36 protein-coding genes and 1 other RNA gene (2 of these 37 cut by a window edge) are annotated in these 57,671 nt (G+C 33.7%); 18 read left to right on the plus strand and 19 right to left on the minus strand.

Going from position 1 to position 57,671, the window contains the following annotated elements; translation table 11 throughout:
• A protein-coding gene (locus AB3G33_RS12595; RefSeq protein WP_367770046.1) for a ketopantoate reductase family protein crosses the window boundary here: on the minus strand, positions 1-516 show its 5' portion. 423 nt of this gene lie to the left of the window's left edge; 516 of the gene's 939 nt are visible here — the first part of the coding sequence; it begins with the start codon at positions 514-516; the stop codon falls past the left edge of the window.
• Positions 517-641: 125 nt separating this feature from the next.
• Positions 642-961: RNase P RNA component class A (gene rnpB, locus AB3G33_RS12600), an RNA gene on the minus strand.
• A gap of 116 nt (positions 962-1,077) precedes the next feature.
• Between rnpB and AB3G33_RS12605 the strand changes: the two genes are divergently transcribed.
• From AB3G33_RS12605 to dnaX, 4 genes are all read left to right on the plus strand, one after another.
• A complete protein-coding gene (locus AB3G33_RS12605; RefSeq protein ID WP_367770049.1) occupies positions 1,078-1,389 on the plus strand; it encodes a hypothetical protein in 312 nt (103 codons plus the stop codon).
• A gap of 39 nt (positions 1,390-1,428) precedes the next feature.
• Positions 1,429-1,728 (plus strand): hypothetical protein, encoded by a 300-nt coding sequence (locus AB3G33_RS12610; protein ID WP_367770052.1) that lies wholly within the window; start codon positions 1,429-1,431, stop codon positions 1,726-1,728.
• A gap of 100 nt (positions 1,729-1,828) precedes the next feature.
• A complete protein-coding gene (locus AB3G33_RS12615; RefSeq protein WP_367770055.1) occupies positions 1,829-2,944 on the plus strand; it encodes a class I SAM-dependent methyltransferase in 1,116 nt (371 codons plus the stop codon).
• A 98-nt stretch (positions 2,945-3,042) separates the two neighbouring features.
• Entirely contained in the window at positions 3,043-4,128 is a 1,086-nt protein-coding gene (gene dnaX, locus AB3G33_RS12620; RefSeq protein ID WP_367770057.1) for a DNA polymerase III subunit gamma/tau, read from the plus strand.
• Between the two features lie 28 nt (positions 4,129-4,156).
• On the opposite strand, the gene AB3G33_RS12625 is transcribed toward dnaX, so the two are convergent.
• The gene (locus tag AB3G33_RS12625; RefSeq protein WP_367770060.1) at positions 4,157-4,420 is read right to left on the minus strand and encodes a hypothetical protein; all 264 of its coding nucleotides are present in this window, start codon (positions 4,418-4,420) and stop codon (positions 4,157-4,159) included.
• 67 nt (positions 4,421-4,487) lie between these two features.
• On the opposite strand from AB3G33_RS12625, the gene AB3G33_RS12630 reads away from it, so the two are divergent.
• On the plus strand, positions 4,488-4,778 hold the full coding sequence (locus AB3G33_RS12630) for a DNA polymerase III (RefSeq protein ID WP_367753216.1): 291 nt from the start codon (positions 4,488-4,490) through the stop codon (positions 4,776-4,778).
• A gap of 1 nt (position 4,779) precedes the next feature.
• Here AB3G33_RS12630 and AB3G33_RS12635 read toward each other — a convergent pair whose 3' ends face one another.
• Genes AB3G33_RS12635 through AB3G33_RS12650 form a run of 4 tightly spaced genes read right to left on the minus strand, consistent with a single transcriptional unit; the run spans position 4,780 to position 8,869 of the window.
• Complete coding sequence (locus AB3G33_RS12635; RefSeq protein WP_367770063.1) at positions 4,780-5,355, minus strand: TMEM175 family protein; 576 nt, start codon at positions 5,353-5,355, stop codon at positions 4,780-4,782.
• A 7-nt stretch (positions 5,356-5,362) separates the two neighbouring features.
• Positions 5,363-6,253, minus strand: a complete 891-nt coding sequence (locus AB3G33_RS12640) for a Ppx/GppA phosphatase family protein (RefSeq protein ID WP_367753220.1) — start codon at positions 6,251-6,253, stop codon at positions 5,363-5,365.
• A gap of 50 nt (positions 6,254-6,303) precedes the next feature.
• Positions 6,304-8,373 (minus strand): polyphosphate kinase 1, encoded by a 2,070-nt coding sequence (gene ppk1, locus AB3G33_RS12645; RefSeq protein ID WP_367753222.1) that lies wholly within the window; start codon positions 8,371-8,373, stop codon positions 6,304-6,306.
• Positions 8,374-8,383: 10 nt separating this feature from the next.
• A complete protein-coding gene (locus AB3G33_RS12650; RefSeq protein WP_367770066.1) occupies positions 8,384-8,869 on the minus strand; it encodes a histidine phosphatase family protein in 486 nt (161 codons plus the stop codon).
• 372 nt (positions 8,870-9,241) lie between these two features.
• Between AB3G33_RS12650 and AB3G33_RS12655 the strand changes: the two genes are divergently transcribed.
• The 8 genes from AB3G33_RS12655 to AB3G33_RS12690 all read left to right on the plus strand — a co-directional run bounded on the left by AB3G33_RS12655 (position 9,242) and on the right by AB3G33_RS12690 (position 36,020).
• A complete protein-coding gene (locus tag AB3G33_RS12655) occupies positions 9,242-20,482 on the plus strand; it encodes a gliding motility-associated C-terminal domain-containing protein (protein WP_367770069.1) in 11,241 nt (3,746 codons plus the stop codon).
• 59 nt (positions 20,483-20,541) lie between these two features.
• On the plus strand, positions 20,542-21,450 hold the full coding sequence (locus AB3G33_RS12660; RefSeq protein ID WP_367753228.1) for a type IX secretion system membrane protein PorP/SprF: 909 nt from the start codon (positions 20,542-20,544) through the stop codon (positions 21,448-21,450).
• A 12-nt stretch (positions 21,451-21,462) separates the two neighbouring features.
• Positions 21,463-23,400 carry an OmpA family protein gene (locus tag AB3G33_RS12665; protein ID WP_367770072.1) on the plus strand — a complete coding sequence of 646 codons (1,938 nt, stop codon included), beginning with the start codon at positions 21,463-21,465 and terminating at the stop codon, positions 23,398-23,400.
• A 960-nt stretch (positions 23,401-24,360) separates the two neighbouring features.
• Positions 24,361-31,914 carry a gliding motility-associated C-terminal domain-containing protein gene (locus AB3G33_RS12670; RefSeq protein ID WP_367770074.1) on the plus strand — a complete coding sequence of 2,518 codons (7,554 nt, stop codon included), beginning with the start codon at positions 24,361-24,363 and terminating at the stop codon, positions 31,912-31,914.
• Between the two features lie 62 nt (positions 31,915-31,976).
• Positions 31,977-32,885, plus strand: a complete 909-nt coding sequence (locus tag AB3G33_RS12675; RefSeq protein ID WP_367753234.1) for a type IX secretion system membrane protein PorP/SprF — start codon at positions 31,977-31,979, stop codon at positions 32,883-32,885.
• A gap of 12 nt (positions 32,886-32,897) precedes the next feature.
• Entirely contained in the window at positions 32,898-33,305 is a 408-nt protein-coding gene (locus AB3G33_RS12680; RefSeq protein ID WP_367753236.1) for a flagellar motor protein MotB, read from the plus strand.
• A gap of 19 nt (positions 33,306-33,324) precedes the next feature.
• A complete protein-coding gene (locus tag AB3G33_RS12685; protein ID WP_367753238.1) occupies positions 33,325-34,023 on the plus strand; it encodes a tol-pal system YbgF family protein in 699 nt (232 codons plus the stop codon).
• Positions 34,024-34,082: 59 nt separating this feature from the next.
• On the plus strand, positions 34,083-36,020 hold the full coding sequence (locus tag AB3G33_RS12690; protein ID WP_367770077.1) for an OmpA family protein: 1,938 nt from the start codon (positions 34,083-34,085) through the stop codon (positions 36,018-36,020).
• Positions 36,021-36,089: 69 nt separating this feature from the next.
• Here the strand turns inward: AB3G33_RS12690 and AB3G33_RS12695 are convergent, their stop codons facing one another.
• From AB3G33_RS12695 to pyrR, 7 genes are all read right to left on the minus strand, one after another.
• The gene (locus tag AB3G33_RS12695) at positions 36,090-36,593 is read right to left on the minus strand and encodes a CAP domain-containing protein (protein ID WP_367770080.1); all 504 of its coding nucleotides are present in this window, start codon (positions 36,591-36,593) and stop codon (positions 36,090-36,092) included.
• A gap of 471 nt (positions 36,594-37,064) precedes the next feature.
• On the minus strand, positions 37,065-37,568 hold the full coding sequence (locus AB3G33_RS12700; protein WP_367770082.1) for a CAP domain-containing protein: 504 nt from the start codon (positions 37,566-37,568) through the stop codon (positions 37,065-37,067).
• A gap of 161 nt (positions 37,569-37,729) precedes the next feature.
• Positions 37,730-38,374, minus strand: a complete 645-nt coding sequence (pdxH, locus tag AB3G33_RS12705; RefSeq protein ID WP_367770085.1) for a pyridoxamine 5'-phosphate oxidase — start codon at positions 38,372-38,374, stop codon at positions 37,730-37,732.
• Positions 38,375-38,451: 77 nt separating this feature from the next.
• The gene (locus AB3G33_RS12710) at positions 38,452-39,357 is read right to left on the minus strand and encodes a ribonuclease Z (RefSeq protein WP_367770088.1); all 906 of its coding nucleotides are present in this window, start codon (positions 39,355-39,357) and stop codon (positions 38,452-38,454) included.
• Between the two features lie 55 nt (positions 39,358-39,412).
• The gene (locus tag AB3G33_RS12715) at positions 39,413-39,745 is read right to left on the minus strand and encodes a ribonuclease Z (protein ID WP_367753250.1); all 333 of its coding nucleotides are present in this window, start codon (positions 39,743-39,745) and stop codon (positions 39,413-39,415) included.
• A 53-nt stretch (positions 39,746-39,798) separates the two neighbouring features.
• The gene (locus AB3G33_RS12720; protein ID WP_367753252.1) at positions 39,799-40,725 is read right to left on the minus strand and encodes an aspartate carbamoyltransferase catalytic subunit; all 927 of its coding nucleotides are present in this window, start codon (positions 40,723-40,725) and stop codon (positions 39,799-39,801) included.
• Positions 40,726-40,783: 58 nt separating this feature from the next.
• The gene (pyrR, locus tag AB3G33_RS12725; RefSeq protein ID WP_367770091.1) at positions 40,784-41,323 is read right to left on the minus strand and encodes a bifunctional pyr operon transcriptional regulator/uracil phosphoribosyltransferase PyrR; all 540 of its coding nucleotides are present in this window, start codon (positions 41,321-41,323) and stop codon (positions 40,784-40,786) included.
• 317 nt (positions 41,324-41,640) lie between these two features.
• Here pyrR and AB3G33_RS12730 point away from each other — a divergent pair, with 317 nt between their 5' ends.
• Together AB3G33_RS12730 and AB3G33_RS12735 are read left to right on the plus strand one after the other, a co-directional pair.
• A complete protein-coding gene (locus tag AB3G33_RS12730; protein WP_367770094.1) occupies positions 41,641-41,814 on the plus strand; it encodes a hypothetical protein in 174 nt (57 codons plus the stop codon).
• Between the two features lie 106 nt (positions 41,815-41,920).
• A complete protein-coding gene (locus tag AB3G33_RS12735) occupies positions 41,921-43,726 on the plus strand; it encodes a T9SS type B sorting domain-containing protein (protein WP_367770097.1) in 1,806 nt (601 codons plus the stop codon).
• Positions 43,727-43,778: 52 nt separating this feature from the next.
• Here AB3G33_RS12735 and AB3G33_RS12740 read toward each other — a convergent pair whose 3' ends face one another.
• The 5 genes from AB3G33_RS12740 to AB3G33_RS12760 form a co-directional block, all read right to left on the minus strand.
• On the minus strand, positions 43,779-45,395 hold the full coding sequence (locus tag AB3G33_RS12740) for an ABC-F family ATP-binding cassette domain-containing protein (RefSeq protein ID WP_367770099.1): 1,617 nt from the start codon (positions 45,393-45,395) through the stop codon (positions 43,779-43,781).
• 198 nt (positions 45,396-45,593) lie between these two features.
• Positions 45,594-47,621: a beta-N-acetylhexosaminidase gene (locus AB3G33_RS12745; RefSeq protein WP_367770101.1), complete on the minus strand. Its 2,028-nt coding sequence runs from the start codon at positions 47,619-47,621 to the stop codon at positions 45,594-45,596.
• Positions 47,622-47,650: 29 nt separating this feature from the next.
• Positions 47,651-49,588 (minus strand): glucosamine-6-phosphate deaminase, encoded by a 1,938-nt coding sequence (gene nagB, locus AB3G33_RS12750; protein ID WP_367770104.1) that lies wholly within the window; start codon positions 49,586-49,588, stop codon positions 47,651-47,653.
• A gap of 103 nt (positions 49,589-49,691) precedes the next feature.
• Entirely contained in the window at positions 49,692-51,272 is a 1,581-nt protein-coding gene (locus tag AB3G33_RS12755) for a RagB/SusD family nutrient uptake outer membrane protein (protein ID WP_367770107.1), read from the minus strand.
• A gap of 10 nt (positions 51,273-51,282) precedes the next feature.
• Complete coding sequence (locus tag AB3G33_RS12760) at positions 51,283-54,312, minus strand: SusC/RagA family TonB-linked outer membrane protein (RefSeq protein WP_367770109.1); 3,030 nt, start codon at positions 54,310-54,312, stop codon at positions 51,283-51,285.
• Between the two features lie 492 nt (positions 54,313-54,804).
• On the opposite strand from AB3G33_RS12760, the gene AB3G33_RS12765 reads away from it, so the two are divergent.
• The 3 genes from AB3G33_RS12765 to AB3G33_RS12775 form a co-directional block, all read left to right on the plus strand.
• Positions 54,805-55,638 (plus strand): sensor histidine kinase, encoded by an 834-nt coding sequence (locus AB3G33_RS12765; RefSeq protein ID WP_367770112.1) that lies wholly within the window; start codon positions 54,805-54,807, stop codon positions 55,636-55,638.
• Entirely contained in the window at positions 55,628-56,335 is a 708-nt protein-coding gene (locus AB3G33_RS12770) for a LytR/AlgR family response regulator transcription factor (RefSeq protein ID WP_367770115.1), read from the plus strand. The genes AB3G33_RS12765 and AB3G33_RS12770 overlap by 11 nt, the downstream gene beginning before the upstream one ends.
• A 194-nt stretch (positions 56,336-56,529) precedes the next feature.
• Positions 56,530-57,671: the 5' portion of an MFS transporter gene (locus tag AB3G33_RS12775; protein WP_367770118.1), read on the plus strand. The gene runs 520 nt beyond the window's last position; 1,142 of the gene's 1,662 nt are visible here — the first part of the coding sequence; the start codon lies at positions 56,530-56,532; the stop codon falls past the right edge of the window.

The raw sequence follows: 57,671 nt of genomic DNA on the forward strand, positions 1-57,671 counted from the left end.
AAAAATGGATTGTAAGGCTTTCAGTTTAGAAATAGAGGCTGTTCTAGATCCAAAAAATAATTTTTCGTACGCCCCTATTTTTGTAATTTCACCAGGAGCATTAATCATCGAAACGATATAAACACAACCTTCTAAAACAACATTATCAGGATAAAGGATACTAATTCTTTCTGGCGCATCAACACCATTGTACAAAGGTAGAAAAACGGTGTTTTTTGTAATGCACTTTTGAAGCGCAAGAAGACTCTCTTCAATATCATACGTTTTTGTAGCACAAATGAGGTAATCTAATTTTCCTATTATTGCAGGATCATTAGATACTATGCTTGGAAAAACAATCATTTCATTGTCATCCGAAACAATTTTTAAGCCAGATCGCGCTATAGCTTTTTGAGTTTCCCCGCGTGCGATAAATACAATCTCAATTTGATCTGATTCAGCATAGGCTTTCGCCAAAAGTCCACCAAAATAGCCACCTACTCCACCCAAACCTAATATACCTATTCTTGTTTTCATAACCACTATTTAAAAAATTAAACCATTAAGAAATTTAGAAATCAAGTCTTTAGACTTAATATAACTGAATTTCTTAATGGTTCTCTTTTAGATTTCACAATCTTTGATTTATTAAATCTTTTAATAAAAATAACAGACCTATAAGCCGGATTCTGTATCCCGATAAATCGGGACCCTTATCATTTATCTAGATCTCGCATTACTACGAGACTCAAGCTATCTACCCTTCAACAACGGACGAGAAGCCCTTAAATGCTGATATACTTGATATTTCACCGCATAGAGTTTACCTGGTTTCACTACAGCATTACCTGTACATACTTTCTGTTGCACTTGTCCTAATCCGATTACTCGAACCGACGGGTATTACCCGCTATGCTTCTCTAAGGTGTCCGGACTTTCCTCCCTTCCGAAAAATCGGAACGACGATAAGGCGGTCTGCTGGGCAAATTTACATTTTTTTATTCATGCTTTGCTATTTTAGAATCGTTACTTTAACAACACTTTTGCAATTTCTTAATTATAAAACAGTTACCTTTAAGTTGAAAAAATTCTAATATCATGAAACCAACCTATCATTATTCGACCGTTTCTGAAGCTTTAGATAATTTGAATGAAATGGGGTTTACTTATGACTTTAATATTCATGAGGATGCTATTGCAAAAAAACCTCATAATTACGAAATCAAACACATCTACCGCTATGAAGGAGATTCGGATCCTGGAGACGAAGCTGTGGTTTACGGCATTAAATCCACTTCAGGAAAAAAAGGGGTATTTGTTGCTGGATTTTCCGCAAATTCTGATAGCAAAGTGGCACAAATATTATCAAAATTATGTGTTGATGAAAATGATCAACAATGCAGGATTTAACTATGAAAAATATTCTAAAAAATAAATTAAGATAAAAATATGAAAAATATGTACCATTATGCTTCTGTTTCAAAAGCTTTAAATGAATTAAATGAAAAAGGATTTACCTATGATTTTAATATCCATGAGGAGGAAATTGTAAAAAATCCAAATCAACATGAAATTATTCACATTTACCGCTATGAAGGAGATTCAAATCCTGATGATGAAGCTATAGTATATGGTATTAAATCTCAATCAGGTACAAAAGGAGTATATGTATCTGGATTTTCAGCCAATTCTGTTAGCGAGGCCGCCCAAATATTAATAAAACTAACAATCGTGAATAAAAATAAATAAGTTTCTTAAATCATTTCCTACTTATAATTTTTCAACTATTCGTCCCCAAATAATTATTTTTTTCAAAGCTATATTTCAAACTAGATTTAATCGAATTTTGATGATACTTACAGAGATAATAATTAATCGAATTAAAAATGAGGGTCCATTATCCTTTCGGGATTTTATGGAGATGGCTTTGTATTTTCCAGAATTAGGTTATTACAATTCAAAGAAAAATAAAATTGGACAAGACGGAGATTTTTATACCAGTGCAAATCTTTCTGAATCTTTTGGTGCAATGATAGGCCGGCAAATAGAAGAAATGTGGGAAATACTGGATAGAAAGCCCTTTAAAATTATTGAATACGGAGCAGGAACGGGGCTTTTATGTCGGGATATTTTACATTATTTAAAAAACAACACCAAATTATACAAACACTTAAGCTATTGCATAATAGAAAAAAGTGAGAGCATGCGTGCTGTTGAAAAGAAATATTTAATTGAAAAAGTAACTTGGCACAATTCTATAAAAACAATTCCAGATATAAATGGCTGTATCTTATCCAATGAAGTTATTGATAATTTTTCAGTTCATCAAGTAATAATGGACGAAGAACTTAAAGAAGTATTTGTAGATTATGACAATGGATTTATCGAAGTGCTACAGCCAGCTAAAAAGGAGCTTAAAGAGTACCTAAAAACTTTAAAAGTAGTACTTCCAAAAGGATATCGAACAGAAATTAATCTGGAGGCAATAGCATGGATAAAGGAAGTTTCACAATTTCTAAATAAAGGATATATTATTACAATTGATTATGGCTCTTTCTCTTCTGATCTATATCGAAATGCGAGAAGCAGTGGCACATTATTATGCTATAACAAACATCAAAAAAATGAAAATCCATACCAACTTATAGGTTATCAAGATATTACGTCACATACTAATTTTTCGGCACTTGGCCGTTGGGGTTTAAAATATGGAATTAATTATTGTGGAATGATTGATCAAACCAATTTTTTAAGAGCACTTGGCATTAAAGAATACCAAAACAGAGCCTTAAACAATCCCTTATGTAAAAGTCAAGTAAAAATTCATGAATCCTATATTAATTACGGATTATTGATGGCGATGGGAATGAAATTTAAAGTATTAATTCAACAAAAAGGAATAAACCAAAACTCTTTATCAGGATTAAAATTTGCAAAAACTTCAGTAATTAAAACTATTGAATAAGTCCCTTTTTCATAATCTATATTTAATTTTGAATTAAGTAAATTATCCTTTTCATAATATAATCGCATTACCTATATTTGCTATCGAATAAAATTTATATGGAACAATTTGTAGTATCGGCTCGTAAATATCGTCCACAAACATTTAATGATGTTGTTGGACAAAAAGCCATTACCAATACACTATTGAATGCCATAGAAAGCAATCATCTAGCCTCTGCTCTTTTATTTACTGGACCTCGTGGTGTTGGTAAAACTACTTGTGCTAGAATCCTCGCTCGAAAAATAAATCAACCTGGTTATGATGACCCAAATGAAGATTTTGCTTTTAATGTCTTCGAATTGGATGCTGCTTCAAATAACTCTGTTGATGATATTAGAAATTTAATTGACCAAGTTCGCATTCCCCCACAAACTGGGAAATATAAAGTTTATATTATTGATGAGGTGCACATGTTATCATCAGCTGCATTTAATGCTTTCTTAAAAACATTAGAAGAGCCACCAAAGCACGCTATTTTTATTTTGGCAACTACTGAAAAACATAAAATTATTCCAACGATTTTATCGCGTTGTCAAATATTTGATTTCAAAAGAATAACAGTAAAAGATGCTAAAGAACATCTTGCAGAAGTAGCTACGAATCAAGGTGTCGTTTACGAAGACGATGCATTACATATCATCGCTCAAAAAGCAGATGGCGCCATGCGTGATGCTTTGTCTATTTTTGACAGAGTAGTTTCTTATTGTGGTGCAAACTTAACTCGTCAAGCAGTTACTGAAAATTTAAATGTTCTTGACTACGAAACTTATATTACAGTTACTGATTTAATACTTGAAAATAAAATTCCTGATTTACTAATGGCGTTCAATGAAATTCTTTCAAAAGGATTTGATAGCCATCATTTTGTATCTGGATTAGCTTCTCATTTTAGAGATTTATTAGTAAGCAAAAACCCATCAACTCTATCGTTATTAGAAGTAGGTGAACAAGCTCAAAAAATGTACGGTTTACAGGCTAAAAAATGCAGTCAAGACTTTTTATTAAAAGGAATTGCTATTGCAAATGACTGTGATTTAAAATACAAGCTAAGTCAAAATCAACGCTTACTTGTAGAACTTTGTTTGATGCAACTAGCCTCTATCACTTTTGATGGAGAAAAAAAAAAGTTGAGTCCTTTATAATTCCGCCAACTTATTTTAGAAAAAATGATTATTCGATAGCTGATAATACTAAAGCTACTGAACCAGTTAAAACAGCTGAAATTCCTGTTACGAATACAATTGAAGTTGCAGTAAGCACAGAACCAGAAAATATTATTTCTCCAAGTTCTTCTACAAGAATTATTGAATCAAATTCAGATGAACCAAAAATTTCAGCCTTTTCACTATCTAGTATTCGAGCCAAAAAAGCTTTAGAAGAAAGCAGTAAGTCCTTTTTAAAAGAGTCAGTGCATTTACCTACAGAAACTTTCACTGAAACAGAAATGTTAATTCAATGGACAAAATACGCCAAACGACTGGGTGACAAAGGATTTAAAATAATGGAATCAATATTACTTATCAATGACCCCGTTTTGAATGGATCCACTACAATACATTTTGAATTACCAAATGAAGGTTCGAAATTAGATTTTGAAAGTGAGAAAAATGGACTCTTAGGGTATTTAAGAAGTCATTTACACAATCATGACCTATCTATAGAAGTGATAGTTAATGAAAGTATTACTAGTAATAAAAGCTTTAACGATCAAGATCGTTACAATAGGTTACATGAAATAAATCCTAATATAGAACTACTAAGAACTACTTTTGGTTTGGATTTAAATGCCTAATTTATTTTATTAAACTCTTTTCAATACGAGTATCAGGTACTAACCAAATAAATGCCACAATTAAATAAATCACTCCCGAAATCCATTGGTTAAAAAAGGAAATAATAATTCCCAAAATATATAAAACGATTGACAACTTTCCTTTTAGGTCATTTTTAGTAGCTTTCCCTACTAAAGAATCTACTCCTTCCGTCTTTACAATACACGTTTGCAATAGATTAAAAGCTATTGCTGAAAACATTAGAATAATCCCGTATAAGGTCATTGTTGACTTAGAAAAATAATTTTCTCCCATCCAAGCTGTTGAAAATGGAATTAAGGACAACCAAAAAAGTAAATGTAAATTTGCCCATAACATTTTACCGTTAACTTTTGTAAGCCCTTGAAGTAAATGATGGTGATTGTTCCAATAAATACCTATATATAAAAAACTTAAAACATAACTTAAAAATTTTGGATAAACAGAGATTAAATCCTGAAATTCTTTTCCTTCAGGTGCTTTGATTTCTAAAATCATAATAGTAATGATAATTGCTAAAACACCGTCACTAAAAGCTTCTAATCTATTTTTATTCATATTTTAGTTATATTTTTTCATAATACATTGCTTTTACAATTCCATCTGAAAGTCCAATTTTAGGCACATAAATCTGTCTTGCCCCACTCCACTTCATTGCATTAAGATAAATTCTAACTGCAGGAATAATTACATCAGCACGATCAGGGTTTAAACCTAATTCAGAAATTCTTTGCTCATAAGTTAATGAATTCAAAAAAGCATATTGAGAATTTATATAAATGTATGATAAAGGTTTCTCTTGCGTTTTACCCGACATTTTAAATAATTTATTGATATTCCCACCAGATCCAATAAGAGTTACTTCCTCATAATCAGCCGTATTTGTTCTAATCCATTTTTCAATTTCTTCCCAAACAACATCACAAACCATATTATTTAATAACCGAACAGTACCAGCCTTAAATGATCTGGAATTTACCATCTTACCATTAGAAAATAACGTGAATTCAGTACTTCCACCACCAACATCAACAAAAAGATACGTTTGATCCGTTTTTAATAAGTGATGTAAATCTGTCGATGCTATAATTGCGGCTTCTTTTTTACCATCAATAATTTCAATATTAATATCTGCTTTTTCTTTAATAACTTCTACCACTTCTTTTCCATTATAAGCTTCTCTCATTGCTGATGTGGCAAACGCTTTATAAGACTGCACCTTATGCACTTTCATTAAAAGATTAAATGCCTTCATTGCATCACACATCCTTTCGATATTCTCTTCGGAAATTTCACCAACTGTAAAAGCATCTTGTCCTAAACGAATTGGCACACGAACTAATGAGCTCTTATTAAATTGAGCTTCTTTACCCTCTTGTTCAACAATATTAACAATCAATAATCGCATGGCATTTGATCCAATATCGATTGCAGCATATTTTTTTATCTTAATCATTCTCTCTTATGAATTTTTATTTTTCAAAACGGTACTAAAAAAGTAATTTATTAAAATGTCTCTTCTAATAAATCTACTTTTCTTTGGTAGTATTTATACGTTTCAATTTGTGCTCTAAATATTGGGGCACCATTTCTTTCTCTATATTTATTATCTAATTTATCAGAATGGTAGCGCGCTTTTACATTTCCTTTCCAACCTAAATCAAAATTATCAATCAATTCATTTTTAATTTCTTGATCATAAATTGGGCAAGTTACTTCGACCCTACCGTCTAAATTTCGTGTCATAAAATCAGCTGAAGATATATAAACCTCCGTTTGCCCTCCATTACCAAAAATATAAATTCTAGAATGTTCTAAATAATTATCAACAATACTAATCGCTTCAATATTAGCACTCATTCCTTTAACACCAGGTATTAAAGAACAAATTCCTCTGACTTCTAGTTGAATTTTCACTCCTGCATTACTTGCTTCATATAGTTTATCAATCATTCCAAAATCAGACAAACTATTCATTTTTAGCTTTATATATGTTTTTCTCCCAGCGAGAGCATGGGAAATTTCTCTATCTATTAATTTATAAAATCGAGTACGTGTGTAATGCGGTGAAACAATAAGATGCTTATAACGATGAATTCTATAATTGATGTCAAAAAATTCAAATACTTTCGAAATATCTTTCAAAATTTGTTGATGACTCGTGAATAAAGTTACATCAGTATAAACTTTAGCAGTTGACTCGTTAAAATTTCCAGTTGAAATAAACCCATATCGTTTTGTTTTTCCTTTTTCGTTTCTTTCGATCACGCAGATTTTGCTGTGTACTTTCAGTCCTTTAATTCCAAAAATAAGATTGATTCCTTCCTGTTGCATTTGCTCTGCGTAGGAAATATTAGAAGCCTCGTCAAAGCGAGCTTGCAACTCAATTTGTACTGTTACTTTCTTTCCATTTTTTGCAGCATTAATAAGAGAGCTAATAATTTGAGAATTTTTAGCCAGTCGGTAAAGTGTAATTTTAATAGAGGTAACTTTAGGATCTAGCGCCGCTTCTCTCAAAAATTTTGTGAGATATGAAAAAGATTGATAAGGTGCATTTAGCAAATAATCTTTTTTACTTATTTTTTCTAATATACTTCCTTCTATGCTTAATCCCGGAATAGGTAAAGGAACATTTGTTTTGTATAATAAATCAAATCTTCCAAGGTTTGGAAAATTCATATAATCCCTTCTATTATGGTATCTTCCTCCTGGTATAATACTATCAGTGGAAACAATTTTCATTTTATCTAAAAAAAACTGTAAGGTATCTTTTTCTATTAATTGATCATAAATAAAACGAACTGGTTCACCAATTCTTCTGTCTTTTACACTAGTTGAAATTTTCTCTAACATACTTTTACTCAAGTCACTATCAATATCCAATTGTGCATCTCGACTGATTTTTATCATATGAGCTGATACACTCTCATAATCAAAAATGTTAAAAATACTTTTTAAATTATGTCGAATGACATCATCAATTAAAATAACATATTGTTTTTCATCGTTTGAAGGTAAAACAACGAAGCGATTCATTGTTTTTGGAATTTCGATAATTGCATAACGAACTTCCGCATCTGTATTCATTACTAATTTTATAGCCAAATAACCTAAATTATCTTTCAACAATGGAAATTCAGCTAAATCATTTAAAATAATAGTTACTAACTCAGGACTCAACTTTTGAATAAAAAAATCTTTTAGAAATATCTCCTGTTCAACTGAAATTTCATTTTCATTTATAATAAAAATGTTTTCATTTTCAAGTTCATTTTCGATTCCTTTAAGTATAAGTAGACTTTCTGTTTGATGTTCAATTACTATTTCAGTAATATCTTTTACTAATTGTTGAGCTGAGATACCTCCAAGAATTTTTTCTCCAGATTTGCCAGAAAGACTCAATCTTCGTATTGCTGCAAATCGAACTCTAAAAAATTCGTCTAAATTATTGGAAAAAATTCCTAAAAATCGCAATCTATCTAAAAGTGGTACTGAATCGTCTGCTGCTTCTTGTAGTACTCTGGCATTAAAAGCTAACCAACTTTTTTCTCTATCTATATATTTTTGATCTAACACTATATTAATTTTATTTTAAATCTTTTGGAGCTATTATTTTTTTCGTTTTACCTTTTTTTATTTTTTCCCAATAATCTGTATCAAATTGCAAAGATACAAAACCTGCTGTAGGAACATTATCTATAAAAACATCCCCAAATTTATTAACAAAATTTGTAATTGCGGCATTATGTCCAAAAAGAATCAAACTATCATAAGAATTACTGCAAGATTTAACTATTTTTTCTAATTGTCTTTCATCAAAAGTGTATAGTGTATCTTTATATACAATACTTTCCATAGGATATAATACGTTTTGAGCAAAAATTACAGCGGTATCTGATGCCCGTTTTGCTATACTACTCCAAATGATAAATGTTTTGGGCAAGTCGTTAATTATATTTAAAGATACCAAATGGGCATCTTTGTAACCCCTTTGATCTAATGGTCTATCGATATCTTTTAGAGGTGCATCCCAATTTGATTTAGCATGTCTTATTAATATTAGATTTTTCATATTCTCAATCTTTCTGATTAATTTCTTAAATATTTTAACCGAAATAGAAAGATACAATATATATAGTTATTAAACATTATTCCTTTTAAAATATTCTTAAAATCACTTTTGTATTAAAAAAAAACAAGTAATCACAATTAACTCACATAAAAATTAACATAAAATTTAGATTAATTACAGATAAACCTTTGAAAACAGTTGTTTTTTAACTTTTTATTTGCTAAAAAAGCGTCATTTAACGAGTTTTTAAGCTATTCGAAGAGAAAATTAAAAAAAATAATTTAATGTAATTAGTTTAGCTCTATCTAATTACGAATGCGAATATTATTTTGTCCTAATTGAAGCTTTATAAACCTATATAAAATTGATCCTATGAAAACAATTTTACCCAATTCAAAATTAAAACAGTTTATCATTTTTGTTTTACTTATTCTATCTCTATTTATTTCAAATTGTTACGCTCAAAATTCCTATGATGGAAATTATTGTCCAGGTCCTGGAGCTGTTGGTGATGAATACGGTACAGGAACGGTGTTTAGCGCACTATTATCGACTTCTCCGTCTTCAACCTGTCAGGTTGGAACAATTAGAGCTAAAGTTGACACTCAAACTGAAGTATTAAGATTGGGAATGAATATCGGTAATAGTGGTGCAGCTCTTTTTAGATTGTATTTAGACACAGATAATAACAGCGCAACTGGATTAACTTCTGATACTTTTGGAGGAAGCATATCCGTAGCAGGAGCCGAATATGTTATAGAAATTAATTCTAATGCTAGCTCTTTTACATTATATAAATGGGACATTTTAACTCAACAATTAATCTTAGCAGATATTACTACTGGACTTGCTGCTAAAAGCGGTACTATTTGTACTAGTGGTGCTTCATTTCTAGAATTTAATATCCCTTTTGGAAGTCTTGGTATTAATATTTGCAATGCTACTCCTGGAATAATAAATATTACAAAATTAGCATCAGTTAGTGGTAACTCTGCTTCTTCAAAAAGATGTGTTGATACTCCTCTAACATTTGGTATTCCTCTAAAAGGTTCGGTGGGTCCTAATTCAACTGTATGCTATGGTGCAAATAGTACAACTCTAACAATTAGTGGTCTTCCTAGTAATGCAACTATTATTAATTGGGAATCATCAGTAAGTCCATTTACATCGTGGACTAATATAGGTAACATGTCAACTACTTATACTGCAACTAACTTATATGTAACTACGAAATACAGAGCCTTGTTTTCAAGTTCTGGCTTATGTAGTGGGTCTAGTATTTCAACCGTAGAAGCAACTGTAACAGTTCGCCCTGCCATAGTTGCAACTCTCAGTTCTCAAGTAAATGTCTCTTGTTTTGGTGGTAACGATGGTTCTGTTGTCATTACTCCTGCTGGAGGAACGGCTGGATACACCATCACGCCCGCTCAAACAGGATTGACTGCTGGTTTACATACCTTCACTGTGACGGATGCTAAAGGATGTCAAACTACAATTGATGTAACGATTACTGAGCCTGCTGTAGCTTTAAGTGCAACAGCCGGAACGCAAGTAAATGTGTCTTGTTTTGGTGGTAACGATGGGTCTGTTGTCATTACTCCTGCTGGAGGAACGGCTGGATACACCATCACACCTGCTCAAACAGGATTGACTGCTGGTTTAAAAACTTTTACCGTAACCGATGCTAAAGGATGTCAAACTACAGTTGATGTAACCATTACTGAGCCTGCTGTAGCTTTAAGCGCAACAGCCGGAACACAAGTAAATGTGTCTTGTTTTGGTGGTAACGATGGGTCTGTTGTCATTACTCCTGCTGGAGGAACGGCTGGATACACCATCACACCTGCTCAAACAGGATTGACTGCTGGTTTAAAAACTTTTACCGTAACGGATGCTAAAGGATGTCAAACTACTGTTCAGGTTACTATTACTGAACCTGCTGTAGCTTTAAGTGCAACGGCCGGAACACAAATAAATGTCTCTTGTTTTGGTGGTAACGATGGGTCTGTTGTCATTACTCCTGCTGGGGGAACGGCTGGATATACCATCACACCTGCTCAAACAGGATTGACTGCTGGTTTAAAAACTTTTACCGTAACCGATGCTAAAGGATGTCAAACTACAATTGATGTAACGATTACTGAGCCTGCTGTAGCTTTAAGCGCAACAGCCGGAACACAAATAAATGTCTCTTGTTTTGGTGGTAACGATGGGTCTGTTGTCATTACTCCTGCTGGAGGAACGGCTGGATATACCATCACACCTGCTCAAACAGGATTGACTGCTGGTTTGAAAACTTTTACCGTAACGGATGCTAAAGGATGTCAAACTACAATTGATGTAACCATTACTGAGCCTGCTGTAGCTTTAAGTGCAACAGCCGGAACACAAGTAAATGTGTCTTGTTTTGGTGGTAACGATGGGTCTGTTGTCATTACTCCTGCTGGGGGAACGGCTGGATACACTATCACGCCTGCTCAAACAGGATTGACTGCTGGTTTAAAAACTTTTACCGTAACCGATGCTAAAGGATGTCAAACTACAATTGATGTAACGATTACTGAGCCTGCTCTAGCTTTAAGCGCAACAGCCGGAACACAAGTAAATGTGTCTTGTTTTGGTGGTAACGATGGGTCTGTTGTCATTACTCCTGCTGGAGGAACGGCTGGATACACCATCACGCCCGCTCAAACAGGATTGACTGCTGGTTTAAAAACTTTTACCGTAACCGATGCTAAAGGATGTCAAACTACAATTGATGTAACGATTACTGAGCCTGCTGTAGCTTTAAGTGCAACAGCCGGAACACAAGTAAATGTGTCTTGTTTTGGTGGTAACGATGGGTCTGTTGTCATTACTCCTGCTGGAGGAACGGCTGGATATACCATCACACCTGCTCAAACAGGATTGACTGCTGGTTTGAAAACTTTTACCGTAACCGATGCTAAAGGATGTCAAACTACAATTGATGTAACGATTACTGAGCCTGCTCTAGCTTTAAGTGCAACAGCCGGAACACAAGTAAATGTGTCTTGTTTTGGTGGTAACGATGGGTCTGTTGTCATTACTCCTGCTGGAGGAACGGCTGGATACACCATCACACCTGCTCAAACAGGATTGACTGCTGGTTTAAAAACTTTTACCGTAACGGATGCTAAAGGATGTCAAACTACAATTGATGTAACGATTACTGAGCCTGCTCTAGCTTTAAGTGCAACAGCCGGAACACAAGTAAATGTGTCTTGTTTTGGTGGTAACGATGGGTCTGTTGTCATTACTCCTGCTGGAGGAACGGCTGGATACACCATCACACCTGCTCAAACAGGATTGACTGCTGGTTTACATACGTTCACCGTAACCGATGCTAAAGGATGTCAAACTACAGTTGATGTAACCATTACTGAGCCTGCTCTAGCTTTAAGTGCAACAGCCGGAACACAAGTAAATGTGTCTTGTTTTGGTGGTAACGATGGGTCTGTTGTCATTACTCCTGCTGGAGGAACGGCTGGATACACTATCACGCCTGCTCAAACAGGATTGACTGCTGGTTTAAAAACTTTTACCGTAACCGATGCTAAAGGATGTCAAACTACAATTGATGTAACGATTACTGAGCCTGCTCTAGCTTTAAGTGCAACAGCCGGAACACAAGTAAATGTGTCTTGTTTTGGTGGTAACGATGGGTCTGTTGTCATTACTCCTGCTGGAGGAACGGCTGGATACACCATCACACCTGCTCAAACAGGATTGACTGCTGGTTTAAAAACTTTTACCGTAACGGATGCTAAAGGATGTCAAACTACAATTGATGTAACGATTACTGAGCCTGCTCTAGCTTTAAGTGCAACAGCCGGAACACAAGTAAATGTGTCTTGTTTTGGTGGTAACGATGGGTCTGTTGTCATTACTCCTGCTGGAGGAACGGCTGGATATACCATCACACCTGCTCAAACAGGATTGACTGCTGGTTTGAAAACTTTTACCGTAACCGATGCTAAAGGATGTCAAACTACAATTGATGTAACGATTACTGAGCCTGCTGTAGCTTTAAGTGCAACAGCCGGAACGCAAATAAATGTGTCTTGTTTTGGTGGTAACGATGGGTCTGTTGTCATTACTCCTGCTGGAGGAACGGCTGGATACACCATCACACCCGCTCAAACAGGATTGACTGCTGGTTTAAAAACTTTTACCGTAACCGATGCTAAAGGATGTCAAACTACAATTGATGTAACGATTACTGAGCCTGCTCTAGCTTTAAGTGCAACAGCCGGAACACAAGTAAATGTGTCTTGTTTTGGTGGTAACGATGGGTCTGTTGTCATTACTCCTGCTGGAGGAACGGCTGGATACACCATCACACCTGCTCAAACAGGATTGACTGCTGGTTTAAAAACTTTTACCGTAACGGATGCTAAAGGATGTCAAACTACAGTTGATGTAACCATTACTGAGCCTGCTCTAGCTTTAAGTGCAACAGCCGGAACACAAGTAAATGTGTCTTGTTTTGGTGGTAACGATGGGTCTGTTGTCATTACTCCTGCTGGAGGAACGGCTGGATACACCATCACACCTGCTCAAACAGGATTGACTGCTGGTTTACATACGTTCACCGTAACCGATGCTAAAGGATGTCAAACTACAGTTGATGTAACCATTACTGAGCCTGCTCTAGCTTTAAGTGCAACAGCCGGAACACAAGTAAATGTGTCTTGTTTTGGTGGTAACGATGGGTCTGTTGTCATTACTCCTGCTGGAGGAACGGCTGGATACACCATCACGCCCGCTCAAACAGGATTGACTGCTGGTTTAAAAACTTTTACCGTAACCGATGCTAAAGGATGTCAAACTACAGTTGATGTAACCATTACTGAGCCTGCTGTAGCTTTAAGCGCAACAGCCGGAACACAAGTAAATGTGTCTTGTTTTGGTGGTAACGATGGGTCTGTTGTCATTACTCCTGCTGGAGGAACGGCTGGATACACCATCACACCTGCTCAAACAGGATTGACTGCTGGTTTAAAAACTTTTACCGTAACCGATGCTAAAGGATGTCAAACTACTGTTCAGGTTACTATTACTGAACCTGCTGTAGCTTTAAGTGCAACGGCCGGAACACAAATAAATGTCTCTTGTTTTGGTGGTAACGATGGGTCTGTTGTCATTACTCCTGCTGGAGGAACGGCTGGATATACCATCACACCTGCTCAAACAGGATTGACTGCTGGTTTGAAAACTTTTACCGTAACGGATGCTAAAGGATGTCAAACTACAATTGATGTAACCATTACTGAGCCTGCTGTAGCTTTAAGTGCAACAGCCGGAACACAAGTAAATGTGTCTTGTTTTGGTGGTAACGATGGGTCTGTTGTCATTACTCCTGCTGGGGGAACGGCTGGATACACTATCACGCCTGCTCAAACAGGATTGACTGCTGGTTTAAAAACTTTTACCGTAACCGATGCTAAAGGATGTCAAACTACAATTGATGTAACGATTACTGAGCCTGCTCTAGCTTTAAGCGCAACAGCCGGAACACAAGTAAATGTGTCTTGTTTTGGTGGTAACGATGGGTCTGTTGTCATTACTCCTGCTGGAGGAACGGCTGGATACACCATCACGCCCGCTCAAACAGGATTGACTGCTGGTTTAAAAACTTTTACCGTAACCGATGCTAAAGGATGTCAAACTACAATTGATGTAACGATTACTGAGCCTGCTGTAGCTTTAAGTGCAACAGCCGGAACACAAGTAAATGTGTCTTGTTTTGGTGGTAACGATGGGTCTGTTGTCATTACTCCTGCTGGAGGAACGGCTGGATATACCATCACACCTGCTCAAACAGGATTGACTGCTGGTTTGAAAACTTTTACCGTAACCGATGCTAAAGGATGTCAAACTACAATTGATGTAACGATTACTGAGCCTGCTGTAGCTTTAAGTGCAACAGCCGGAACGCAAATAAATGTGTCTTGTTTTGGTGGTAACGATGGGTCTGTTGTCATTACTCCTGCTGGAGGAACGGCTGGATACACCATCACACCTGCTCAAACAGGATTGACTGCTGGTTTAAAAACTTTTACCGTAACCGATGCTAAAGGATGTCAAACTACAATTGATGTAACGATTACTGAGCCTGCTCTAGCTTTAAGTGCAACAGCCGGAACACAAGTAAATGTGTCTTGTTTTGGTGGTAACGATGGGTCTGTTGTCATTACTCCTGCTGGAGGAACGGCTGGATACACCATCACACCTGCTCAAACAGGATTGACTGCTGGTTTAAAAACTTTTACCGTAACCGATGCTAAAGGATGTCAAACTACAATTGATGTAACCATTACTGAGCCTGCTCTAGCTTTAAGTGCAACAGCCGGAACACAAGTAAATGTGTCTTGTTTTGGTGGTAACGATGGGTCTGTTGTCATTACTCCTGCTGGGGGAACGGCTGGATACACTATCACGCCTGCTCAAACAGGATTGACTGCTGGTTTACATACGTTCACCGTAACCGATGCTAAAGGATGTCAAACTACAGTTGATGTAACCATTACTGAGCCTGCTCTAGCTTTAAGTGCAACAGCCGGAACACAAGTAAATGTGTCTTGTTTTGGTGGTAACGATGGGTCTGTTGTCATTACTCCTGCTGGGGGAACGGCTGGATACACTATCACGCCTGCTCAAACAGGATTGACTGCTGGTTTAAAAACTTTTACCGTAACGGATGCTAAAGGATGTCAAACTACAATTGATGTAACGATTACTGAGCCTGCTCTAGCTTTAAGCGCAACGGCCGGAACACAAGTAAATGTGTCTTGTTTTGGTGGTAACGATGGGTCTGTTGTCATTACTCCTGCTGGAGGAACGGCTGGATACACCATCACGCCCGCTCAAACAGGATTGACTGCTGGTTTAAAAACTTTTACCGTAACGGATGCTAAAGGATGTCAAACTACTGTTCAGGTTACTATTACTGAACCTGCTGTAGCTTTAAGTGCAACGGCCGGAACACAAATAAATGTCTCTTGTTTTGGTGGTAACGATGGGTCTGTTGTCATTACTCCTGCTGGGGGAACGGCTGGATATACCATCACACCTGCTCAAACAGGATTGACTGCTGGTTTAAAAACTTTTACCGTAACCGATGCTAAAGGATGTCAAACTACTGTTCAGGTTACTATTACTGAACCTGCTGTAGCTTTAAGCGCAACAGCCGGAACACAAGTAAATGTCTCTTGTTTTGGTGGTAACGATGGTTCTGTTGTCATTACTCCTGCTGGAGGAACGGCTGGATATACCATCACACCTGCTCAAACAGGATTGACTGCTGGTTTAAAAACTTTTACCGTAACCGATGCTAAAGGATGTCAAACTACAATTGATGTAACCATTACTGAGCCTGCTGTAGCTTTAAGTGCAACAGCCGGAACACAAGTAAATGTGTCTTGTTTTGGTGGTAACGATGGGTCTGTTGTCATTACTCCTGCTGGGGGAACGGCTGGATACACTATCACGCCTGCTCAAACAGGATTGACTGCTGGTTTAAAAACTTTTACCGTAACGGATGCTAAAGGATGTCAAACTACTGTTCAGGTTACTATTACTGAGCCTGCTCTAGCTTTAAGCGCAACAGCCGGAACACAAGTAAATGTGTCTTGTTTTGGTGGTAACGATGGGTCTGTTGTCATTACTCCTGCTGGAGGAACGGCTGGATACACCATCACGCCCGCTCAAACAGGATTGACTGCTGGTTTAAAAACTTTTACCGTAACCGATGCTAAAGGATGTCAAACTACAATTGATGTAACGATTACTGAGCCTGCTCTAGCTTTAAGTGCAACAGCCGGAACACAAGTAAATGTGTCTTGTTTTGGTGGTAACGATGGGTCTGTTGTCATTACTCCTGCTGGAGGAACGGCTGGATACACCATCACACCTGCTCAAACAGGATTGACTGCTGGTTTAAAAACTTTTACCGTAACGGATGCTAAAGGATGTCAAACTACTGTTCAGGTTACTATTACTGAACCTGCTGTAGCTTTAAGTGCAACGGCCGGAACACAAATAAATGTCTCTTGTTTTGGTGGTAACGATGGGTCTGTTGTCATTACTCCTGCTGGAGGAACGGCTGGATATACCATCACACCTGCTCAAACAGGATTGACTGCTGGTTTAAAAACTTTTACCGTAACCGATGCTAAAGGATGTCAAACTACAATTGATGTAACCATTACTGAGCCTGCTGTAGCTTTAAGTGCAACAGCCGGAACACAAATAAATGTCTCTTGTTTTGGTGGTAACGATGGGTCTGTTGTCATTACTCCTGCTGGGGGAACGGCTGGATACACTATCACGCCTGCTCAAACAGGATTGACTGCTGGTTTAAAAACTTTTACCGTAACGGATGCTAAAGGATGTCAAACTACTGTTCAGGTTACTATTACTGAGCCTGCTCTAGCTTTAAGCGCAACAGCCGGAACACAAGTAAATGTGTCTTGTTTTGGTGGTAACGATGGGTCTGTTGTCATTACTCCTGCTGGAGGAACGGCTGGATACACCATCACGCCCGCTCAAACAGGATTGACTGCTGGTTTAAAAACTTTTACCGTAACCGATGCTAAAGGATGTCAAACTACAATTGATGTAACGATTACTGAGCCTGCTCTAGCTTTAAGTGCAACAGCCGGAACACAAGTAAATGTGTCTTGTTTTGGTGGTAACGATGGGTCTGTTGTCATTACTCCTGCTGGAGGAACGGCTGGATACACCATCACACCTGCTCAAACAGGATTGACTGCTGGTTTAAAAACTTTTACCGTAACGGATGCTAAAGGATGTCAAACTACTGTTCAGGTTACTATTACTGAACCTGCTGTAGCTTTAAGTGCAACGGCCGGAACACAAATAAATGTCTCTTGTTTTGGTGGTAACGATGGGTCTGTTGTCATTACTCCTGCTGGAGGAACGGCTGGATACACCATCACACCTGCTCAAACAGGATTGACTGCTGGTTTGAAAACTTTTACCGTAACCGATGCTAAAGGATGTCAAACTACAATTGATGTAACGATTACTGAGCCTGCTGTAGCTTTAAGTGCAACAGCCGGAACACAAGTAAATGTGTCTTGTTTTGGTGGTAACGATGGGTCTGTTGTCATTACTCCTGCTGGGGGAACGGCTGGATACACTATCACGCCTGCTCAAACAGGATTGACTGCTGGTTTAAAAACTTTTACCGTAACGGATGCTAAAGGATGTCAAACTACTGTTCAGGTTACTATTACTGAGCCTGCTCTAGCTTTAAGCGCAACAGCCGGAACACAAGTAAATGTGTCTTGTTTTGGTGGTAACGATGGGTCTGTTGTCATTACTCCTGCTGGAGGAACGGCTGGATACACCATCACGCCCGCTCAAACAGGATTGACTGCTGGTTTAAAAACTTTTACCGTAACCGATGCTAAAGGATGTCAAACTACAATTGATGTAACGATTACTGAGCCTGCTCTAGCTTTAAGTGCAACAGCCGGAACACAAGTAAATGTGTCTTGTTTTGGTGGTAACGATGGGTCTGTTGTCATTACTCCTGCTGGAGGAACGGCTGGATACACCATCACACCTGCTCAAACAGGATTGACTGCTGGTTTAAAAACTTTTACCGTAACGGATGCTAAAGGATGTCAAACTACTGTTCAGGTTACTATTACTGAACCTGCTGTAGCTTTAAGTGCAACGGCCGGAACACAAATAAATGTGTCTTGTTTTGGTGGTAACGATGGGTCTGTTGTCATTACTCCTGCTGGAGGAACGGCTGGATATACCATCACACCTGCTCAAACAGGATTGACTGCTGGTTTGAAAACTTTTACCGTAACCGATGCTAAAGGATGTCAAACTACAATTGATGTAACGATTACTGAGCCTGCTGTAGCTTTAAGTGCAACGGCCGGAACACAAGTAAATGTGTCTTGTTTTGGTGGTAACGATGGGTCTGTTGTCATTACTCCTGCTGGAGGAACGGCTGGATACACCATCACACCTGCTCAAACAGGATTGACTGCTGGTTTAAAAACTTTTACCGTAACGGATGCTAAAGGATGTCAAACTACTGTTCAGGTTACTATTACTGAACCTGCTGTAGCTTTAAGTGCAACAGCCGGAACACAAATAAATGTCTCTTGTTTTGGTGGTAACGATGGGTCTGTTGTCATTACTCCTGCTGGAGGAACGGCTGGATACACCATCACACCTGCTCAAACAGGATTGACAGCTGGTTTACATACCTTCACCGTAACCGATGCTAAAGGATGTCAAACTACAGTTGATGTAACCATTACTGAGCCTGCTGTAGCTTTAAGTGCAACAGCCGGAACACAAGTAAATGTGTCTTGTTTTGGTGGTAACGATGGGTCTGTTGTCATTACTCCTGCTGGAGGAACGGCTGGATATACCATCACACCTGCTCAAACAGGATTGACTGCTGGTTTAAAAACTTTTACCGTAACGGATGCTAAAGGATGTCAAACTACAGTTAATGTAACCATTACTCAACCAGAAATCGCAGTATCTGTTAGCGGAATTGCTACTAATGTTTCTTGTTTTGGTCAAGCTAATGGTTCGATTACTGTAACTAATAGTACTGGTTCTACTGTGGTAATAACGAATGCTACTAATCAAGTGGTATCTAATATAAACTTACCTGCTGGAACTTATACTCTTACCGCTACAGCAAATGGTGGTAATGAAGGAAATTCTTGTTCAGCTACTGCTCAAGTAATCATCACACAACCTGAAATTGCAGTAACCGTTAGCGGAATTGCTACCAATGTTACTTGTTTTGGTCTAGCCAATGGCTCAATCGCAGTAACTAGTAGTACAGGTTCTATTGTTGTAATAACCAATGCAGCTAACGAGGTTTTATCTAATACCAACTTGCCTGCTGGAACTTATACTCTTACAGCTAATGATGAAAGAGCATTCTGTAATGCTACAACTTCCGTTACTATTACTCAACCAGAAAAAATTGAACCTATAATAATTGAAAGTACTGCATGTAATACTGATAATACATTAACTATTGATTTAGTAACTCTCTTACCTCAAGGTACTCCATTAAATGGTATTTGGATTGATGATAATACCGGAGTTCTAATAGGAAATATATTCACTCCTTTTGGCGTATCTCAAGGTATTTATAATATTCAATATGAAATTGAAACTGATGGTTGTCCAATAACATATATCATAAAAATGAATGTTTCTGATGCGGATTGTGGTATTGTTTTAGGTTGTGGTGTCGTTGAAGTACACAATGCTTTTTCTCCTAATGGTGATGGAATTAATGAGCAATTTATAATTGATAATATAGAAGACACAATATGTTATCCCGAAAATACTGTTGAAATCTATAACCGTTGGGGAATATTAGTTTATGAAACTCAAGGATATAATAATACTAGTAAAGTTTTTACGGGTATATCACAAGGTAGAACGACAATTAGCCAGTCTTCTGGATTACCTTCTGGAACGTATTTTTATATATTAAATTATACATCAGTTGATGGAAATGGAAATATTCAAACCAATAAAAAGAATGGTTATTTATACCTTACAAGATAAAACAAACTCAAATCTGATTCTAAGAATTAAAAACTCTTAGATTAAAAAAATAGAACAAAATGAAGAGAAAAATCATATTATCAGTTTTACTATTTGCGGGAATTGTAAGTTATGCGCAACAAGATTCCCAGTTCACACAGTACATGTATAACACAGTCAATGTCAATCCTGCTTATGCTGGGTCAAGAGGAGTTATGAGTATATTTGCTTTACATCGTACACAATGGGTAGGATTAGATGGCGCACCTACTACAAATGCTGTCTCAATAAACACTCCTTTAAATTCCAGCAAATTAGGTTTAGGGGTGTCAGTAATAAATGATAAAATTGGTCCAATTCATGAAAACACTATTTCTGCAGATTTATCATATACAGTTCCAACATCTGAAACTTTTAAGTTGTCCTTTGGAGTTAAAGCAACTGCTAATTTATTTGATTTAGATGTGTCAAAATTAAATCCTGTTGATGATGACCCAAGTTTACATGATTATAATAATAAATTTTCACCAAATATAGGTGTAGGTCTATACCTTCATTCCAGTAAAGCTTATGTAGGTTTTTCGGTTCCAAATTTTATAGAATCTAATCGTTACGATAGTAATGAAGTTGCCATTTTTAAAGAAAAAATAAACTATTATTTAATTGCTGGTTATGTATTTGATCTTAATAGCAACATTAAATTTAAACCTGCCTTACTTACTAAAATGGTAAAGGGTGCCCCTCTTCAAGTTGATGTTTCTGGAAACTTTATGTTTAATGATAAGTTTATGGTTGGATTAGCATATAGATGGAGTGCTGCTATAAGTGCAATGGTTGGAATGCAAATATCTGATGGATTATATATTGGCTATGGTTATGACCTTGACAACACTAAATTGGATAATTATAATTCCGGCTCTCATGAAATATTCTTGCGATATGAATTATTTAAAAATAATGACAAAATTACGACTCCAAGATTCTTTTAATATATTTATATTATGAAAAACTATATAATCCTTTACCTATCATTAATAAGTATTTTTTCTTTCAACGGTTATTCACAAAAAGTGGAATTAAAAGCCGCAGATAAAAAATATGAAAACTTTGCCTACATAGATGCTATAAAAACATATGAAAGAGTAGCTGAAAAAGGATACAAATCTATTGATATGTTTCAAAAGTTAGGAAATGCTTATTACTTTAATGGAGAACTAAGTAATGCTGCTAAATGGTATACCGAACTATTTGCGATGACATCTGATTTAGAACCAAAATATTATTACCGCTATTCTCAATCATTAAGATCAATTGGTGAGAATGATAAAGCAAATGAAATTTTAGAAAAATTTAATCAGATTTCAGGGAATGATTCAAGAGGTAAGTTATTTGTAAAAAACGAAAATTATCTTGACGCTATTAAGGCAAATTCAGGAAGATATAAAGTGGAAGATGCTGGAATAAATTCTCAATATTCAGATTACGGTACAACAAAATATCTAGACAAAATTATTTTCACTTCGGCTAGAGATACTGGAAGTATAAGTAAACGTAAACATACTTGGACTAATCAATATTTTACAAATCTGTATGCTACAGATGTTGATAAAGACATGAACCCTGGAATTCCAAGTAAATTTGATGAAAATGTAAATTCAAAATTTAATGAATCCACTCCTGCATTTACTAAAGATGGAAAAACGATGTATTTCACTAGAAATAATTTTCTAGATGGAAAAAAAGGAAAAGATGGTAAACAAATTACACTCATAAAAATATATAAAGCGGTATTAGATAATAACAAATGGTCCAATATAATCGAATTACCATTTAATAGTGATAGTTACAGTACTGCACACCCTGCATTAAGCCCAGATGAAAAAACGTTATATTTTGCTTCTGATATGCCAGGAACGATTGGTCAGTCTGATTTATTTAAAGTAGAAATTAATGAAGATGGAACTTATTCTACTCCAGAAAACTTAGGAAAAACAATAAACACTGAGGGCCGTGAAACCTTTCCTTTTATAAATGATGAAAATGAAATTTATTTTGCATCAGACGGTCATCCAGGATTAGGAGGATTAGATATTTTTGTTTCAAAAATAAATTTAGATGGCTCATTTACTGAAGTACAAAATGTAGGGTCAGATGTAAACTCTTCAAAGGATGATTTTGCTTATTGGATTGATACTAATTCAAGAAAAGGTTACTTTTCTTCAAATAGAGATGGAGGTCCAGGATATGACGATATTTATAAGTTCTTAGAATTAAGAAAATTAGCATGTACCCAAGAATTATATGGAAAAATTACTGATTTAGTAACTTCTGAAGCCCTTCCTAATTCAAAAGTCAGTTTATTTGACAATCAATTTAATCTAATTAGCGAAGTTATTTCTGATGAAAAAGGGGACTATTTATTTTCTGTTGATTGTGATAAAACCTATAATGTAAGAGCACAAAAAGAAGAATATGCAACTAATGAGTTGAAAATTAAAATTTCTAATGAAAACGGTAGAACAAACTTACCAATCCCTTTAGAAAAAGCAGAATGTAAAGTAACTATAGGTGATGATTTAGGAAAATGTTTTGGCATAAAAATGATTTATTTTGACTTAGATAAATCCAATATTAGAGTTGAGGCAGCTTTAGATTTAGAAAAAATTCTAGATGTACTTAGACAAAACCCTACAATGAAATTAGACATTCGTTCCCATACTGATAGTAGACAAACTTTTAAATATAACGAAGCCTTATCAGATAGGAGATCAAAATCTACTATAAATTGGTTAATAAAAAATGGAATTGATTCTAGTAGACTTACTGGTAAAGGATATGGAGAAACTCAATTGGTAAACAAATGTTCCGATGGAGTAAAATGTACCGAAGAAGAACACCAAATGAATAGACGTAGTGAATTCATTATTACTGCATTATAATACACAAAAAAAAATAAAACCGAACCTCGAAAGTTATAGCTTCGAGGTTTTTTCGTTTTTATACCAAGCAATAATTTAATTCTTACCATTATTTAAATTTTAACCCAAAATGCATTGAATTGAAAGAATTATAATGTAAAAAAAATGTTAATTACTTGAAATATAAATACTTATATTACTAAAACTAACCTAAAAAATTAAATATTATCAATTAATTTTTTGATAGATTTACATCAAAAAACACATTTCAACGACTAATTAGGTTTTTTACGGAAAAAATTAAACAATACCACAAATTATTTATAACTTTAATTATAAATAAAAAGGTTTTCATTTTTAATAAGTAAAAATGAGAAAGGTAAACTGTCATGAAGGATTTTTTAACCCCAAAAAAGAAATTCCTTTAGATTTAAATTAATGCAAAATGCATTTGAACTTGAAGTTTTGAATTATTGTTGATTCAAAAAGTGAACTTTAAAATATTAAACATTATTCTATTAAAACTTTTAATTAAATAATAATCCTTTTAAAAAATTCTTAATCCCCAATAAGAAATTTTTTATTTTAAAAATTTGAATTTATCTCAATTTTTAAAAATTTATTTTACTTAGGTTTTAAAATTTAAAAAAAATTGAAATATCTTAAAAATACCACCTTATACAATTTACTCTTTTTTAAAAATAGTAAATTAATTTAATGATTAAAATACTTGAAAAAGTAGAAATCAATTAATTAGTAATACTTAAAACTGAGCATCAATTGATAATTTATCATAAATAAAACTCAATTTTTATAATTCCTATCGTTTTTATACAAAAAGCATAATACCCACTTTCGTTAATTTATTCAAAATAGTCATTTTTAATAAATATAAACTTTGAATACGCAATAATTCATAAAAAAATATGAGTTTCAATATTTAAAATACTCACACTTTCTAACGATTTAAAACAAATCAATATGAAAACTAACTTTACACTTTCGACAAAATTATTTATCATTATTTTATTAAGTTTATTTGCATCAATTACAAATATTTATGCTCAAGACACATTTGATGGTGACTATTGCCCAGCTCCTAACACTCCTGGAGATGAGTATGCAACTGGAATCTTTTTTAGCCAACAATTATCGGTTAATGCATCCTCAACTTGTCAAATTGGAACTATTCACGCAAAAGTTAATACTATAACTCAAGTATTAAGATTAGGAATGAATATTGGTAATGGTGGAGCTGCACTTTTTCGAATGTATTTAGATACAGATAACAATCCTATTACAGGGTTAACATCAGACACTTTTGGTGGAGCATTATCTGTAGCTGGTGCCGAGTATATTATTGAAATAAATTCCAATGCTTCTACATTTAATTTATATTCTGGCAATGGAAGTACATTAACTCCCCTTTTAGTTAATAATGGCCTTGCTGCTAAAAATGGGAGTGCAGTGGGTTGTAGTGCTGGTGGTGGTGAATTTTTAGAATTTAATATTCCATTTGGAAGTATTGGTATTAATATCTGTGATCCATTAAATCCCGGTTTTATTAAAATTACTAAATTAGCTTCTGTTAGCGGGAACTCTCCTTCTTCAAGTAGATGTATTAACACTGCTCTTACATTTGGTATACCATTGAAAGGTTCCGTTGAACCAAGTTCAACTGTTTGTTCAGGAATAAATAGTAGTCTTTTAAATGTTACAGGGATTACTGGTAGTTCTACTATTACTAAATGGCAATCATCAGTTAGTCCTTTTACTACTTGGACTGACATAGCAAATACATCATTAACCTATACTGCAACTAATTTAACTGCAACAACAAAATTTAGAGCACTTTTTTCTAATACAGGCTTATGTGCTGGAAATGATATCACTACAAGTGAAGCTACAATAACGGTTAATCCTTCTCCTAACGCACCAACCGCAAGCAATCAAACTGTTTGTTCCAATGGATCACCGACTCAAACTTTAACCGCAACAGCAACTGGAGGGACCATCACTTGGTATGATGCGGCAACTGCTGGAAATGTCGTAGCAACGCCTACTCAGGTAGGTGTAGGAACTAAAACCTATTATGCACAAGCTTCTAACGGAACTTGTCCTAGTTTAACCCGCACTCCAGTTGTATTAACTATAAATACTATACCAAGTGCACCATCTGCAAGTAATCAAACGGTATGTACAAATGGATCACCAACTCAAACATTAACCGCTACTGCAACGGGTGGAACTATCACCTGGTATGATGCTGCTACTGGTGGTAATGTAGTCGCCTCTCCTACTCAAGTAGGTGTGGGATCTAAAACCTATTATGCAGAAGCTTCTAATGGAACATGTTCTAGTTTGACTCGTACTATTGTTATTTTAACTATTAATCCTGCACAAAATGCACCATCCGCAAGTAACCAGACTGTATGTACCAATGGATCTCCTACACAAACTTTAACTGCTACAGCAACTGGGGGAACTATTACTTGGTACGATGCTGCTACTACTGGAAATGTGGTCGCCTCTCCTACTCAAGTGGGTGTGGGAACTAAAACCTATTATGCAGAAGCTTCAGACGGAACTTGTTCTAGTTTGACTCGCACTGCTGTTGTTTTAACTATTAATGTAGCACCTAACTCGCCAGCTGCAAGCAATCAAACTGTATGTACCAATGGATCTCCATCTCAAACTTTAACTGCTACAGCAACTGGTGGAACTATTACCTGGTATGATGCAGCTACTGCCGGAAATGTAGTTGCCTCTCCTACTCAAGTAGGTGTGGGAACTAAAACCTATTACGCAGAATCTTCTAATGGGACTTGTTCCAGTTTGACTCGTACTGCTGTTATTTTAACTATTAATCCTGCACCAAATGCACCAATTGCAAGCAATCAAACCGTTTGTACCAATGGATCTCCTACACAAACTTTAACTGCTACAGCAACTGGTGGAACTATTACTTGGTACGATGCAGCTACCGCTGGTAATATTATAACTACTCCAACACAAGTGGGTGTAGGAACTAAAACCTATTACGCCGAAGCTTCAAACGGAATTTGTTCTAGTCTAACTCGAACTCTGGTCATATTAACTATTAATCCCGCACCAAGTGCACCAGTTGCAAGCAACCAAACCGTTTGTACCAATGGATCACCAACACAAACTTTAACTGCTACAGCTACAGGTGGAACTATCACTTGGTATGATGCAGCTACTGCTGGAAATATAGTGTCCTCTCCTACTCAAATAGGTGTAGGTACTACAACCTATTACGCAGAATCTTCTAATGGGACTTGTTCCAGTTTGACTCGTACTGCTGTTATTTTGACTATTAATCCTGCACCTAGTACTCCAATTGCAAGTAATCAAACCGTTTGTACCAATGGATCTCCAACTCAAACATTAACTGCCACAGCTACAGGTGGAACTATAACTTGGTATGATGCAGCAACTGCTGGAAATAGTATAACTACTCCAACTCAAGTAGGTGTAGGAACGAAAACTTATTATGCCGAAGCTTCTAACGGAACTTGTTCTAGCCTAACTCGTACTCAGGTCATATTAACTATTAATCCTGCACCAAATGCACCAGTTGCAAGCAACCAAACTGTTTGTACAAATGGATCTCCAACTCAAACTTTGACTGCTACAGCAACTGGTGGAACTATAACTTGGTATGATGCAGCTACAGCTGGAAATATAGTACCCTCACCTACTCAAATAGGTGTAGGAACAAAAACTTATTACGCCGAAGCTTCAAATGGTACCTGCTCCAGTTTGACTCGTACTGCGGTTATATTAACTATTAATCCTGCACCAAATGCACCAGAAGCGAGCAATCAAACCGTTTGTACCAATGGATCTCCCACTCAAACTTTAACTGCTACAGCAACTGGAGGAACTATTACTTGGTATGATGCAGCGACTGCTGGAAATATAATGGCCTCTCCTACTCAGGTTGGTGTAGGTACAAGTACATATTATGCACAGGCTTCAAACGGTACTTGTTCTAGTTTGACTCGTACTACCGTTATTTTAACTATTAATTCTGCACCAAATGCACCTATTTCCAGCAACCAAACCGTTTGTACCAATGGATCACCAACTCAAACTTTAACCGCTACAGCAACTGGGGGAATTATCACTTGGTATGATGCGGCAACAGCTGGAAATATTGTAGCCTCTCCTACTCAAATAGGTATAGGAACTAAAACCTATTACGCGCAAGCGTCAAATGGTACTTGTTCTAGTTTGACTCGTACCCCTGTTATATTAACTATTAATCCTGCGCCAAATGCGCCAGTTACAAGTAACCAAACTGTTTGTACCAATGGATCTCTAACACAAACTTTAACTGCTACAGCAACTGGTGGAACTGTAACTTGGTATGATGCAGCTACTGCTGGAAATGTAGTACCTTCTCCTACTCAAGTGGGTATAGGAACTACAACCTATTACGCCGAAGCTTCAAATGGAACTTGTTCTAGCCTAACTCGTACTCCCGTTGTATTAACAATCAACCCTGCGCCAAATGCCCCAGTTGCAAGTAACCAAACTGTTTGTACCAATGGATCTCTAACACAAACTTTAACTGCTACAGCATCTGGAGGAACTATTACTTGGTATGATGCAGTTACTGCTGGAAATGTAGTACCTTCTCCTATTCAAGTGGGTATAGGTACAAGTACATATTATGCCGAAGCTTCAAATGGTACTTGTTCTAGTTTGACTCGTACTGCTGTTATTTTAACAATTAATGATGGGTCAATTCCACCATCCGCAACTAATCAAACTATTTGTACTAATGGCTCTCCAACTCAGACATTAACAGCTACAGCATCTGGAGGAATTATAACTTGGTATGACGCAGCCACTGCTGGTAATGTTGTTAACTCTCCTACTCAGGTCGGTGTAGGTACAAGTACATATTATGCACAGGCTTCAAACGGTACGTGTTCTAGTTTAACTCGCACTGCAGTTGTATTAACTATTAATCCTGCACCAAATGCACCAGTTGCAAGAAATCAAACCGTTTGTACCAATGGCTTACAAACTCAAACTTTGACAGCTACAGCCACTGGAGGAACTATAACTTGGTATGATGCTGCTACTGCTGGAAATGTTGTAACCACTCCTATCCAAATGGGTGTAGGAACTAAAACCTATTATGCCGAAGCATCAAATGGTACCTGTTCAAGTTTAACTCGTACCCCTGTTATATTAACTATTAATCCTGCACCAACCGCTCCGGTTGCAAGTAATCAAACCGTTTGTACTGATGGATCTCCATCTCAAACTTTAACCGCTACGGCAACTGGTGGAACTATTACTTGGTATGATGCAGCAACCGCTGGAAATGAGGTAACAACTCCTACCCAAGTAGGTATAGGAACAATAACTTATTATGCAGAAGCTTCAAATGGAACTTGTTCCAGTTTGACTCGTACTCCCGTTGTATTAAAAATTAATGCTGCGCCTAGTGCTCCTATTGCAAGTAATCAAACGATTTGTACCAATGGTTCAACAACTCAAACTTTGACAGCTACGGCAACTGGTGGAACTATTACTTGGTATGATGCAGCAACCGCTGGAAATGTGGTAACAACTCCTACCCAAGTAGGTATAGGAACAATAACTTATTATGCAGAAGCTTCTAACGGAACTTGCTCAAGTTTGACTCGTACTCCCGTTGTATTAACAATTAATGCTGCACCTAATGCACCAGCTGCAAACAATCAAACAGTTTGTAGCGATGGTTCACAAACTCAAACTTTAACTGCTACAGCTACTGGAGGTACCATTACTTGGTACGATGCAGCCATTGCAGGAAATGTGGTGACAACTCCTACTCAAATAGGTTTAGGAACAGTAACTTATTATGCAGAAGCTTCTAACGGAACTTGTTCTAGCTTGACTCGTACTGCCGTTGTATTGACTATAAACTCTTGTTCAATCGCTTTAGTGAAAACAAATGATATTACAGTTGGTCCTAATGGATGCGCTGATTTAAAAGTTGGTGATGTTGTAACTTATACTTTTACCGTCACTAATCTTGGTAATTCAAGTTTACATGATGTAGTTGTTATTGACTCTCATATAGGTTTATCAACTATTACACTACAAAGTGGTGATAGTAATAATAATAGTATATTAGAAGTTAGTGAGAATTGGATTTATGAAGCAACATATACCGTAACGCAGATTGATATTGATAATGGCAGTATTACTAATCAAGCTACAGTTAATGCAACTGCATCTGATTCTACATTGGTATCTGATCCATCCGGGAATTCAACAACTAATGATGAGCCAAATGTCATTCCTATTTGTACAACAGCTAAAATTGCCTTAGTAAAAACAAATGATATTGAAGTTGGCCCTAATGGATGTGCTGATTTAAAAGTTGGTGATGTGGTAACTTATACTTTTAGCGTAGTTAATCTTGGTAATGTAAGTTTACATGACATAGTAGTTCTTGACAATCATGCCGGTTTATCAACAATTGCGCTACAAAGTGGTGATAGTAATAATAACAGTATTTTAGAAGTTACAGAAAATTGGATTTATAAAGCAACCTATACCGTTACTCAAACCGATATCGATACTGGTAGTATTACTAATCAAGCTTTTGTTAATGGTACTACACCTAAAGAAACAGAAGTAACTGACCAATCTGGGAATTCAACAACTAATGATGAACCAAATGTCATTCCTATTTGCACAACTGCTAAAATTGTCATTGTAAAATCCAACAATATTGAAGTTGGACCTAATGGATGTGCCGATTTAAAAGTTGGTGATGTTGTAACTTATACTTTTACCGTGACTAATCTTGGTAATGTAAGTTTACATGATGTGGCTGTTCTTGACCCTCATATTGATCTATCAACAATTGTATTGCAAAGTGGTGATAGCAATAGTAACAGTATTTTAGAAGTTAATGAAAATTGGATTTATACAGCTACCTATACTGTTGATCAAAGCGATATCGATACTGGTAGTATAACTAATCAAGCTTCCGTTAATGGTACTGCACCTAATGCCACAGTAGTAATGGACCAATCTGGTGATTCTACTACTAATGATGAACCAAATGTAATTCCTATTTGTACTACAGCTAAAATTGCAATAGTAAAAAGTAATGATGTTGAAGTGGGACCAAATGGATGTGCTACTCTAAAAGTTGGTGATGTGGTTACTTATACCTTTAGCGTGACAAATTTTGGTAATGTAAGTTTACATGATATAGGCGTTATTGATTTGCATTCAGGCATATCAGCTATTGTTTTGCAAAGTGGTGATAGTAATAATAACAATATATTAGAAGTTACTGAGAATTGGATTTATAAAGCAACTTATACTGTAACCCAAACTGATATTGATACGGGTAGTATCACTAATCAGGCTTCTGTAAACGGTACTGCACCTAATGCAACAATAATAACTGACCAATCTGGTGATTTAGCTACTAATGATGAACCAAATGTAATTCCAATTTGTTCTACAAATAGTATTGCTTTAGTCAAAACTGCAGTTATAGGAGGCGCTGGTGCTGTTGGTGATGTTATTACTTATACATTCGCAGTTACAAATACTGGTAATGCAACGATAACAAATATTATTATCACGGATATTACAGAACCATTAATTGGATTAACATTTACAAATAGTATAATAAGTGCACTTGCACCTGGAGTTACTAATAGTACAATAACTGGAACGTATATTATTACACAAACTGATATTAATTTAGGACATGTAACTAATTCCGCTTTAGCTGTGGGTCAAGATCCTAAAGGAAATGATGTGAGGGATATCTCTGGGACAACTATAGAGAATGATACTCCAACCATTACAACTTTAATTCAAAATCCTAGTTTAACAGTTATAAAAACGTCAAATACTGAATTTTATAGTTCGGTTGGTGATATAATCAATTATACTATTCAAGTAAAAAACACTGGAAATGTAACACTTCATCAAATAACTGTCACAGATCCACTAACTAGTTTGGATACAATTATTGAATTATTAGGTCCTGGTGAAACTCAAGAATTTAATCAAAATTATACAGTAACACAAAATGACAGAGAAACTGGATCAGTTACCAATGTAGCTAATGCAACTGGTTTCACTCCAAATGAGTCTTCAATAAGTGCGTCAGATACTGTAGTTGTGGAGGCTGCAATAGTCTTAGGTTGTGGAAGTATCACTGTTCATAATGCGTTTTCTCCTAATGGTGATGGTATAAATGAACTCTTTATCATCGACAATATTGATGATACTCTTTGTTATCCTGATAATACGGTAGAAATCTATAATCGTTGGGGAATCTTAGTTTTTGAAACAAGAAATTATGACAATGTGAATAGAGTCTTTAAAGGTTTTTCAGAAGGTCGTACAACAATTAGCCAGTCATCAGGATTACCTACAGGAACTTATTATTACATCCTGAGCTACTCTTCTATTGATGGTAATGGTGGTGTTCAAGTCAATAAAAAAGATGGGTATCTATACCTTACCAGATAAATATAACTCAAATATATAACTCCTGAGGGCTAGCATCCCTCAGGTATAAAACACTAAATCAAATGAAGACATTAGTACTATTATTCGCTTTGCTGTTTACTGGAGTTGTAAGTTTTGCACAACAAGATGCACAATTTACTCAATATATGTATAACACAATCAACATTAATCCTGCTTATGCTGGATCAAGGGGTGCTCTGAGTATTTTTGGTTTACATCGGGCACAATGGGTAGGGCTTGATGGTGCACCAGTTACAAATGCAATATCTATAAATACACCTATAAATAATAGTAAGTTAGGTTTAGGTATATCTATAATTAATGATAAAATTGGACCTACACATGAAAACACAATTTCTGCTGATTTATCGTATACCATTCCAACAACTGAATCAGTAAAACTCTCTTTTGGTATAAAAGCTACCGCAAATTTATTTGATCTAGATGTATCTCGTTTAAACCCTGTAGATGATGACCCTAGCTTGCACGATTATAATAATAAATTTTCTCCAAATATTGGTGCCGGTATTTATCTCCATTCTGATAGAGCCTATTTGGGGCTATCGGTTCCTAATTTCATAGAAACCAATCGTTATGATGATAATGAAGTTGCTATATTCAAAGAGCAAATTAATTATTACTTGATAGGTGGATATGTATTCGATCTAACTAGTGATCTAAAATTTAAACCTGCATTTATGACTAAAATGGTAAAAGGAGCTCCGTTACAAGTAGATTTATCAGGGAATTTTATGATAAATGAAAAGTTTGTTCTAGGTATAGCCTATAGATGGAGTGCAGCTTTAAGTGCTATGGCAGGATTTCAAGTATCCGAAGGTTTATATATAGGTTATGGATACGATTGGGAAACAACAAATTTAGACAATTATAATTCGGGCTCACATGAAGTATTCTTGAGATATGAGTTATTTAAAAACAATAAAAAAATGACAACTCCAAGATTTTTCTAAAAATCCAAAAAAATGAAAAAACAAATTAAATTCTATATCTTAATTATAAGTATTTTTTCATTCAATACTTATTCACAAAAGAAAATAATTGCAAATACGAAAATAATAAAAGTGGAATATGTATATGTAAATGTTATAAAAACATATGAAAGAGTTGCTCAAAAAGGTTATAAATCGATAGATCTATTTCAAAAACTAGGAAACTCTTATTATTCTAATAATGAGCTCGAAAAAGCAGCTAAATACTATGGCGAATTATTTATTATGACATCAGACTTAGAACCTGAATATTATTACCATTATGCTCAATCTTTAAATTTTATAGGACAAAATGATAAAGCGAATGAAATCTTAGATAAATTATGTCAAAAACCCGAAATGATGCTTGAATATAACAAACAAATGAAAGTTAATCAATGACCCTCTAAAGCCAATTATTATGAAAATTTATACCACTCTATATATAGTAATTGGAAGTGTGTTTTTATTTAACTGTTTAGCCCAAGCAAATAAAGCTAATGTAACAGATAAAATTATGGATACTACAAATACAAAAATGCAAAATAAGATAACTAAAAATGTAAAATTATATCATGTTGAGGAAAATATTAATATGAAATTTGGAGGTTATACAACTACTTATAATGTATCCGACTCGAGTTTAGTAAACAGCTATGATTTAGGACCGAACAATACTAGAGTTGTAACACCAAAATATGAAAAAAAGACAATTGAAATAACCCAACCTGAAAAAAAAATAACTGAAATTACTTATCCAAAAAATAAAGTAATTGAAACGACTAAGCCTGTTATTACTACTGATCCTATTATAAAACCAAAATCAACTGATAAACACAATGACTTTGCATACGTATATATGATAAAAACATATCAAAGGGTAGCGGATAAAGGGTACAAATCTATAGAAATATGTAGTAAACTAGGAAATGCTTATTACTATAATTCAGAAATGGAAAAGGCAGCACAGTGTTATAGTGATTTATTGACTTTAACATCTGATTTAGAACCTGAGTACTATTACCGTTACTCCCAGTCACTGAGGTCCATCGGCAAAAATGATAAAGCCAATGAGATGCTTGAAAAATTCAATGAATTATCTGAAAAAAACACCAGATAATAGTATTTAAAAATCGATCAAAAAAAGTTAACACCAAGATTACTCTAAAAACAATCATTATGAAAAATAGTATACTCCTTTTTATAACAATAGTAAGTGTTTTTTCATCTAACTGTTTTGCTCAGAAGGCAAGGGTTTCCTCAGCCGAAAAAAAATATGATAGCTATGCCTATATTGATGCTATAAAAACCTATAAAAGGGTTGCGGAAAAGGGATACAAGTCGGCTGATATGTTTCAGAAATTAGGAAACTCCTACTACTATAATGCCCAGTACGATGAGGCTGCAAAATGGTATGGAGAATTATTTGCCATGACTTCTGATGTTGAACCTGAATATTATTTTCGCTATTCACAGTCACTAAGATCCATCGGTGCAAACGACAAGGCCAATGAAATGTTTGAAAAATTCAATCAACTTTCTGCTAATGATACTCGAGGGCAGATTTTTAAAAACAACGAGAATTTTTTAGATAAAATAAAAGAAAATTCAGGAAGATTTAAAGTAGAAGATGCAGGTATCAATTCTCAATATTCTGATTATGGAACTGCTATTTATCTAAATAAAATTGTATTTGCTTCAGCTAGAGATACAGGAAGTTTAGGACATAGAAAACATTCATGGACCGATCAATTTTTTACCAACTTATATGCGTCAAACCTAGGAGATGATATGGCACCTGGTGGAGTTGAGAAATTCAATAAAAGCTTAAAATCCAGATTTCATGAGTCCACCCCTACATTTACAAAAGATGGAAAAACCATGTATTTTACAAGAAATAATTTTCTTGATGGAAAAAAAGGAAAAGATGGCAATAACATTACTTTAATTAAAATATACAAAGCAAATTTCGAGAATGATCAATGGATTAACATAACTGAACTGCCTTTCGATAGCAATAACTACAGTACAGCACATCCTGCATTAAGTCCTGACGAGAAAACATTATATTTTGCATCTGATATGCCTGGAACCTTAGGACAATCTGATTTATTTAAAGTAGCTATTAAAGAGGACGGAACCTTTGGAAATCCGGTAAATTTAGGTAGCACAATTAATACCGAAGGTAAAGAGACATTTCCTTTCTTTACTGATGAAAATGAGCTCTATTTCGCTTCAAATGGGCATCCAGGGCTAGGAGGTTTGGATGTGTTTGTATCTAAAATGAATGACGATGGTACTTTCAACGAAGTACAAAATGTTGGTGCTGATGTCAATTCCTCAAAAGATGATTTTGCATATTTAATTGATACTAAATCAAGAAGAGGCTTTTTTTCCTCTAATAGAGACGGAGGACAAGGATATGATGACATTTATAAATTTTTAGAAACAAGAAGATTAACTTGTGAACAATTATTATACGGCGAAATAACTGATATTTCTACTGGGGAAATGCTCGAAAATACAACAATAACCATATTAGATGACAAGTTAAATACTATTGGTACAACTACATCTGACGAAAAAGGGAACTATTCGATACCAGTAGAATGTGGTAAAAGATATAGTGTAAGAGCTGCAAAAGAAGACTATACCACAAAAGAACAAATAATTACAATTCTTAAAGAAAATGGAAAAACACATCTCCCATTTGCATTAGAAAAAGCAACTTGCAAAGTGGCTGTTGGTGATGATTTAGGAAAATGTTTTGGTATAAAAATGATTTATTTCGATTTTGACAAATCCGACATTCGAATAGAAGCAGCGCTAGATTTAGAAAAAATATTAGATGTAATGGACCAATATCCAAAAATGAAATTAGATATCCGTTCACATACTGATAGTCGTGGATCATCCAAATACAACGAAGCTTTATCGGATCGAAGAGCAAAATCTACAATAAACTGGCTAATTAAAAATGGTGTCAATAAAAATCGATTAATTGGGAAAGGATATGGTGAAAACCAACTTGTTAATCAATGTTCAGATGGTGTAGATTGTACGGAAGAAGAACATCAACTTAATAGACGTAGTGAATTTATTGTCACTGAATTATAAAAATCTATAAACTTAAAAAAGAGTGTCTTTAATAGACACTCTTTTTTAATAAAAAAAAACTAACTCGATTTAAATTTTTGCAAATATATTAGTGTAATATTTTTTTCCAGTTGTAGGGTTTTCTCTAATTGATATTCCAAAATGAGTAAAATTACCTTCAATATTATCTTTATGTGCTGGACTATTTAACCATGCAGTAACAGCGGCTTGTGGGCTATTATAATTATATGCAATATTTTCACCTACAGTTTTAGCACCTAATACCTTTATGATATTTTCTGAACGAGCTACAAAATCATCATGATTTACTACATTATTTGTTATCATGTATTTATCATGCTCTTCAGATTTATAAGAAATATGGTTGATTTTTTCTAAAGGATTTAAACCAACACTTACACGGTATTCGTTTATTAAATCCATTGCTTCAATTTCTGATGCGGTGTAAGTATAATTAACTACTACTTCTGATTTAGCTTCAACTGGATTAGCTTCAGAACTATTAGAAGAACAAGAGTTCAAAGTAAATATTACTGTTATTAACATTAATACGTGAAGTAAATTTCTTTTCATAATTTAGTAGTTTAAGTTTAAAGTAGATTGTGGGGCAAACTTCTTTAAGACAATTTTGTATGCGTTCTAATTCTTTTTCAAATATAGATACATTTACGTTAAACTACCAATTTTTATCGATGAACTACATCTTTTGTTTTTAATATTAATCTTTTTCCTACAATTAAATTATTTTAGTTAATAAAAACTAAAATAAACAGCAACATAATACACCAAAATTTATTGAAAAATTACGCTCTAAAAACTAAATATAGACATTAATAAAAATAAATAGAATTAATATTGAAGAAAATTAATGACTTTATAAACTCTTATAGAAAATCATTATATATGATTAAAATGAACTATAAATGTATTTTATGTCCTAGAATAATATAATCTATTTAAAAAGGAAAAGGAAACATTTAAAACACAAAGAAAGGTGCCTTTAACAAGACACCTTTCTTTAATGTAAAACAAAACTAACTTAAATTATATTTTTGCAAAAATATTAGTGTAATATTTTTTTCCAGTTGTAGGATTTTCTCTAATTGATATTCCAAAATGAGTAAAGTTTCCTTCTATATTTTCTTTATGCGAAGGACTATTTAACCAAGCAGTAACGGCGGCTTGTGGGCTATTATAATTATATGCAATATTTTCACCTACAGTTTTAGCACCTAATACTTTTATGATATTTTCTGAACGAGCTACAAAATCATCATGATTTACAACATTATTTGTTATCATGTATTTATCATGTTCCTCAGATTTATAAGAAATATGATTAATTTTTTCTAAAGGATTTAAACCAACACTTACACGGTATTCGTTTATTAAATCCATTGCTTCAATTTCTGATGCGGTGTAAGTATAATTAACTACTACTTCAGATTTAGCTTCAACAGGAGTAGCTTCAGATGCATTAGAGGAACAAGAGTTCATTGTGAATATTACAGCTAATAACAATAATAGACTAAGTAGATTTCTTTTCATAATATAGTAGTTTAAGTTTAAAGTAGATTGTGGGGCAAACTTCTTTAAGATAATTTCGTATGTGTTCTAATTCTTTTCAAACTTACATACTTTTTAAGTTAAACTACCAATAATATCGATGAACTACATGTTTTTATTTTTATTTTAATCTTTTTCTTACATTATGGAGATAACCTTTCAATTTTCCAAGTATAATCATCTTGGTATTTGTACCTGATCCTATCATGCAATCTATTAGCCCTCCCCTGCCAAAATTCAACTTCTAAAGGAACAACTAAAAAACCACCCCAATGTTCTGGTCTTGGGATAACCATACTTTCATATTCTTTTTCCAAATCTTTCAAATTGTCTTCTAAGAAAACTCGAGAAGGAACAACTTCACTTTGATTCGAAACTATAGCTCCTAGTTTACTTCCGTCAGGTCTTGAATCAAAATAATTATCGGACACAATTGCTGATGTCTTTTGAGCAATTCCTTTAATAATTACTTGGCGTTCTAAACCATGCCAAAAAAAAGAAAGACAAATATTAGGGTTATTGGCAATTGCTTTCCCTTTCTCTGAATTGTAATTGGTATAAAACACAAAACCTTCTTCAGAAAATTTTTTAAGCAGTACTACTCTTGATTTTGGAAACCCATCTAAGCCAATTGTAGCAATTGTCATTGCATTAACCTCTTCCCCACTATCAAATTCTTCTACTTCGTGAAACCATCTGTTAAATAAATTTATTGGATCTTCAGGGATATTTGATTCCAATAACTCACTCTTTTCATACGATTTTCTATAATTACTTAAATCATTCATCTTTTTTAATTTTAAGATTTTAATTTTGCAAAAACATCTTTTACAATTACACTATTAATTAAAGGATCTACTTATTTTTAGAAATTAAAAACAACTCCATCATCCGCTAATGCTACTTCAGGGAAAATTGTTTCCGCTTCTTCTTTAAACAGCTTTATATTTTCGTATCGGGTTGAATAATGACCCAAAACTAACTGTTTTACATTTGCTTTCAGCGCTATACTTGCTGCTTCTTTTGCGGTTGAGTGCATTGTTTTCCTTGCTAATGTATCTTCCGATTCTAAAAAAGTGGATTCATGGTATAAAACATCAACATTCTTTATCAATGAAACAATCGATTCATCATAAACCGTATCGGAACAAAATGCATAATTTTTTGTTGGTAATGGATCAAATGTTAATTTATTATTTTCAATTATTCTTCCATCATCTAAAACGATATCTTTCCCATTTTTAATGTTTTGGTAATAACATTCTTCAATTTCAAAACTTTTAACTGTATCAATATTCAACTTCCTTTTATCAGGTTTCTCTTGAAATAAAAAACCATTAGTATAAATCCGGTGTTTTAGAGGTATTGTTTTAACAATTACTTTTTCATCTTCAAAAATCACTTCGCTTTCATTTGATTCTAATTCATGAAAATATAAATTATAATTTGTCCATGAATTAGCTAATCTCAATTGCAATAAAATAATTTCTTTAATCCCTTTGGGACCATAAATATGAAGATCTGTGGTACGACCCAACAAAGTAAACGTTGAAACTATACCTATTAAACCAAAAAAATGATCACCATGTAAATGGGAAATAAAAATGTGGTTGATTTTTGAAAATTTAATTTTGTTTTTACGAAGTTGTACCTGAGTTCCTTCACCACAGTCTATAAGAAATAGTCTGTTTTTAATTTCTAAAATTTGAGAAGTTGGATTGGTAAATGTTCGTGGAGTTGCTGCATAGCAACCAAGAATTGTTAGTTTCAATTTTATAATTTTCGGTTAAATGCAAAAGGTTAAATAAGTCAATAAAGTTTAAGGTTTAAAACCCTAAATCTCTTTCAATCTCTTCCATTTCAATAATATCATGTGCTTCTAATAATGAAGGAACAACAAGAAGTTCTTCAGGTATTGCATTATAATCAAAATCGGCAACAACAATAACGAAAGATTTTTTTGCTTTTTTATGCTGTTTAGACAAAGGCATAAACTGTTTGATCTCATTAATAGACAGATCGTCATGAAACAAAAGATCTATAACAATATTATCTTTTTCAAATGTTTTATATTGGTGCGTCACTTTCATCAAAAAAGAAGTAAAATCACCTTGAGTATCTTTTATTATTACGGAGTGTTTTTTTTGATCTACTTTCATTGCTTTTGATTTTCAAAATTAGGAAGTAGCTAAGTTACTACCGTTTTTTTAAATTACTGAATTTTTGATGCTAAAAGATAGATTACAGCCATTCTGATTGCTACACCGTTTTCAACTTGGTTTAAAATAACCGATTGTTGTGAATCAGCAACTTCTGACGTTATCTCTACTCCTCTATTTATAGGACCTGGATGCATAATTACAATTTCCTTATTTAAAGAATCCAATAAGGTTTTGTCTAATCCGTATTGTTGTGCATATTCTCGCGTAGACGGGAAAAAATTAACATCCATACGTTCATTTTGCACTCGTAACATATTTGCTACATCACACCATTCTAGCGCTTTTCGAAGATTAGGTTCTACAGTTACCCCAAGAGACTCAATATGTCTAGGAATTAATGTTTTTGGCCCACAAACTTTAACTTCGGCACCTTGCATTTGCAAGGCATATATATTAGAAAGTGCTACTCTAGAATGTAAAATATCTCCCACTATAACCACTTTTTTTCCAGCTACTTCTCCTAATTTTTCTCTAATAGAATAACTATCCAATAAAGCTTGAGTTGGATGTTCATGCGCTCCATCACCTGCATTTACAATACTTGCTTTAACATTTTTTGATAAAAAGTAAGCAGCTCCAGGATTAGCATGCCTCATTACTACCATATCTACTTTCATAGAAAGTATATTATTTACAGTGTCAATTAAGGTTTCTCCTTTTTTAACAGATGATTGAGCTGCCGAAAAACTAATCACATCAGCTGATAATCTTTTTTGTGCTAATTCAAATGAAAGTTTAGTACGGGTACTGTTTTCGAAAAAAATATTAGCGATAGTAATGTCTCGTAAAGAAGGTACTTTTTTTATTGGACGATTAATTACTTCTTTAAAATGATCGGCAGTTTCAAAAATAAGGTCAATATCATTCTTGTTAATGTATTTTATACCTAGTAAATGATTTACGCTTAATTCTTTCATTCTTTTACGATTATTATTATTTTATCAGCTTAGCTTTTTGAACGATTTGTTTTACTGATTAGTTGGTAATTAAATAGACCACATCTTCACCGTCATTTTCTTTCCAATTAACCTTTACTTTTTCCCCATTAATTGCATCAACTTGTCTCCCTCTATAATCCGGTTGTATAGGTAAATTTCGGCTAAAACGTCTATCAATAAGTACCAGTAATTCAATTTCTGATGGTCTTCCAAAAGATTGAATAGCAGTTAATGCAGATCGAATACTTCTTCCAGTAAACAAAACATCATCAATGAAAATAACTTTTTTATTTTCGACAATAAAATTGATTTTTGTTTTATTGGCTTCTAATGGTTTATCAGTTCTACGGAAATCATCTCTAAAAAAAGTAATATCTAAATATCCTAACTGAATTTCAGGAGTATTGTATTCATCTTCTAACATGGTTTTTAAACGCTCAGCAAGAAATGTACCTCTAGGCTGAATACCTACTAGAATAGTATCTTTAAAATCGAGATGTTTTTCAATTAGCTGACAAGCCAAACGATGGAGAATGATATTGACTTCTTTGGAATTGAGCAAAACTTTTTGAGTCATAGTAAAGTATTGTGTTTGGTTTTGCAAATATACAAATTCAAATTTATGATTTAATAATTATATCTCTAGAATATGTTTTTGATATTTTTTTTTAATAAAGAAAACCAATTTACAATAAGCCAAAGATATTGTAATAATACTTATTTAGGTGTTCTTTATCTTATTTATAAAATGATTAAAGATAATTAAGTCTAGAAAAAACAATTAGCTTAAATATAATTCTATAGAAAGTTATTTTATAACAATCCATTTGAATTATATAACAAATTTCTTTTGGCAATTGGTAATTTTATAATTCAATTTTAAATCCATTTATTATGATGACCAAAATAACAAAAACACTTTTACTTTTCACAATCCTAATTTCATTTACAAGCTGTTCCGTAATTGGCGGTATCTTCAAAGCAGGTATGGGCGTAGGTATTATTATTGTAGTCGCTATTGTAGCAATTATTTTATTTGTAATTAGTAAAATATCAGGTAAAAAATAGAACTAATTGTTAAATTTCTAAATAAAAAATATTTTTACACTTCATTTTTATAGTTTTTCAATAATTTTAATAGTAATTTTAATATAAAATTTACAATTATTCGATTATGAAATTAACTATATTTTATATTACTCTTTTTTTATTTTCATCAATTTCATATTGTCAAGAAAATTGTAATAATGGAATTGATGATGATGGTGATGGAAAGATCGACTTAAATGATTTAGATTGTATCTGTAATCAAACAGCGGTGCGTTCTATTATTCCAAACCATTCTTTTGAAGAGTATTCTTTTTGCAAAGAAGCCAAAATTTGGGTCCCCGCTAATAATTCTAGAACTGAATATATCAATTGTGGATTAGATTTGGATGGTCAAGAAATATTGAAAAATGGGCTTTCTAATTATCCAGACGGATTTGGTATTTATGGAGCCATGTATACAGGAAATAAAAAAGGGTATATTGGTACTTGTTTAATATCGCCAATGTTAGCTGGCGAAGAATACCAGTTGACACTCGATATTGCAACATTAATCGTTGGCGGTGATGCAGCTTTAGGAACTTCAAACAAAGTTTCTAAAGAAAATTTTAAACAATTGAGAGTTTCTGAATTAGAGCCCATAAATATTACTTTATACGGAACTAGTAATTGCGAAAATCTCCCACTTACCTCAGATGTCTATGTCAACATTTACCAAAGTCCTCCTACTTATGGTCCAAAATGGATTGAAATAGGAAGCGTAACATATACTCCAGTTTCAAAATGGGAAAAAATAACAATCACTTTTACACCAACAGTCGACATTGAAGCAATAATACTTGGTAGTCCTCAAAAACTGCCAGAAAGTTACCCTTATGCCCCTTTTAGAGGCCCTTATGAAGCCCCTTTTTTTTTATATGATGATTTAATTTTAAATAAATCATCCCTATTTGGAGTGAATATTTTAAGGAATGGTGCCTTTTGCGAGAATAATTTAGTTTTGACTGCAAACCCAACTATACTAATAACACCAAGTATTAAGTATCAATGGTATAAAGAAGGAATTGCAATAGCAGGAGCTACAAATAAAGATTTCAGCATACCATATGAGACTAAAAATTATGGGAATTATATTGTAAAAATCACTGATAATACTGGTTGTATTCTAAGTTCACCTTATAACCTTAACAATACTATTCCAGAACCAACAGTTTTAATTACGCAACCCACTTGCTCCGTAAATACAGGAACAATCACGATAACATCTCCTGCAAAAGAGTATAGTTTTGACAGAGGAAAAACCTGGACAACAAATAATGTAGCTACAAATTTAGTGTCAAAAACATATTTTATAAAAACTAGAAATGTTTTAAATTGTGAAGCTTCAAAAATTGTTGTGATAAATAATTTGCTCAATTTCCCAGAAATTTATGCTACAACCCCAATATCCTATGTGCAATTTGCAGTGGCTAAAGAATTAACTGCTGGCGGAACAAATCACTTATGGTATACTACTGAAACGGGAGGTACAGGCTCAACTGAAACTCCAATTCCACAAACATCTATATTAGGTTCTACTGATTATTTTGTAAGTCAGACTATAAATGGATGCGAAGATAATCAACGAAAAAAAATCACTGTAACTATTTATCCAGTTCCATATGCATTTGAATATCCCCATTTTTTCACACCAAATGGAGATGGAGAAAATGATTTTTGGAATATTCCTGAATTTGTAAAAGAAAACGAGGCCTTAATTTATATTTATGATCGATATGGCAAATCATTAGCGATAATTAAACCAAATGATATTGGATGGGATGGAAACTATCAAGGAGTTCCATTACCTTCAAATGATTATTGGTTTAAAGCAATCTATAAAGAAAATGGGGAACTCACTGAATTCAAATCTCATTTTACTTTAAAAAGATAGCCATCATAAAAAATGATTTTATGATGGCTAAAAATAATAGTATTATTTAGTATTAAGAATACATCTTAACTCTCAATTCTTGTATTTTTTCATCGTCAAGATACTCATCAAAAGTCATATAACTATCAATAGCTCCTTTTGGCGTTAACTCCACTACTCTATTTCCCACCGTTTGTGCAAACTCATGATCATGTGTAGTAAAAATAACAGAACCTTTAAAGTTTTTCAAAGAGTTGTTGAATGCCGTAATCGACTCTAAATCCAGGTGATTGGTAGGTTCATCTATCATCAATACATTTCCTCTTTCCATCATCATTCGAGACAACATACAACGTACTTTTTCTCCTCCTGATAATACTCTACAGGTTTTCAATGCTTCCTCTCCAGAGAAAATCATTTTACCTAGAAAACTTCGAATATTAACCTCATCGCGTTCTTCCTCTGTTTTTACCCATTGACGCAACCAGTCAACTAATGATAAATCACTTTCAAAAAAAGAATGATTTTCTACTGGCAAATAAGCTTGGTTTGTAGTCACTCCCCAATCAAAATTACCTGTGTCTGCTTTTTTATTCCCATTCAATATTTCGTAAAAGGCTGTTGTAGCACGAGAATCTTTTGAAAAAAGAACAATTTTATCTCCTTTGGCCATATTCAAATCAACTCCTTTAAACAATACTTCGCCATCAATTGAAGCACTTAAACCTTGAACATTTAATATTTGATCTCCTGCTTCACGCTCTTGATCAAATATAATTGCAGGATAACGACGACTCGAAGGTTTAATTTCAGAAATATTCAATTTAGAAATCATCTTTTTACGAGAAGTAGCTTGCTTTGATTTGGCTACATTCGCAGAGAAACGACGTATAAATTCTTCTAATTCTTGTTTCTTTTCTTCGGCTTTTTTGTTTTGTTGTGCACGTTGTTTTGCCGCTAATTGGCTAGACTCATACCAAAACGTATAATTTCCTGAATAATGATTTATTTTACTAAAATCAATATCAGATATATGAGTACAAACTGAGTCTAAGAAGTGTCTATCGTGAGAAACTACAATTACTGTATTTTCATAATTGGCCAAGAAATTTTCTAACCAAGCAATAGTTTCAAAATCCAAGTCATTGGTAGGCTCATCCATAATAAGCAAGTCAGGATTACCAAAAAGAGCCTGCGCCAAAAGCACACGAACTTTTATTTTTCCTTCTAGATCACCCATTAAGGTATAGTGATGCTCCTCAGTAATTCCAAGATTGGATAACATAGATGCAGCATCTGAATCAGCGTTCCAACCGTTCATTTCTTCAAATTGAACTTGTAACTCCCCTATTCTATCTGCATTTTTATCATTATAATCCAGATAGAGTTCGTCCATTTCTTTCTTAACTGAATACAAAACCTTGTTCCCCATTATTACGGTTTCCAATACGGTATGTTCATCAAACATATTGTGGTTTTGATTTAAAACCGACATACGCTTTCCTGGTTCTAAATGGATATGTCCAGATGTAGGATCCATTTCTCCAGAAATTATTTTAAGAAAGGTTGATTTTCCAGCACCATTAGCTCCGATAACTCCATAAATATTACCATGTGTAAAGGTGGTATTTACTTCGTCGAATAAAATTCGTTTGCCAAATTGAACTGATAAATTATTAACTGTTAACATAAATGTTTTTTATAAAAATTTTTGCAAAAGTACAAAAAATTAATGATTTTTTTATTTATACAAAGACAATTTGCTGAATTGAATTAAACAAAAACGAATCGTATTTATCAAAAAAAAATCCTGACAAAAAATTGCCAGGATTACAATATAATCTCTTTAAACTAAACCATAACCAAATTAAAAGAAACTAATATTTACTTATAATAATTTTTTTAAACTACTATAAACTGCTAATTCAACATCAGCCTGTTTTTTAGAATTGCATTCTTCCAATAAAACATTCAAAACAATTGGATTAAGAGTTTGTTGATTATCGAAACGCAATAAAAACTGTTTTGATATGTCACTTAAACTTTTAGACAATGGCAATAAGGGTTGAATAAGCGGTGCATTTGTACTTAACCGTACTAAATCAGTATTCATAGTGATCCATTTTTCAAAAAAATGAGTAACTTCTTTTTGATTTTCAATGTTTTTATCTTTCAAATATTTATTTACTGCGGTATCAAAATCAATAGCATCTGATGCATCTGAAGAGCAAGCATCGGCAAATAAACTTAGAGGAGAAAACATAAAGTATTTTTTTCCACCACCATTTCGTGTATAGTTTTTAAGTGGCTCGCATACATTAGTAAAGTCATTTAAAGCTATAGTATTTTGGTTATTGCTAATATTTCTTAATATCACTTCTTTGTTTCTAATGTGAGTAATTCCCAATTCCTCTAGTCTAAAAGAAACGGTTTTTAATCTTTTGCGTAAGCTAACCATATCAGTCACACTTTCATCCGACCATAAACGTTCAGCAATTGCAGCAGTTCTTGGCCAAATTCTGGAATCAATATTTAAGGGAGTTACAAGTTCACTCCACATTGCAGCTTCTCCACCTAATATCCTAGCTTTTTCTTCTGGAGTTAATAAAACTGTTTTAGAAATTGGGTCGTTTTTATAATGACTTTCAAGGCTGAGCATTAAATCAATATAATATCCGTTTGACAAAACTGTTTTGTAGCCATTTTTTGCCGCTGCAATTAGGGAACCCCCAGAAGCTAAACCTTCGTTAGTTCCTCTCCAGGCATGAATAATGGCGTCTTTGGTCATGTCTTTGGTCATTATTTCTTCCCAACCCATCACATTTTTCCCATGTTTTTTCAACATTGGAACCAACTGCATATTAAAATATGTTTGCAAATCATGATTATTAGCCAGATTGTGTTTTTTCTTAAACTCTTGTATTTTAGGATTAGCATTCCATTCTTTTCCATTGTTCTCATCGCCACCTATATGGAAATAGTTAGAGGGAAATAAAGGGCAAACGGCATCAAAAATGGCACTTAATACTTCATAAGTCTTAGGATTCGTAGGGTCTAATGCAGCATTAAAAATACCTGATCTCCTTTCTACAGCATATGATCCAACTCCGTTATCAATTTTACTTCCTATTTCTGGAAAAACAGATAAAATGGCCGATGCGTGTCCTGGAACATCAATTTCAGGAATAATCAATATTCCTCTATCATCAGCATATTTTACAATCCCTTTAATTTCTTCTTGTGTATAATAATTTCCATCAGAAGCTAATTCATGCAACTTGGGGAAGTTTTTCATTTCAATTCTCCATCCTTGATCATCTACTAAATGCCAATGAAAAACATTCATTTTCATAGCAGCCATGGCATCTAAATTTCTTTTAATAACATCAACTGGTTGAAAATGCCTTGCCGCATCAATCATTAAACCTCGCCATGTAAAACGCGGCGAATCTGTAATATTTACTGATGGAAAATAAAATGCTGTTCCATCATTTTGAAGCAATTGCAATAGGGTTTCTAAACCATGTAAAGCCCCTAGATCAGTTTCGGCATTGATTACTATTTTATTTGAATCTATCGAAAGTTGGTAACTTTCATTCTCATTTATTTCTATTTTTCCAGATCGAGTACAATTGATTTGTAATTGTGCTTCGGGAACCTCATTGATTTTAGTCAAAAAATCTTGTTCAAAGAATAAACCAGTTCTTCCGTCTAATCGTCGCAAAAATCGGGTCGCTCCAATAAAAATTCTTGCATCAGGATTCCCTGTAATATTCACTTTAAAGTTTTTGCTTAAAGCAAAAGTTCCAGCGGTTAAATCAACTTTTTGTGGCCAAGGCATTAAATCTAATTGCTCTTTTTTAATTTGAGCATTGGAAATAAAAACAGATAACAATAAAAACAAAATGTATTTCATAAATTTAAATAATAAAATGTAACAATTATTTAATAATCAAAACGCTTAAACGCTTCAATCGCTTCATATTCAGCTAGACCTAAATCATCATATAATTTAGCTGTACTTTTATTACGGTCTTCGGCCCTAACCCAAAACTCTCTGGAATCATTTCCTTGAAACATGACGCGGTCTTTTTGAGATTGATGAAATAAAATAGCATGTCTTTTTAACATTACCTCATCAGGACTTAATGGTACCGCCATATCAATTTCATGAATATCCCATTCATGCCAAGCACCACGATACAACCACAGCCAACAATCCTTCATGTAGGGCTCCTGTTTCAATTCTCCCATCGCTGCAAAAATAGCATTCAAACATACTTCATGTGTTCCATGTGGATCTGCTAGATCACCAGCTGCAAAAACTTGATGTGGTTTAATTGTCGCAATACTATTTTTTACTATTGCAATATCTTCAGCACCCAATGGCTTTTTCTTTATATGACCCGTTTCATAAAATGGCATATCTAGGAAATGAGTATTTTCATCTTTTAAACCAATATATCTTGTAGCTGCATAAGATTCACGTCTTCTAATTAGTCCTTTTAATTTTCGAACTTCTAAAGAATCGGCTTGATTTTCTTTTTTATTATTTATAAAATTAATAATTGATTTAAAATTAATTTTTGATTCCTCTACTCCAACAAAATCATTACATACCTCAGCAAATTTCAATGCTTCATCATCCGTAACTGCAATGTTTCCCGAAGTTTGATATACAACATGAACATCATGTCCTTGTTTTATCAATTTAGAAAATGTTCCTCCCATAGAAATTACGTCATCATCTGGATGTGGGCTAAAAAGGATTACCCTTTTTTGTGCTGGATTAGCACGTTCTGGTCTATTGGTATCATCCGTATTTGGTTTTCCACCTGGCCACCCTGTTATAGTGTGCTGCAAAATATTGAACATATTTATATTCAAATCATAAGCAGAACCCTCCAATGCCAAAAGATCTGACATCCCATTGTTATTATAATCTCTATCTGTTAATTTAAGTATCGACTGTTTTGTTTTTTGACACAACCATACAATAGCTTTGCTTTGCAATTCTTGAGTCCAAATACACTCTCCAACCAACCATGGTGTTTTGAAACGAGTTAATTCTGATGCTGCCGATTGATCTAATACAAAAGTGGCATTAGTATGATGTTGCAAAAAAGTAGCTGGAATTTCAGAACTTATATCGCCTTGAATAGTACGTTTTATAATGTCCGCTTTATTTTGACCCCATGCCATTAATACAATTCGTTTTGACCTAAGAATTGTAGAAACTCCCATGGTAATAGCTCTTTTAGGAACATTATCAATACCATTAAAATCAGATGATGCATCAACCTTAGTAATATGGTCCAATGTAATTATCCTTGTACCTGAATTAATATGTGAACCAGGTTCATTAAACCCTACATGTCCAGTACGTCCAATTCCCAATAATTGAAAATCTAAACCTCCAGCATTTTTGATGTTCATTTCATAATCAATACAATATTGATTTAATTCATTTATAGCAACTGTTCCATCAGGAATATTAATATTCTCTGGTTTGATATCTATATGATCAAAAAGATGTTGATGCATAAAATAATGATAACTCTGATTGTTTTCTTTTTTCATTGGATAATATTCATCCAAATTGAAAGTAACAACATTAAAAAAGCTAAGGTCTTCTTCTTTATGCATTCGTACCAACTCGTCATATACTTTTATTGGAGAAGATCCTGTTGCTAAACCAAGAACACAAATTTCATTTTTTTCTTGTTTGAATCTAATTAATTGCGCAATTTCTTGTGCAACAACTACAGAAGCTTCTGCAGAGTTTTTAAAAATTTCATTATGAATTTTTTCAAATCTGGTTTCTTCAAACTTACCTACACTTTTGTAACTAATATCAGGTTTCATTTCTAAAGCACTTTTCATTTTTATACTATTTTATCTAACTTAAATTTATAAAGATATGAATTTTATAAAAAGGTATAAGCAAATCAAATACTTATACCTTTTAAATTTAATCTTTTTTTTTCTAGAAGTTTCCTCCTACTTTATCCCACCAAAGTCTTGTTCCACCATTGTCAAGTCCTCCAAGTTTGGCAACTCCTGTAGCTACTCCACCTGCATTACCGTCTTTTTCAGCTTGAACAAAATTTAACCTTCGTACTCCAAGATTAGTATCAATTTTACCACCACTTGTGTTTTTAAGTACGGGCAATAATTTTGGATATCCAGTTCTTCTATAGTCTGACCAAGCTTCTTGCCCTTCAGGAAAACCTGCAATCCATTTTTGTGTAATAATTTTTTGCAATTTAACTTCATTGGTTCCAGCAGCATTCCAAGCAACTGTAACATTGTTTAAAGCAGCTCCATTATTTACGGGAAAATTGGGATCCACATAAGCCTTAGCTGTTTTTATGTTATCAGCAATATAAGCCGCTGCACCAGAAGCTCCCAGCTGACTAAACGAACTTGATATACCTGATTCATATAAACCTTGTGCGTCACCAGCCATATTCCAACCTCTTAGTGCCCCTTCAGCTCTTAAAAAATAAACCTCGGCTGTTGTCATTAAAACAATTTCTTTTGAATTTACAATTGGTCCAATACCTGAAAAATCAACATGATCCGCTTTGGCTGCAATTTCAATTCCTGTGCGAACTCCTTTGTATTGTCCTGGGAATTGTACTGCTGTTTTAAAGAAAACGGCTAACCTAGGATCAGCATAACCGCCCATAATGGACTCCATATCAGCTGACATACGAATGTCACCCCAAGCATTGCTTATTGTAGCAATTGGATTATTATAAACTGGCGATACCACTTTGAATAAATCATCATTAGTTGTCATTACACCAAATTTTTGCGAAATTGCTTTTTCTGCTTCAGTTTTGGCTAATGTCGGATTTACTTTTACAATTCGCATCGCCAATCTTAATCGCAATGAATTAGCAAATACAACCCATTTTTTATAATCTCCTTTGTAACCCGACAAATCTGTAGTGACAAATGTAGAAACTTCATTTGCATCTACTCTTGTTGTTAAATCAGATACTGCAAAATCCAATTCTTTAAACATTAAATTATAAACCTCTTCTTGAGAATCATATTCAATAACTGGGTCAGTAGTTCCAAATTTTGAATATACAATTGGTCCATAAGTATCTGTTACTCTATGCATCCCTTCCACTTTCAAAATCAAAGACAATGCATAAAATTGATCGTATTTGCCTTTTGCTTTCTGTTCTACTGAATAGGCATTGTACATAACATCACTGTATGCAGCCCCCCAGGAGAAACCATTCCAACCGTCTACTAAATCATATGTAGTATTATTTGACCCTCCTGCAAAACCGGTAGGTGTTGCCATATATCCTGACCAAATATCTCCCTGCAAACCTTGTTGCACTTGGTATTTCCACTCTGGAGTAAGAACTAAGATATTATTAAACATAGGGCTAAAAGAACCTTTAATATGATTAAAATCTTGCTCTAGTAATTGTTGGGTAATACCGTTTGGATTTGTATTTATTTCTTCAAAATTATCTGTACAACTTACTGCTGCGAGTAAAGTAGCGCAAATAGCTGCTTTTTTTATAGTATTTAATTTCATGATTTTTTAATTAGAAAGTTACATTTAAATTAAGACCAATACTTCTTGTAGATGGCATTCCATAAACATCAATACCTTGTAAACCCTCACCAGTACTTAATGAAATATTTGGGTCAAAAGGAGCGTCTTTATAGATAAATCCCAAATTTCTTGCTATTAGCGATAAACTTGCAGCTTGTAAAAAAGGTAGCTTATTGGTATTAAATGTATATCCTATTGAAACTTCTCTTAAACTTACATTGGTAGCACTATATACATATTCACCAGTAGCACCTGCTCTACCTCCAGTTTGTTTATAATAACTCTCTGTTGGGTATTTTCCCGCATACGCTGTTCCATCAGGATAAACTGCATTGATTGTAACTCCGCCAGCATTTCTCGCGTCACCTGTTATTTTAGAAACACCAAACTCATCATTTATAGCCTCTGTTAAACTCATTACATCACCACCAAATCTTGCGTCGATTAAAACGTTTGCAAAGAAAGAACCAAATTTAAAAGAGTTTGAAAAACCTAACATAAAGTCAGGATTGGAATTTCCTACTTCTTCAAAACCCGTTTTTTGAATTGTTCCATCTGAATTCAATAACACTCTTCCTTGTTCATCTCTTTTAATGTTTACTCCTTCAATAACCCCAAACGGTTTTCCTTGTTCCAATACATATCTGTAATTGTTAACACCTGCTTCGGTCAAGATTACTTTCCCTCCTAGTTCAGTTGGGATCTCCTTAACTGTGTTTTTATTAATGGAATAGTTCAAAGCAGTATCCCAAGAGAATTTATCTGATTTAATTATTTTTCCAGTTACAACGGCTTCAAAACCTTGATTTTTGATACTTCCAGCGTTAATACCATAGTATTTTACTCCCAAAGGATTTGTAGGTGGTGCAAGTATTTGTAAGTATTGATGTTTAGTCTCTGAGTTATAATAAGAAAACTCGAAACCCAATCTATTATCAAACATTCTCCATTCTGTACCTATCTCTATTTCTGATTTTAATTCTGGTTGCAATGAACCTCCTGGTCTTGGCGCAACTACTGGCGGTTTATTACCCTCAGCAGTATATCCATAGGTTGGCGAAGTAACAAATGAAAATATATCATTTCCTACTTGTGCATAGGTAGCTCTAACTTTTCCGTAGTTAATAAATTCTGGCAAAGTTGTCATTTCACTAATAATTCCAGTAACACCCACTGAAGGATAAAAGAATCCTGAATTATTGGTATTTACTAATGTAGAAGACCAATCGTTTCTTGCAGCTAAATCTAAAAATAACATGTCTTTGTAACCAAAAGTAGTTGCCGCAAAAACTGATTGCACTTCTTTGGCAGCATCTAATGTTTGTAGATTACCCGCATTATTAACAAAATTCCCTAATGTAAACCAGTTTGCAATTTGTAATCCTCCACCAATACCAGAATCTAAAGTAGTTCTTTGATTCCCTATTGTATTAGTTATACTTGTACCAGCATTTGCGTTAAAACTAATATCTGTATTCAAATCTGTATTGATTGTAGCAATAAAGTCAGCATATCGTTGTGTACTTAATGTATTTACGTTGATATACCTCCCATTTGCATGCGACAATGTACCCTGTGTTGTAGCATATATCTTTTTATCAAAACCACTTTCGGAACGGTTATAACTGTATCTTGAAGCAAGTGATAACCAATTATTCACTTTATAATCCAAAGCAATAGAACCATTAAAAAACTGATTCGTATCCTCAGACTTATTTCTATTAATTCCCCAGTACGGATTTTGAAGTATATCTCTATCCGTCATCCAGTTTTGTGCCATTAGATTTCTTGTGGGATCATAAACTTCAAAATTGTTTTTATATTCATTGAAATCATTTCCTCTAGGCATTAAATAAACACCTGTCAAAGGATTAAAGTAAAGTCCGTTAACTGGCTTATTAATGATTGTTTGAGTTGTATAATTAGCATTTGCGGCAACATTTAATTTATCATTGAAAAATTTAGCTGTCTGACGGATTCCAAAATTATTTTTTTTCAAATTGTTTCCTGGAATTATTCCTGCAGCACTTGTGTTAGCATACGATAAACTTGTTGATGATGCTTCAGTCGCAGAAGAAAAAGCCATTGAAGTAATTTGAGTACTTCCTGTATCAAAAAAACCTTTCACATGGTCATTTGAAGCTCCTTTTGCTCCCCAGGTTTCTTCACCGCCTTCAACTGCTACATAATCATTTTGAAATTTCGGTAAATAAGCAGCACTTTCAAAAGTGGTAACAGAGGAAACTTTAAAATTTGATTTTCCTTCTTTAACTTTTTTTGTAGAAAGTAAAATAACTCCATTTGCACCTTGACTTCCATACAATACAGAAGCAGCTGCCCCTTTAAGTACTGTCATCCCTTCGTAATCGTCTGGATTAATAAGAGAAACAACATCTCCTCCGTCACGGTTTCCACCTGCAGTATCACCAAAAGCATTATTTGGTTGACCTGAAGTTCCATTAAACAATGGAATACCATCGATAACATATAACGGTTGATTGTTACTCACTGATGAATTTCCACGAATTACAACTTTAGTAGATCCACCAGTTCCTCCAGCACTTTTAGTTACCGCAACTCCTGATATTTTACCAGCAATCGTATTAATAATGTTAGCATCTTTTACTCTAGTTAATTCTTCTCCTTTTAACTCTTGAGCAGAATAGGTTAATGACTTTCTCGTTTTCTTAATACCCAATGAAGTTACAACCACTTCATTAAGTGCGTTAGAAGAAGCATCTTTCAATTGAACAGTAATAGTACTAGAGTCGCCAATAGCAATATTTTGTGTTTCAAATCCTAAATAGGAAACTACTAAAGTTTTCCCTTTTTGAGCTTCAATAGAAAAATTACCATCTAAATCGGTAACACTTCCTTTGGACTCGCCTTTTACAACAATGGAAGCCCCTGGTAACGGCATCCCAGATGCATCAGCAACTGAACCTTTGATGATTTTAGACTGTGCAAGCGTAACTTGTGCAGTAAAAACCATCATAAAGATTAAAATAATTTGTTTCATAATTAAAAGTTTATGTTAGTTATTTCGTAAATGTATCAGTAAGAACATTCTCAAAAAAAAAAATTAAACCAACAGTACATTATTTTAAACCAACGACATTATTTTGTCTATAACAGGTTTTTTAGTAAAACACCATAAATGATTTTTCAATAAGGATTTTATTAAAAAACATATTTTTATGTAACAAAAACTGATTTATATTAAAAAAAATGACTAAAGTTGTACTTTTGTTATTAATCTGGACTTTCTGTATTTAAATTAAAGATGAACTAAGTGAGTGAATTAAAAGAACTAAAATTCGATATAAAACTGAAAAACCACTTATGGTTTTGGGGTATATACTTTTTATTAAATTTTTTGCGTTGGGGTGCTTATTTTAATGATTATGAGTACTCTTTTAAATCAAATATTATTGAATTTGCACTTCATATTCCATTAGTATATTTTAATTTATTTGTACTAATACCAAAATATGTAGTCAAATCGAAGTACATGAAATATACCATAGCTTTACTATTCAGTCTTACCATGGTCTATTTATTAAAAACGGGACTTACCTATTATATTATTTCCGAAAATATTTGGCCAGAAGCAAATAGAGAATACAAACCATTTGAAATAAACCATATAATAGCAGTATGTATTGGTGAATTATATGTTCTAGCAATGGCGTCTTCAGTTTACCTCACTTTAACTTGGTTGAAAGAAAGAGATAGAAACAAAACTTTGATAGAAGAGCAATTTAAAATAAAATTGAAATATTTAAAGAACCAGATTCAACCCCATTTTTTTTTTAATACTTTAAATAATCTCTACGCTTTATCTCTTGAGTCATCAGATAAAGTGCCAGATGTAATTATTAAGCTTTCCCAGTTGATGGAATATGTTTTATATGATATTGAAGAAAACACAGTTGTTCCATTAATTAAAGAAATTAATTATATTCAAAATTATATTGAAATTGAAAAACTTCGATTTGAAAAAATTGAAGTATCTATTAATATCGAATCTAATATTGATGATGTTATGGTGCCCCCATTATTATTAATTACACTTCTTGAAAATGCTTTTAAGCATGGAGGCATTAACAATCAAAACCTTAAAATAAAAGTCAATTGTAAAATTATTAATGGATCAATATTGCGTTTTGAAATCCTAAATAATTTTGTACTTTCACAAAACTTTAATCCCAAAATAGGCATTGGCTTAAAAAATACTAAAAAGCGATTGGAATTAATTTTCAAGAATAAATATACTTTAGACCATAAAATAAAGTTTAATTATTATATAATAAGTTTACAAATACCTATCAATAATGAAGATTAAATGTGTTATAGTTGATGACGAACCATTTGCGATAAAGGTATTGCAGAATTATTTTAAAAACTTTCCCGATTTTGAAATAGTTGCAACCTTCACAAATACGTTAGAAGCATTAAATTTTATAAATACGACTGCTCTTGATGTTGTTTTTTTAGACATCCAAATGCCTATTATGACAGGTTTTGAATTAATAAGGTTAATAAAAAAGGAACCCAAACCTAAAATAATCATTACAACTGCATATCGAGAATTTGCCGCCGAAAGTTACGACTTAGAAGTATTAGATTATTTGATAAAACCATTACCTATAACTCGATTTATTAAGTGTATTAATAAAATTTCGACCGAAATTAACTTAAAAAACAATATAAAAATTGAGCCCTTTCGTGTAGAGCCACATTTATTTATTAAAGTGGATAAAAAAATGGTGAAACTAATTATTGATGAAATTTTATTTATAGAAGGAATGAAAGAATACATCAAGATCGTTTCCCTTGACAAGACTTATATTACTCATAAATCATTAACGTCATTAACAGAAGAATTACCTATCGACCAGTTTGTAAGAATCCATAAATCGTACACGATTGCTCTCAACAAAATAAAATTTATTGAAGGGAATAGAATACAAATTCATTCTTTCACTTTACCAATAGGAAGAAATTACAATAAAGAAGTTAAGAGTAGAATTTTGGAATAAATACAATAGGTAGGTTATTAAAAAAACTTGCTTTTCCTTGAAAAATAATCATCTTTTTTTAATAAAAAGTGATTATTACACAATTTAAATAATATTTATACAAAATTGTTTTTTTTTAATTTGCTTAACAAATATATTTACGCTCTTGAAAACTAAAAATTAATTAACCATAAAAAACTAATTCTTGAACAATTATGAATACAGAACAAACAAAGTCTAATAATTCCGCGCTTTATACACTTATTACAGTGTTTTTCTTTTGGGGATTTATTGGCGCATCTAATGGTGTTTTCATCCCTTTTTGTAAAGCCAAATTTGGCTTAGATCAATTTCAAAGTCAACTTATTGATTTTGCTTTTTATGGTGCTTATTACATAGGTGCAATTTTACTTTTTATATTTAGTAGCATATCAAAAAAAGATATCTTAAACGCTTGGGGGTTCAAAAAAGGAATTATTTATGGTTTACTTGTAAGTACTTTTGGAGCTGCATTGATGATATTAGCAGTAACGGAAGGAAGTTATTTGTTTATTCTTGGAGCTTTATTTATAGTTGCTTTGGGTTTCTCATTACAACAAACATCAGCACAACCATTTGCTGCTTCACTTGGAGAAGCACATACTGCATCCAGTAGATTGAATCTTGCTGGAGGAGTCAATTCCTTTGGAACTACAATAGGACCGATAGTTGTTTCTATCGCTTTGTTTGGTGTGATATCTGGAGTAGATATTGAAGAATTTGCACAAAAAGCTAATTCTTTGGATTCTATGAGAATTTTATACGTATTTGTTGGTGGTCTATTTTTATTGGCTGCAGCTTTATTCTTTTTCTCAAAAAAATTACCTGATGGAAAAAGTGATTCTACTTTTGAACCAGCTAGTAAAGCAATGAAAACTTTAATTGGTATTACACTAATTTTGATTGTTGTATTCGCCTATATATTCTCTCGTTACGAAGATCCTGAATTTATCACTCGTTTTATTGAGAATAAAGAAAAAGATTATTTAGGTTTAGGTTTAACTGTTTCTACATTAGTAATTGTTGTATTTGGACTATTATTTGCAAACGTTACGGCACAAAAAAAATCAGAAGGATGGGGAGCAATGAAATACCCTCAATTAGTTTTAGGGATGCTAGCTCTTTTCACTTATGTAGGTGTAGAAGTAACGATCGGTAGTAATCTTGGTGAATTATTAAAAACTGCTGATTTTGGTTCTATTACAGGTCCTTCATTAGCACCATATATGTCAATGTACTGGGGAAGTTTAATGATTGGACGTTGGGCTGGAGCAATTTCAGTTTTCAACCCTTCAAATCAACTTAAAAAAATATTGTT

The sequence above is a fragment of the Flavobacterium sp. WC2421 genome (assembly GCF_040822115.1).
Classification (GTDB): domain Bacteria; phylum Bacteroidota; class Bacteroidia; order Flavobacteriales; family Flavobacteriaceae; genus Flavobacterium.

Coding starts and splice junctions, on each gene's coding strand:
- AB3G33_RS12655 (WP_367770069.1), top strand. CDS start 9,242: ATGAAAACAATTTTACCCAATTCAAAATTAAAACAGTTTATCATTTTT.
- AB3G33_RS12765 (WP_367770112.1), top strand. CDS start 54,805: ATGAAATATACCATAGCTTTACTATTCAGTCTTACCATGGTCTATTTA.
- AB3G33_RS12605 (WP_367770049.1), top strand. CDS start 1,078: ATGAAACCAACCTATCATTATTCGACCGTTTCTGAAGCTTTAGATAAT.
- AB3G33_RS12635 (WP_367770063.1), bottom strand. CDS start 5,355: ATGAATAAAAATAGATTAGAAGCTTTTAGTGACGGTGTTTTAGCAATT.
- AB3G33_RS12665 (WP_367770072.1), top strand. CDS start 21,463: ATGAAAAACTATATAATCCTTTACCTATCATTAATAAGTATTTTTTCT.
- nagB (WP_367770104.1), bottom strand. CDS start 49,588: ATGAAAAGTGCTTTAGAAATGAAACCTGATATTAGTTACAAAAGTGTA.
- AB3G33_RS12630 (WP_367753216.1), top strand. CDS start 4,488: ATGGAATCAATATTACTTATCAATGACCCCGTTTTGAATGGATCCACT.
- AB3G33_RS12760 (WP_367770109.1), bottom strand. CDS start 54,312: ATGAAACAAATTATTTTAATCTTTATGATGGTTTTTACTGCACAAGTT.
- dnaX (WP_367770057.1), top strand. CDS start 3,043: ATGGAACAATTTGTAGTATCGGCTCGTAAATATCGTCCACAAACATTT.
- AB3G33_RS12755 (WP_367770107.1), bottom strand. CDS start 51,272: ATGAAATTAAATACTATAAAAAAAGCAGCTATTTGCGCTACTTTACTC.
- AB3G33_RS12615 (WP_367770055.1), top strand. CDS start 1,829: ATGATACTTACAGAGATAATAATTAATCGAATTAAAAATGAGGGTCCA.
- AB3G33_RS12700 (WP_367770082.1), bottom strand. CDS start 37,568: ATGAAAAGAAATCTACTTAGTCTATTATTGTTATTAGCTGTAATATTC.
- AB3G33_RS12740 (WP_367770099.1), bottom strand. CDS start 45,395: ATGTTAACAGTTAATAATTTATCAGTTCAATTTGGCAAACGAATTTTA.
- AB3G33_RS12685 (WP_367753238.1), top strand. CDS start 33,325: ATGAAAATTTATACCACTCTATATATAGTAATTGGAAGTGTGTTTTTA.
- AB3G33_RS12675 (WP_367753234.1), top strand. CDS start 31,977: ATGAAGACATTAGTACTATTATTCGCTTTGCTGTTTACTGGAGTTGTA.
- AB3G33_RS12650 (WP_367770066.1), bottom strand. CDS start 8,869: ATGAAAAATCTAATATTAATAAGACATGCTAAATCAAATTGGGATGCA.
- AB3G33_RS12745 (WP_367770101.1), bottom strand. CDS start 47,621: ATGAAATACATTTTGTTTTTATTGTTATCTGTTTTTATTTCCAATGCT.
- AB3G33_RS12735 (WP_367770097.1), top strand. CDS start 41,921: ATGAAATTAACTATATTTTATATTACTCTTTTTTTATTTTCATCAATT.
- AB3G33_RS12770 (WP_367770115.1), top strand. CDS start 55,628: ATGAAGATTAAATGTGTTATAGTTGATGACGAACCATTTGCGATAAAG.
- AB3G33_RS12680 (WP_367753236.1), top strand. CDS start 32,898: ATGAAAAAACAAATTAAATTCTATATCTTAATTATAAGTATTTTTTCA.
- AB3G33_RS12715 (WP_367753250.1), bottom strand. CDS start 39,745: ATGAAAGTAGATCAAAAAAAACACTCCGTAATAATAAAAGATACTCAA.
- AB3G33_RS12640 (WP_367753220.1), bottom strand. CDS start 6,253: ATGATTAAGATAAAAAAATATGCTGCAATCGATATTGGATCAAATGCC.
- AB3G33_RS12690 (WP_367770077.1), top strand. CDS start 34,083: ATGAAAAATAGTATACTCCTTTTTATAACAATAGTAAGTGTTTTTTCA.
- pdxH (WP_367770085.1), bottom strand. CDS start 38,374: ATGAATGATTTAAGTAATTATAGAAAATCGTATGAAAAGAGTGAGTTA.
- AB3G33_RS12670 (WP_367770074.1), top strand. CDS start 24,361: ATGAAAACTAACTTTACACTTTCGACAAAATTATTTATCATTATTTTA.
- AB3G33_RS12695 (WP_367770080.1), bottom strand. CDS start 36,593: ATGAAAAGAAATTTACTTCACGTATTAATGTTAATAACAGTAATATTT.
- AB3G33_RS12660 (WP_367753228.1), top strand. CDS start 20,542: ATGAAGAGAAAAATCATATTATCAGTTTTACTATTTGCGGGAATTGTA.
- AB3G33_RS12720 (WP_367753252.1), bottom strand. CDS start 40,725: ATGAAAGAATTAAGCGTAAATCATTTACTAGGTATAAAATACATTAAC.
- pyrR (WP_367770091.1), bottom strand. CDS start 41,323: ATGACTCAAAAAGTTTTGCTCAATTCCAAAGAAGTCAATATCATTCTC.
- AB3G33_RS12610 (WP_367770052.1), top strand. CDS start 1,429: ATGAAAAATATGTACCATTATGCTTCTGTTTCAAAAGCTTTAAATGAA.
- AB3G33_RS12730 (WP_367770094.1), top strand. CDS start 41,641: ATGATGACCAAAATAACAAAAACACTTTTACTTTTCACAATCCTAATT.